We start from the raw sequence: 55,494 nt of genomic DNA, 5'->3' as shown, positions 1-55,494 counted from the left end.
CATGCCATCAATAACCGGCCACCGATGGCGCAGACTTTTCGAGCCGGCAATGGCGAGAAATTTTCCCTGATCGTCAACCATCTGAAGTCGAAAGGCAGTTGCCCGCCAGGCACCGGGGCGGACGCCGACAACGGCGACAGCCAGGGCTGCTGGAATGCGACCCGGGTGCAGCAGGCGCAGCGCCTGGTGGGCAGCTTCGTGCCGCAAGTGGCGCTCGCCGCCGGCGACGCGGACGTGCTGATCATCGGCGACCTCAATTCGTATGGCGCCGAGGATCCGATCCAGGTCATCGCCAACGCCGGTTTCGTCAATGAACTCGAGCGTTTCATGCGGCCGTCCGGCATGCCCTATTCCTATGTGTTCGGTGGCCAGAGCGGCTACCTCGACCATGCGCTGGCCAGCGCCAGCCTCAGTGGCCAGGTCGCTGGCGTGGCGGAATGGCATGTCAATGCCGACGAGCCGGTGGTAATCGACTACAACATCGACACTGCCAAACCGCAAGACCTGTACCAGCCGACGCCGTATCGCGCTTCCGACCATGATCCGGTCGTCATCAGCCTGGCCCTGCAGCCAGCCTGGCACGATGTCACGGCCAGTGTCGGCGTGGTCAGTTCCGGCCTTGCCGTCAACCGCGCCACGCAGCAATACACGGGGACGGTCAGCGTGACCAACCGCAGCGGCGCGGTGCTGGACGGACCGTTCCAGCTGGTGTTCGGCGGCCTGCCGGCCGGCGTGACGCTGGCCAACGCCAGCGGCAGCCATGCAGGCGCGCCGTACGTCACCTTGCCAGCCGCCAGCCTGGCACCGGGCGCCACGGCGTCGTTTGCCGTGCGCTTTGCCAACCCGTCGAAAGTGACGATCAACTACAGCGCCAGCGTTATCGCCGGCAATTTCTGAGGACACCACCATGTTTGCACCCGCTTTCAATCTCATCTTGCGCCGCGCCGTGCTGGCCGCGCTGCTGGCCGGCAGCAGCACGCTGGCGCTGGCCGCCGATCCGCTTGGCTACCACGTGGAAATCGACACCAGCCAGTTCTCTGGCACCGGTTTTCTCGACTTTGCCTTCATCGCCGGCAATAGTCCGGCGCCAGGCGCCAGCGCCACCCTGAGCGCATTTACGGGTGCCTTCGGCGCCCTGGTCGCGCAAGAAGGAGAGGTCACTGGCAGCCTGCCCGGTACCTTGGTTTTCGGTAACGGTGGCGCTTATAACGACTGGTATCACCAGGTAACGCTGGGCGGCAAGTTCGCGTTTGATATCGCCTTCAGCGGCGCCTTCCTGACGACGGCCGGCAATGCCGGCACGACCTTTGGCGTTGGCCTGTTCGACGGCAGTTCCTACCTTGGCAATCCTGATGGCAATCTGGTGCAGTTCGAACTGATGCCGATCGCCGGTGGCGCGCCGGCCTCGATCTCCGCCGCCACGTATGCCTCGATCGCGGCCATCTCGGCCGTGCCGGAAGCGTCGCAGTGGCTGATGCTGACGGGCGGCATGGCACTGCTGGGCCTGGCCCTGCGCCGGCGCCGCACGCTGCCTGCCGTGTGATCGTGCCCGAACTGCGAGCTGCCGCTGGATCGGATCGGAGTGGCCCGCTGGCAGTGTCATGCATGCAATTACGCTGTGCGTGACCTGCCTGGTGGAGCCGCTCCGGCCAGCCGTGCCGACTGAAGTTTCCGCAAAGATATGTTGTTCGCCATGCAAATAAAAGGTTGTATTAACCTTAATTTGCGTGGTAGGCTGGCGCTCCAGGACAAGTGCTGCCCCGCATGCCGCCATCAGCGGCGTACCGGGGCATGATGTATTTAAAGACGGCAACAGGGAGTTTCCGGATGCGAGCAGTACACAGGCAGGATTTGGCGGCGAGACGCAACACGCACGGCTTCACCCTGCTTGAACTGCTGGTCGTGATCGTGATTATCGGCTTGCTGGCCGCCTATGTGGGACCGAAATATTTCGCGCAGCTGGGCAAATCGGAAGTGACGGTGGCCAAGGCGCAGATCGAGGCATTTGAAAAATCGCTCGATACCTACCGGCTCGACGTGGGGCGCTATCCGACCACCGAAGAGGGCCTGGCCGCCTTGCTGGCCGCGCCGCCGGCCGCCGGCACCCGCTGGAATGGTCCCTACCTGAAGAAAAACGTCCCGCTCGACCCGTGGGGACATGCTTATCAGTACCGCGCGCCCGGCAGCAAGGGCGAATACGAGATCGTCTCGACAGGCAAGGATGGACAGCCTGGCGGTACCGGCGAGAACGCCGACATCAGCTCGCAATAAACCAGCACCGCTCGCTGTTTTCCGGATAGCCCATCATGCAGTTTGAAGTGCGCGCCCTGTCCACCGACCATGCCGTGACCAGCCTGGTTACCTGCGTGATCGACGGCCGCGACGAAAGCGATGCCCGCCGCCAGGCCGAAGCGCGCGGCCTGTTCGTCAGCGCCATCCGGCCGCTGCGCGCCACGCCGTTCAGCGCGGCCGGGCGCCAGCGCGCCAGGGCTTTGCCACTGCTGCTGTTCAGCCAGGAACTGCTGGCGCTGCTCACTGCGGGTCTGGGCATTGTCGAGGCGCTGGAAGCCCTGCTGGAAAAGGAAGCGGCGCCCGCCACCCGCAGCGTGCTCACGCGCCTGCTCGAAGGATTGCGCGAAGGAAAGCGATTTTCCGCCGTGCTGGGCGAGCAGGCCGAGCTGTTTCCACCGCTGTATATCGGCATCGTCAAGGCGGCCGAAGGCACCAGCGACCTGCCGCGCGCCTTGTCGCGCTATATCGATTACCAGCAGCGCATCGACGTGGTGCGAAGCAAGCTGGTCAGCGCCGCCATCTATCCGGCCATCCTGCTGGCCGTCGGCGGCGGCGTCAGCCTGTTCCTGATCAGCTATGTGGTGCCGCGCTTTGCCGAGGTGTACCAGGGGGCGGGGCGCAACCTGCCGTGGATGTCGCAGGTCATGCTCAGCTGGGGCCAGTTCGTGACCGCGCACGGCATGCTGCTGCTGGGCGGCCTGGCGCTGGCAGGCATGCTGCTGGTGTCGGCCTTGCGCCGCGTGCTGCGCAACGGCGGCGTGGCGCGTCTGCTGGCGGCCTTGCCCGGGATCGGCGAACGCGTGCGCGTCTATGAATTGTCGCGCCTGTACCTGACGCTGGGCATGCTGGCGGAAGGCGGCATCACCATCGTGCAGGCCATTTCCACCGTGCAGGCGATGGTGTCGCCGCGCATGCAGGCCTCGCTGCAGCAGGCGCGTGCCGACGTCGAGGCGGGCCAGCCGCTGTCCTCGGCGTTCGAGCGCCACCAGCTGACCACGCCGATCTCGCTGCGCATGCTGCGCGTGGGCGAACGCACGGGCGACATGGGGCCCATGCTGACGCAATCGGCGGCCTTTTACGATGGCGAAATCAGCCGCTGGATCGAGCGCTTCACGCGCACCTTCGAACCATTGCTGATGGCCGCCATCGGCCTGGTGGTGGGCGCCATCGTGATCCTGCTGTACATGCCCATCTTCGACCTGGCCGGCGATATTTCATGACCGCGACGACGACCGTCACCATCGATCCTGCGCTGCTGCTGCGCGCCCGCGCGCTGAGCGCGCAATCGCGGCGCAGCCTGGTCGAGGAGCTGCAGGCGCTGAGCGGCATCGACGCGCGCGAGGTGGTGCGCGAGCTGGCGCGCCCGTTCGGCCTGCTGGTGCTGGAAACGGCCGACATGCTGGCGCTGGCGCCCGCCTTTGATCTGCTGCCGCTGTCGCAGGCACTGTCGCGCCACAGCGTGCTGCTGCGCGATGGCGACGGCCGGCTGGCCGGCGTGATCGCCGACCCGTTCGACCTGGACCTGCAAACCTGGCTCGCCGCGCGCGCGGGGCAGGGCGGCGCCAGCCATGGTCAACTGGCCATGCACCTGGCGCTGCAAGCCGATATCAGCGCCTATCTGTCGAAGCAGGAAGAGTCGGCGCGCGCCGTCGACAGCCTGCTGCCGGGCGCCGCCAGCGATGCGCGGCGCGACGGCAAGACAGCCGCCGTGCTGTCGTTCGCCAGCGTCTCGGAAGCGGCCAGCCCCGCGGTCAAGCTGGTCAATTCGACCCTGTACGACGCGCTCAAGGCAGGCGCCTCCGACATCCACCTGGAAAGCACGGCCGGCGGCCTGGCCGTCAAGTACCGCGTCGACGGCGTGCTCGATCACGCCACGTCCGTCAATGGCATCGAAGTGGCCGAGCACATCATCTCGCGCCTGAAGGTGCTGGCCGAACTCGACATCGCCGAACGGCGCGTGCCGCAGGATGGCAGTTTCCGGGTCGAGTCGGGCGGTCGCGAAATCGACCTGCGCGTTTCCATCATGCCCAGCATCCATGGCGAAGACGCCGTCATCCGCATTCTCGACAAGCGCGCCATGATCGAAGCCTATGGCGCGCTGACGCTCGAAGCGCTGGGCTTCGACTCGCCGTCACTGGTGGCGCTGCGCGCGCTGGCGCAGGAAGCATACGGCATGCTGCTTGTCACCGGTCCCACCGGTTCGGGCAAGACCACCACCCTGTATGCAGCGCTGACGGAAATCCACAACGGACGCGAAAAGATCATCACCATCGAGGATCCGGTCGAGTACCAGCTGCCCGGCATCCTGCAGATCCCCGTCAACGAAAAAAAGGGCCTGACCTTTGCCAAGGGACTGCGCTCGATCCTGCGCCACGATCCGGACAAGATCATGGTGGGCGAGATCCGCGACCGCGAAACGGCGGAAATCGCGGTGCAGTCGGCGCTGACGGGCCACCTGGTGCTCACCACCGTGCATGCGAATAATGTGTTCGACGTGTTTGGCCGCTTCACCCACATGGGCATCGACCCGTATGCCTTCGTGTCGGCCCTGAACGGCATCTGGGCGCAGCGCCTGATCCGCACCAATTGCCCCCACTGCGCCATCGAGCACACGCCCGACGACGCCGAGCTGGCCAGCGTGGGCCTGGCGCGCGCCGATGTGCAGGACTACCAGTTCCGGCAGGGCAAGGGCTGCGGCGACTGCCGCGGCACCGGCTACAAGGGACGCCGCTCGATCGCCGAGATCCTGGTGCTGACGGACGAAATCCGCGAGATGATCGTCGACAAGAAGCCGATACGCCAGATCAAGGCGGCGGCGCATGCCAACGGCACGCGCAGCCTGCGCCTGGCGGCGCTGGAACTGGTCAGGCGCGGCGCCACCACCATCACTGAAATCAAGAGGGTGACCCTGCATGCGTAGACGCCCTGGACAAACCCTGCAGCTGCGTGTCGCGCCGGACGCGGTGCACCTGGCGTGCACCGGCGGTTGGCGCACGCGGGCCGGCACGCCGCTGGGCCAGCAGCTGTTTGTGCCCGACAGCGGCCTGCACGGCGAGTTTGCCGCCATCGGCAAGGCGCTGGCGCAGCTGTTCGCAGCCCGGGATTACGCAGGCTGGCCAGTGACGGTCGTGCTCGACGATGCACTGTCGCGCCTGTGGCCGGTGGCCTTGCCGCAAGGCGCCGCCAGCCTGGCCGATATCGAGGCCGCCGCCGCCCTGCGTTTTCAAGCGCTGTACGGCGATGCGCCGGACCTGTGGCAGACCAGCCGCGCCTGGCGCGCGGATGCGCCGTTTTTTTGCGCCGTGCCGCGCGCGCTGCTGGCGCAGGTCACGCGCGCTGCCGCCGGTGGCGGGCTGGCCATCATTGCCATGGTGCCGCAGTTTGTCGCCAGCTGGAATCGCTGGCAGGGCGCGCTCAAGCCGGGCGCGTGGTTCGGCCAGCTGCAGGAACAGATGCTGACGCTGGGCGTGCTGCACCAGGGCCGGCTGCAGGCCGTGCGCGCGATCAGCGTGCCGCAGGGCGCGCCGCGCCAGTGGCTGGAGCAGGCGGTGGCACGCGAAGCGCTGCTGCATGGCGTATCCGCACCGGGCTTGCTGCAGCTGTGCGGCGCAGCGCCGCCGGCCTGGCTGGCGCCGCCGGCGGCCGGCAGCCTGGTGTGCAGCGTTTTCCAGCATGGCGGGGATCTCGCATGACGCGTCTCGACATCGATTTCGCCCCGCCGGGCTGGCGCCGCAGCCTGCATCGCGTGCCAACATGGGCCTGGCTGGCCGGCATGGCCGGAGTGGTGCTGTGCGTGACGGCCGCCTGTGCCGGCAGCGCCGCGCTGGAACGCCAGCGCGTGCGCGAGGCGCAGCTGCAGCGCGCCCAGTTGCGCGTGGCCGCCAGCATGCGGGCGCCGGAACCGGTGGCGCAGGTGCCGGTCGCGCCGGCGCAGGCGGCCGCCGTCAACGCGGCCATTGCGCAATTGAACCTGCCGTGGCGCGACCTGCAGGATGCGCTGGCCACTGCCACGCCGCCTTCCGTCGCGCTGCTGGCGCTGGAACCGGACGCGCGCAAGCAGTTGCTGAAAATCACCGCGGAAACCAGGAGCAGCGATGCCATGATCGACTATGTCGCGCAGTTGAAACAGCAGGAGCTGTTCGGCGCCGGCGTGCAATTGCTGCGCCATGAAATTAACGAACTCGATCCCAACAAGCCATTGCGCTTCCAGGTCGAAGCGCATTGGAGCACGCCATGAGCGCCTGGCGGATCGATGCGCTGCGGCTGCGCGCCGAGCTGCTGCTGCGCCGCATCGGCGCACCGGCCTGCGTGGCCGTGCTGCTGCTGGTATCCGGCCTGCTGGCCTGGGGCTGGGCCTGGCAGCAGCGCGCGCTGGCGGCGCAGCTCGAAGCGCGTGCCTTGCCGCCGGCGCCGGTGGCGGCGATGGTGGTGCGTGCGCCAGCGGCCACCGCCAGCGACAATCTGGCCCTGTTTTATGGCGTGTTGGGCCAGCCGCGCTACGCCGAGCAGCAGGTCAGGCTGCTGTTCGACCTGGCGGCAAAGAACGGACTGGTGCTGGCGCAAGGTGAATACAAGAGCAGCTACGACAAGGCCAGCCGGGTCTCCACCTACCAGGTGACGCTGCCCTTGAAGGGCAGTTACCAGTCGGTCTGGCACTTCGCGCTGCAGGCGCTGCGCGCGGTGCCGTTCGCGTCGCTGGACGAACTGAGTTTCCGCCGCGAGCAGGTCGCCGACGCCCGGCTCGAAGCGCGCCTGCGCCTGACGTTTTATTTGTCCGATGCGGTGCCTGCCGCAGCGAGCGCGCCATGACGCGCCGCCATCTGCTGATGCTGGCCGGCCTGCTGGGCGCCGGCGCGCTGCTGCTGTTCGGCGAGCGCGCTCCCGTGCCGGAGGTGGCCGAAGCAGTCGAGCGCGCCGTGGCGCCGGAAGCCCGCAAGGCGCGGCCGGCCGGCAAGCCGCAAGCGCCGCCGCCGGTGATCCTGGCCCTGTTGCCGCGTGCCCAGGTCGCCGGCGAAGACGGCGACACCTTTGGCGCTGCCGATACCGTCTTCCAGAGCCAGAACTGGACGCCGCCGCCGGTGGTTGCCGCTCCCGTGGAGCCGCCGCCACCGCCGCCGCCGATGGCCCCGCCACTGCCTTTCGTCTACCTGGGCAAGGCTGCCGCCGAGGGCACCTGGGAAGTGTTTTTGTCGCGCGCCGACAAGACCTATATCGTGCGCGCCAATACCGTGATCGATGGCGCCTACCGCGTGGTGGCCATCGCCCCGCCCGTGATGACCATCAACTACCTGCCTTTGAATCAGGTCCAGCAGCTCAACATTGGAGTAACCGAGTAATGCACCGTTCCCTACCCACCGCCGCTCTGTTGCTGCTGCTGGCCGGCTGCGCCGGGCAGATGGCGTATCGCGACGGCCGCGAGCTGATCGCGCAAAACCAGGTGCCGGCCGGCCTGCAAAAACTGCAGGAAGCCCTGCAGCAGGATCCCGGCAATGCACAATACCGCAGCGCCTATCTGCAGGCGCGCGAGCGTGCCACCAGTGGCGGGCTGCAGCAGGCCGAGCGCCTGGCGGCATCTGGCCAGCCCGACGCCGCGCGCCAGGCCTTCGCCGCGGTGCTGGAAGTGGACGCGCAAAATGAACGGGCCAATGCCGGCCTGCGTGCGCTCGAGCGCGAACAGCGGCTGGGCAAGCTGCTGGCCGAGGCGCAGGCCGACGCCATGGCCAAGCGCTACGACCCGGCGCGCCAGCGCCTGAACGCCATCCTGGCCGAGCAGCCGGCGCATCCCGGGGCGCGCGAACTGCTGCGCGCGGTCAATGACAGGACGGCGCCGGCGGTGGCCGAGTCGGGCCTGGCCAGGTCGTACAAGCAGCCGATCACGATTGAGTTTCGCGACGCGCCACTGAAGCAGGTGTTCGAGCTGATCGCGCGCCGCTCCGGCCTCAATTTCGTGTTCGACAAGGACGTCAAGGCCGATGCGAAAACCTCGATTTTCCTGAAGAACAGCACGGTGGAATCGGCGGTCTATTTCCTGCTGGTGACGAACCAGCTGGAGCAGGAAGTGATGGATGCGAACACCATCCTGATCTACCCGAACGTGGCCGCCAAGCTCAGGGAGTACCAGGAAGTGCTGGTCAAGACGTTTTTCCTGGCCAATGCCGACGCCAAGCAGGTGGCCAATACGCTCAAAACCATCCTCAAGACGCGCGACGTGGTGGCCGATGAAAAGCTCAACCTGGTGATCGTGCGCGACACGCCCGAGGCGATCCGGCTGGCCGAACGCCTGATCGCGGTGCAGGACGTGCCCGAGGCCGAAGTGGTGCTGGAACTGGAAATCCTCGAAGTCAAGCGCAGCCGCCTGCTCGAACTGGGCGTGGCCTGGCCGTCGAGCCTGACCCTGTCGCCGCTGAGCACCTCGGGCGGCATGGGGCTGACCATTTCGGACCTGAACAATCTGAACCAGCGCACCATCGGCATCAACAACCTGTCCGTCACGGCGAATGCCAACAAGACCGACGGCGACGCCAATATCCTGGCCAATCCCCGCATCCGCGTGCGCAACCGCGAAAAAGCCAAGTTCGTCATCGGCGACAAGGTGCCCGTGATTACCACCACCATTTCGCCGGGCACGGGCGGCTTCGCATCCGAGTCGATCAGCTACCTGGACGTGGGCCTGACGGTCAACGTCGAGCCGACCATCTACCTGAACAATGAAGTGGGCATCCGCATCTCGCTGGAAGTGAGCAACCTGGGCGCGGCCACCATCACCAAGACCGGCTCGACGCTGTACCAGATCGGCACGCGCCAGGCGTCGACCATGCTGCAGTTGAAAGATGGCGAGAACCAGGTGCTGGCGGGCCTGATCAACAATGAAGAGCGCAGTTCCGGCAACAAGGTGCCGGGCCTGGGCGATATTCCCCTGCTGGGCCGTCTGTTCGGCAGCAGCAAGGACGACAGCCAGAAAACCGAGATCGTGCTGTCGGTCACGCCGCACCTGGTGCGCACGGTGCAGCGCCCGGAAGCGAAGGAGTCGGAATTTTCGGCCGGCACCGAAGGCAGCTTCCGGCGCCGTCCCGACATGACGCCCAAGGCCAGCACGCAGATGCCGGGCTCGGTGATCGTGCGTTCCGGCCCGCCTGCGGTGGGCTTGCAGCCTGCGCCGGTGCAGCCGATGATGGTGCCGGGAGCCGTGCCGCAGGCGTTGCCGCAAACCGTGCCACAAACCGTGCCACAAACCGTGCCACAAACCGTGCCGCAGACCGTGCCGGCGCCCGAGGTCACGCCGCAACCCGACATGCCGGCGGCCGAGCCGCTGCCCTTGTCGTCGGGCCAGCCGGCGCCGATGCCGGTGTCGCCCCTGCCGCTGTCCTCGGGCCAGCCGGTGCCGGTGGTGCCGCCGCGAAAATGACCGTGGCGAGCGCATGGCCGGGGCGCTGGCGGGGATTTACGCTGATCGAGCTGCTGGTGACCCTGGCCATCCTCGGCGTGCTGGGCACGCTGGTCGTGCCTGTCACCCAGGTAACGCTGCAGCGGCGCCAGGAGCAGGAACTGCGGCGCGGCCTGCGCGACATACGCCAGGCGCTGGATGCATACAAGCGGGCCGGCGACGAAGGTCGCCTGCTGCGCGCGCCAGACGCCAGCGGTTATCCGAAAAGCCTGGAACTGCTGGTCGAAGGCGTGCCGGACCAGCGCAATCCCAAGCGCAGCAAGATCTATTTCCTGCGCCGCGTGCCGCGCGACCCGTTCAACCGCGACCCCGGCCTGGCCGATGCGCAAACCTGGGGCAAGCGCAGCTATGCCAGCGAGGCCGATGATCCGCGCGAAGGCGACGATGTCTATGATGTGTATTCCACCTCGAACAAGATGGGGCTGAACAATGTGCCATACCGGAAATGGTGAACCATGACTGACGATCAGCCAAAATTACCGCGCGGTTTTACCCTGATCGAGTTGCTGGTGGTGCTTGGCATCGTTGCGTTGCTGCTGACGCTGGCCGTGCCACGTTATTTCCCCAGTCTCGACAAGGCAAAGGAAACCGTGCTGGCTGACAACCTGCGCAATCTGCGCGCCACCATCGATCAGTTCCATGGCGACACGGGGCGCTATCCTGATTCCATCGAGCAACTGGTGGAGAAAAAATACCTGCGCGCCATGCCTATCGATCCGATCACCGACAGCGATGCCAGCTGGCTGACCGTGCCGCCGCCTGACGACACACCGGGCCAGGTATATGACGTGAAAAGCGGCGCACCCGGCAAGGATCGCAGCGGGACGCCATTTGCCGACTGGTAACCATGATGCACAAGGGACAGGGCCGTCAGAGCGGCTTTACTTATCTGGGGTTGATTATCTTGGTGGCCATTCTGGGCCTGGTGGGGGCGGCTGGCTTGAAGATGGGTTCGCTGTTGCAGCGCCAGATCGCCGAGCAGGAACTGCTCGATATCGGTGCCCAGTTTTCCGACGCCCTATATAGTTATGCCGCCGCCACACCGCCGGGCCAGCCGCAGCAGCCGGACAGCCTGGCAGCACTCTTGCGCGACGCGCGCGTGCCGCAGTTGCGCCGTCATCTGCGCAAACTGTATACCGATCCCGTCACCGGCCGTGCGGAGTGGGGCCTGCTGTATCAGCCAGGCAGCAATCGCATCATCGGTGTACATAGCCTTTCACAAATGCAGCCGTTGAAAGTAGGTAACTTTGAAGCGCGCTTCAAGGGCTTCGAAGACAAGTCACACTTGTCTGACTGGCAATTTATGCAGTCGGTCCAGGTTGCCCATCCTGTCAGTGCCGGACAGCAACGACAAAAAGATGAATTAACTGTACCGCCAGTGTTGTTTCCACGCTAAATTTCCCCACCGCAAGAATCACCTCACGACACCGCAATTGATGAGCCAACGGACCAAATCGGCTCGTAAACGCTCTTTTTGACCCGAAAATCGCTAGCGAACCCGGCAATTGTTCTTCCTCAGAAACAAGTATATTGTGCAACTGTTTTCTAAAAAAAATAATTTCATCTTTTGAAACTTAGATAAAATATTTATAAGTAATTCTTAAGTATTTCCGTGCAATTATGCTATCATTCTATTCAGTACTTCCTGTACTACTTGGTGGCCAGCGCATAGCAGCCAAAAATTACTTTTAAGGGATAACCATCATGAAATTGAAATTTATCGCTGCTGGCATCATGGCAGCAGCATCGTTTAACGCAATGGCTGTCGATCACACCCTGGGCCTGCTGGATCCGGCCGATCCTGATACCCTGTCGGGTTTTTCCACCAAGTTCGCCAACAGCGGCACGAGCATCGATGACACCTGGTTCTTTGAACTGCTGGCACCGTCGTCGGCATCGTTCGGCGCCTGGCAGACGTTCTCTGCGCCTATCGGTGCGATCACCGGTTTCACCGGTGTTCTGATTGGTCACGGCAATCTGGATCTGTCGAGCACAGCATCGAGCCAAAGCCTGAGCTGGGTTGGTGACTTGGCCGCCGGCTCCTATGCTGTGCACATTACGGGCGTTACCGCCACCAAGAACGTGCAATACACGGCTTCGGTATCGGCCCTGCCAGTACCTGAACCAGAAACCTATGGCATGATGCTCGCCGGCCTGGCGCTGGTTGGCGCCGCGGCACGCCGCCGCGCAAAAAAATCTGCCTGAATTTCAGGCAGTAAATGAAAAACCCGCCGAGGCGGGTTTTTTTTGGTCCATGCCAGCGAAAAATGTGGAAACGTTCTGACGTTGCTGGGTTCTAACCGATCAGCAATCTTCTTTCATGGTGGCGACATGGCCTTTTTTTCGTCTGCGCCGTCGTCAGGCCGTGCGCTTGAAATCGCGGAAGCGGAAGCCGGCCAACAGCAACGTACCGAAATAGGCGACGCCGCACACGCAGATCAGCAAGCCCAGCGTACCGGCCCGCAGCAGCGGATGGGCCTGCATGGCGATCCAGTCGATGCGCGTGGCGCCATACGCCGCCACGCCGCCCATCACGGCCAGCGCCGGCAGCAGGCGCAGGAAAAACACCAGCCAGCCCGGCTTGGGCGTATAGATGCCGCGTTTGCGCAAGCCCCAGTACAAAAAGCTGGCGTTCAGGCAGGCGCCCAGGCCGATCGACAGCGCCAGGCCGGCCACCGCGATATACGGCACGAACAGCAGGTTCATCAACTGCGTGGCGATCAGCACGCCGATGGCGATCTTGACGGGGGTGCGGATATCCTGGCGCGCATAAAACGCTGGCGCCAGGGTTTTCACCAGGATGATGCCGATCAGGCCCAGGCTGTAGGCCACCAGCGGCTGGGTCGACATGGTCACCGATTCGGCCGTGAATTTGCCGTAGTGGAAGAGGGTGGCGATCAGCGGCGTGGCCAGCGTCGCCATGCCGACGGCGGCCGGCAGGGCCAGCAGAAAGGTCAGGCGCAGGCCCCAGTCCAGCAGGGCCGAGTATTCGGTCTTGTCGCCATCGACATTGGCTTTCGACAAGCTCGGCAGCAAGATGGTACCCAGCGCCACGCCCAGCATGGCGGTCGGGAATTCCATCAGTCGGTCGGCGTAGGACAGCCAGGAAATGCTGCCCTCGGCCAGGCGCGAGGCGATGCTGGTATTGATCATCAGGCTGATCTGCGCGGCCGAGACGGCAAAGACGGCCGGTCCCATCTTTTTCAGCACGCGCCGCACGCCGCCGTCCGAGAGGCCAATGGCCGGATTGATCGACAGGCGCGGCAGCATGCCGATTTTCACCAGCGCCGGGATCTGGATCGCCACCTGCAGCAGGCCGCCAACGAACACGGCAATGGCCATGGCATAGATGGGCTGCGCCAGGTGCGGCGCCAGGAACAGCGAAGCGGCGATAAACGACAGGTTCAACAATACAGGAGTAAACGCGGGTATCTTGAATTCGCGCCAGGTGTTCAGGATGCCGCCGGCCAGCGCCACGAACGACATGCAACTGATATAAGGGAACATCAAACGCGTCATCCACACGGCCGCGTCAAACGCGCCAGGGTCCTTCGACAGGCCGGTGGCGATCGCATACACGAACCACGGTGCGCCGATGATGCCGACGGCCGACACCAGCAGGGTGGCCCAGACCAGCGTGGTGGCCACATGGTCGGCCAGCTGCTTGCTGGCCTCCTGGCCGTGCTGGTTCTTGTATTCGGACAGGATCGGCACGAAGGCCTGCGAGAACGCGCCTTCGGCAAACAGGCGGCGCAGCAGGTTGGGGATGCGGAAGGCCACGATAAAGGCGTCGGTGTAGGCGCCGGCGCCAAAGGCGCGCGCGAACAGACTCTCGCGCAATAAACCGGTGACTCGGGACAGCATGGTCATGCTGGAAATGGCGGCGAGGGTTCTGAGCAAGTTCATGGGGGCAGATTATAGCTGGGCAGGGCCCCCGCAAACGATTAACATGTCGTAATAATCATGCAAAATCTCCCCGTGCCATGGTCAATTTTGCCACCCGGGGGCGCGATTGCTGGTTTTTTGAATTGCCCTCGCCGAAAAATATCGTTATAATCGAAGGCTGTACAGAATTCTGTTACGCAGACACTAATGTTTGACAGGCACTGGTTTGGCACACATGGTTCGGCAGACGCACAGAACGCACCGGTTGGCAAACACTAATGTTTGCAAACGCACTTTGACCCTGTTTTAGGAAATTCCATGGCAAATACCGCACAAGCGCGCAAACGCGCTCGTCAAGCAGTTAAGCAAAACGCACACAATTCGTCCCAGCGTTCGACCTTGCGCACAGCTATCAAAGCTGCTCGCAAAGCGATCCAGGGCGGTGACAAGGCAGCTGCTGCTGCAATCTTCCAGGCTTCCGTGTCGACCATCGACCGTATCGCCGACAAGAAGATCATTCACAAAAACAAGGCAGCTCGCCACAAGAGCCGTCTGGCAGCTGCTCTGAAAGCACTGTCCGCTTAATACTCACCCGCATGCCAGCATGCTGGCATTGGATGACAAGCAAAAACCCGCAGACCTGGTCTGGCGGGTTTTTTCGCGTTCGCCTGCTTATTTCGGCAAGGGCAGGTTGCCTATCGCCATGCCGGGCTTGATATTGCGCAACCGGAACCAGCCCAGGTTCATTTCCAGCGCATAGCGCACCGGCACCAGCCGGGTCGAGCAGTGGCTGTCGAGTGTTTGCGGCTGCATGTCTTCGATATTGACGATGCGCCCGCTTGCATCGAGAAACGCCACCGACAGCGGCAGCGCCGTATTCTTCATCCACATGCATTGCGTGGCCGATGCGCCGAACACGAACAGCATGCCGCCGTTGACGGCCATGCTGTCGCGGTACATCAGCCCCTGTTCTCGCTGGTCTTCCGTGGCCGCCACTTCGGCCTTGATCAGGTGCGTGCCGGCCGATAATTGCACGGTTTTCAGGGGCGGGTTCTGCGCCTGGACGGCAAGCGACGGTACTGTCATCGCCAGGGCCAGGCTGCTGCGGATCAGGAAAGTTTTCATGTGCAAGGCGGTAGCGGTGGAGCGGCGATTAGGCCATGCAGCGAGCTCAACCGTCAAGGCGCCTGTCTTGCCATCTGTCTTATTTGCGCACAAGCGCGCCGGCCGGCACTTCGCACCATTCGCCCGGCATCAAGGGATGGCTGGACAGGGAAAACGGGCCGATGCTGCTGCGTACCAGGCGCAGGGTGGGCAGGCCGACGGCCGCCGTCATGCGCCGTACCTGGCGGTTTTTGCCCTCTTTCAGGGTAATCGCCAGCCACGAGGTGGGCTGGTCAGCCCGCGCGCGGATCGGCGGGTTGCGTGGCCACAGCCAGTCCGGCTCGGCGATCTGCACGGCCTTGCACGGTTTGGTGACGAAGTCGCCCAGGTCCAGCGGCGCCTGCAGGCGCGCCAGGCTGGCCGCGTCGGGCACGCCCTCGACCTGTACCAGATAGGTCTTCGCTTCCTTGCGGTCGGGGTGGCTGATGGCGTGCTGCAGCTGGCCGTCGTCGGTCAGCAGCAGCAGGCCTTCGCTATCGGCGTCGAGCCGGCCGGCCGGATAGACGCCGGGAATGGCGACATGGTCAGCCAGGGTAAGGCGGCCATCCTGTGGCGAGAACTGGCACAGGACCTGGAATGGTTTGTTGAAGAGGATCAGGGGCATGGTGTTATCTTGATGCAAAAGAGGTTGCTGCGGGCATTGCGCGGGTGAATGCGTGACGCCGTGTAACATAGTGGTGCATAATAAGAAACGCGCGTCTTGTATCTTATAGAAGACAGATAGGGTCCTGCTGCCTTCCCTTCGGTCTTGCTGTTGCCAACTCTGCCATCGCAGTCCATTCGGAGATTTTTGATGTACCAACATATTACAGTACCTGCTGACGGACAAAAAATCACCGTCAACGCCGATTGTTCGCTGAACGTGCCCGATCAGCCCATCATCCCCTTTATCGAAGGCGATGGCACGGGCAGCGATATCACGCCGGTGATGATCAAGGTGGTCGATGCGGCAGTGGCCAAGGCGTATGGCGGCGCGCGCAAGATCCACTGGATGGAAGTTTTTGCGGGCGAAAAAGCCACCCGCGTGTACGGCATGGACACCTGGCTGCCGGCCGAAACGCTGGCCGTGGTGCAAGAGTATCTGGTGTCGATCAAGGGTCCGCTGACCACGCCGGTCGGCGGCGGCATGCGTTCGCTCAACGTGGCGCTGCGCCAGCAGCTCGACCTGTACGTCTGCCTGCGCCCGGTGCGCTATTTCAAGGGCGTGCCGTCGCCATTGAAGGCGCCGGAAAAGACGTCGATGGTGATCTTCCGCGAAAACTCGGAAGACATCTATGCCGGCATCGAATATGCGCAGGGCACCGACGAGGCGAAAAAGCTGATCGATTTCCTGGTCAATGAAATGGGCGCGACCAAGATCCGTTTCCCGGACACCTCGGGCATCGGCATCAAGCCGGTGTCGGTCGAAGGCACCGAACGCCTGGTGCGCAAGGCGCTGCAGTATGCGATCGACAATGACAAGCCGTCCGTGACGATCGTTCACAAAGGCAACATCATGAAGTTTACGGAAGGCGGCTTCCGCGACTGGGCCTATGCGCTGGCGCAAAAGGAATTCGGCGCCGAACTGATCGATGGCGGACCGTGGTGCAAGTTCAAAAATCCGAAGACGGGGCGCGACATCACGGTCAAGGATTCGATTGCCGATTCGTTCCTGCAGCAGATCCTGCTGCGTCCGGTTGAATACAGCGTGATTGCCACGCTGAACCTGAACGGCGACTATATCTCGGACGCGCTGTCGGCCCAGGTGGGCGGCATCGGCATCGCGCCGGGCGGCAACCTGTCCGATTCGGTGGCCATGTTCGAGGCAACGCACGGCACGGCGCCGAAGTACGCGGGCAAGGATATCGTCAACCCCGGCTCCTTGATTTTGTCGGCGGAAATGATGCTGCGCCATATGGGCTGGGTCGAGGCGGCCGACCTGATACTCGACGCGATGCAAAAGGCGATCGCCTCGAAACGCGTCACGTACGACTTTGCGCGCCTGATGGAAGACGCGACGCAGGTGTCGTGCTCGGGTTTTGGCGACGTGATGATCGAGAATATGTAAGCGCGAGGCGAAAAAAAACCCCGTTCGAAACGGGGTTTTTCACATCTGAGGGCCGAAGAAGCTTAGGCGGACTGGATGTTGGAAGCTTGCTTGCCTTTAGGGCCTTGCGTGACTTCGAATTGAACTTTTTGACCTTCTTTGAGGGTCTTGAAACCGTTCATGTTGATTGCGGAGAAATGAGCAAACAAATCTTCGCCGCCATCATCTGGAGTGATGAAGCCAAAGCCTTTGGAATCATTGAACCACTTAACTGTACCTGTTGCCATAAAAAGAACTTTCAAAATTAACACTAATCACACGAGCCATAAAAGCAAGAAGCTTCTTGCCCCCTCCTCGACGTCTCACTTCTTATCAAGCTGTACATTACTGCAACAGTCGATACAGCATTGTTGGCGGAATAAATATTGAAGTCAAGCGCTTTTCCATTCATCTTGACAAATTCTTCACGGCGACCAAAAAAGCAACTCTTGATTTTCGCCGCAAGGTCGCCATCTGCGCAGGAGTGAGAAAACGCGTAAGATTGAAAACAATTGGAAACGCGCAGATATTGCGCATGACAACCACTGTGAAAGCATTAGAATAAGCGTATGGCAACCAAGCACGACACAGAAGCCCTGCTGGAGCGGCAAGCCCTCAAGCCGCCGCCGCTCTATCAGGTGGCCTTGCTCAATGACGATTACACCCCCATGGAATTCGTGGTGGCCGTCATTCAGGAGTATTTCAACAAGGACCGTGAAACGGCGACGCAAATCATGCTCAGTGTTCACCGCTACGGCAAAGGAGTGTGCGGCGTGTTCTCTAAAGATATAGCGTGTACCAAAGTGGAGTTCGTTTTAACGCATGCGCGCAAGGCGGGGCATCCCCTGCAGTGCGTGATGGAGGAAGTATGATTGCGCAGGAATTAGAAGTAAGTTTGCACATGGCGTTTGTCGAAGCTCGGCAGGCACGGCATGAATTCATCACGGTGGAGCATTTACTGCTGGCACTGCTGGACAATCCCTCCGCAGCCGAGGTGTTGCGCGCCTGCGCGGTCAATATTGAAGACCTGCGCAAGACGCTCACCAACTTCATTGGCGATAACACGCCGACCGTGCCTGGCACGGGCGAGGTCGACACCCAGCCAACGCTCGGTTTCCAGCGCGTGATCCAGCGCGCCATCATGCACGTTCAGTCGGCATCGAATGGCAAGAAGGAAGTCACCGGCGCCAACGTGCTGGTGGCGATCTTCGGCGAAAAGGACTCGCATGCGGTCTACTACCTGCACCAGCAGGGCGTGACCCGCCTGGACGTGGTCAACTTCATCTCGCACGGCGTACGCAAGGACCAGACCACGGAAAGCGCGAAAGCGTCGGAAGGCGTGGAAGAGGGTGCGCCTGGCGCCGAAGGACAGCCGAAGGAAAGCCCGCTCGACCAGTTCACGCAAAACCTGAACAAGGCCGCTGCCGAAGGCAAGATCGACCCGCTGATCGGACGCGAGGACGAAGTCGACCGCGTGATCCAGATCCTGTGCCGCCGCCGCAAGAACAACCCGCTGCTGGTGGGCGAGGCAGGCGTGGGCAAGACGGCGATCGCCGAAGGCCTGGCCTACCGCATCACGCAGAATGACGTGCCGGAAATCCTGCAGAATGCCGTCGTGTATTCGCTGGACATGGGCGCCCTGCTGGCCGGTACCAAATACCGCGGCGATTTCGAGCAGCGCCTGAAAGCCGTGCTGAAACAGCTGAAGGACAATCCGCACGGCATCCTGTTCATCGACGAGATCCACACCATTATCGGTGCGGGCTCGGCTTCGGGCGGCACGCTGGACGCGTCCAACCTGCTGAAACCGGCACTGGCGAACGGCCAGCTCAAATGCATTGGTGCGACCACCTACACGGAATTCCGCGGCGTGTTCGAAAAAGACCATGCCCTGAGCCGCCGCTTCCAGAAAGTGGACGTCAACGAGCCGACCGTCGAGCAGACCGTGCAGATCCTGCGCGGCCTCAAATCGCGCTTCGAAGAGCATCACGGCGTGAAATACTCGCAGTCGGCACTGTCGACGGCGGCCGAACTGGCGGCGCGCTTCATCAACGACCGCCATCTGCCCGACAAGGCGATCGATGTCATCGATGAAGCGGGTGCGGCACAGCGCATCCTGCCGAAGTCGAAGCAGAAAAAGACCATCGGCAAGAGCGAGATCGAAGACATCATTGCCAAGATCGCCCGGATTCCGCCGCAAACGGTCAACCAGGACGACCGCAGCAAGCTGCAAACCATCGACCGCGACCTGCGCAACGTGGTGTTCGGGCAAGACCCGGCCATCGAAGCGCTGGCCTCGGCCATCAAGATGGCGCGCGCAGGTCTGGGCAAGACGGACAAGCCGATCGGCTCGTTCCTGTTCTCCGGTCCGACCGGCGTCGGCAAGACCGAGGTGGCCAAGCAACTGGCGTTCATCCTCGGCATCGAGCTGATCCGTTTCGACATGTCGGAGTACATGGAGCGCCATGCCGTGTCGCGCCTGATCGGTGCGCCACCGGGCTACGTCGGTTTCGACCAGGGCGGCCTGCTGACCGAAGCGATCACCAAGAAGCCGCATGCGGTGCTGCTGCTCGATGAAATTGAAAAAGCCCATCCGGACATTTTCAATATCCTGCTGCAGGTGATGGACCACGGCACCCTGACGGACAACAACGGCCGCAAAGCCGATTTCCGCAACGTGATCATCATCATGACCACCAATGCGGGCGCGGAGAGTTTGCAGAAGGCTTCGATCGGCTTCACCAATTCCAAGCAGGCAGGCGACGAGATGGCCGACATCAAGCGCATGTTTACGCCGGAGTTCCGCAACCGTATCGATGCCACCATCAGCTTCCGCGCGCTGGACCAGGAAATCATCCTGCGCGTGGTCGACAAGTTCCTGATGCAGCTGGAAGAGCAGCTGCACGAGAAAAAAGTCGAAGCCGTGTTTACCGAGAAGCTGCGTGCCTTCCTGGGCAAGAAAGGTTTCGATCCGCTGATGGGCGCGCGTCCGATGTCGCGCCTGATCCAGGACATGATCCGCAAGGCGCTGGCCGACGAACTGCTGTTCGGCCGCCTGGTCACCGGCGGGCGTGTCACGGTCGACCTCGACGACAAGGACCAGGTCCTGCTGGAGTTCCCGGAACCGCCCGATGCGGCGCCGACGGCAGCACCGGAGACGGTCGAAGTGGAGTAATCGCTGTCGAGCTCTTCAGAAAACCCGCCCACGCAAGTGGCGCGGGTTTTTTTACGTTCATGTGGGCAATAAAGAAGCTTTTCTTCGGGGCGCTTTATGCCAGAATTGTTGTCCGGTATCGACACGATGTCCATGCCGCCCGACCGCTATCTGGATGCCCATATGAACCTTTCCCGACCTCTCTCCCTGCTGCTGTTGTCCGCCGGCCTGCTGGGCAGCGCCTGCGCCCAGGCTGCCTCCAGCTATTTCCGTTTCCCTGCCGTACGCGGCGACACCGTGGTGTTTACCGCCGAAGGCGACTTGTGGAAAAGCAGCGTGCAGGGCGGTCCCGCCCAGCGCCTGACCACCCATGCCGGCTATGAAACCAATGCGGCGATTTCGCGCGATGGCCAGTGGCTGGCGTTTTCCGCTTCGTATGAAGGGGCGCAGGACGCGTATGTGATGCCGCTGGCGGGTGGCTTGCCGCGCCGCATTTCGTACGACAATGGCGGCGTGCTGGTGCTGGGCTGGACGGCGCAGGGCGAAGTACTGGTCAGCACGCAAAACACCGATGGTCCCGCCTCGCGCCGCGTGGTCGCCGCGATCGATCCCGTCAAGCTCACCCGGCGCGTGTTTCCCGTCGCCGACGCCAACGATGCCGTGCTTGACGATGCGGGCAAGACGCTGTTCTTCACGCGTTTCGGCCTGGCCGTCACCAACGACAATGTGCGCAACTACCGCGGCGGCGCGCACGCCCGGATGTGGCGCTACGACCTCGATGGCAAGAGCGAAGCCGTGCCCCTGCATATGGACGCGGCGGCCGACGGCAACAACAAGCGCCCCATGTGGGGGCAGGGCCGCGTGTATTACATCAGTGACGAAAACGGCAGCGACAATCTGTGGAGCATGCTGCCGGACGGTACCGACCGCCGCGCATTGACGCAGCACACGCAATGGGATGTGCGCAATGCCGCGCTGGGCGATGGCAGGATCGTCTACCAGCTGGGGGCCGACCTGCATGTGCTGGACCTGGCAAGCGGCGCCGCGGCATCGCCGCCGCTGCCGATCACGCTGGTGTCGGACTTCGACCAGCAGCGCGCGCGCCAGGTGCGCTCGCCATTGGATACCCTGTCGAACGTGCAGCTGTCCGGCAAGGACGAACGCATTATCCTGACCGCGCGCGGCCGTGTCAGCATCGCCGGCACGGGCAGCCAGCGGCGCGTCGATATCGCGATTCCCGAAGGCGCCCGTGCGCGCGACGCCGTCTTCAGCAGCGATGAAAAATCCGTGTTTGCGATAGTCGACACCAGCGGCGAAAACGAGATCTGGCGCTACGCCGCCGATGGGTCCGGCCCCGGCGAGCGTCTCACCACCGAGGGCGACAGCCACCGCTGGAAACTGTATCCGTCGCCGGACGGTCGCTACCTGGCGCACAGCGACAAGAAGGGCCGCTTCTGGCTGCTCAACCTGGCTACCAAGGCCAATGAGCTGATCGACGACGCGGGCAAGGCCGGCGTCGACAAGCACGATGAAGTGCAATGGTCGCCCGACAGCCGCAACCTGGCGCTGGTGCGCGTGGCCAGCAACGAGCAGCGCGAGCAGATCGGCCTGTACAACCTGGCCAGCAAGGAACTGGTGTTTGTCACCAGCGACCGCTACATGTCCGGTTCGCCCATGTTTTCGCCCGATGGCCGCTGGCTGTATTTTTTGTCGGCCCGCAATTTCCAGCTGGCCAATGGCTCGCCTTGGGGCGACCGCAACATGGGTCCCGTATTCGACAAGCGGGTCGGCGTGTATGCGCTGGCGCTGCAGCCGGGCAATCGTTTTCCGTTCCAGCCCGACGATGAGCTGAGCCGCCCGGGCGTGAAACCGCCGGAAACGGATGATGAAAAGGCGGCCGAACTGGCAGCCGAAAAAGCACTGGAAAAAGCGGGGGGCGGCAAGGCGGCCCAGAAGAAATCGCCGGCCACCTTGCCGGCGATCATCACCAAAGGCCTGGCCGCGCGCCTGTATGAAGTGCCGCTGGCGCCCGGCAACTACACGGCGCTGGCCCTCGACGACAAGCGCCTGTATTTCCTGGAGCGCGACAGCGCGGACAACAAGTCCAGCCTGAAGACCCTGGCGATCGGCAACACCGGCTCCAAGCCCGAACTGCTGGCGTCGAATGTGCGCGAATTCGACCTGGCGCAGGATAAAAAACACTTGTACTACCGGACGGCCGCGGCCACCGGGCCCGGCGAGATGCTGGTGATCGAGGCGGGCGCGAAACTGCCGGCCGACCTGACGAAAGCCAGGGTGAAAGTCGACGACTGGACGTTCGTGTCGAATCCTCGCCTGGAATGGAAGCAGATGTTCAACGACGCCTGGCGCTTGCACCGGGACTTCTTGTACGACGCGAAGATGCGCGGCGTGGACTGGACGGCCGCACGCGCCAAGTATGCGCCGCTGGTCGAGCGCGTGACCGACCGCGCCGAACTCAATGACGTGCTGGGCATGATGGTGGCCGAAGTGGGCGCGCTGCATTCGCAGATCCGTCCCGGCGAATTGCGCCGCACGGAGCAGGAAGGCACGCCGGCCGGCCTGGGCGCCGTGCTGGCGCGTGGCAGGGACGGCTATGTGGTCGAGCATATCTACCGCAGCGAGCCGGAACTGCCGTCCGAGCGTGCGCCGCTGTCGCGCCCCGAGGTGGACGTGAAAGAGGGCGACGTGATCACGGCCGTCAATGGCAAGGACGCCCTGGGTGCGCGCGATATCAGCGACCTGCTGCTGAACCAGGCCGGCAAGCAGGTGCTGCTGCAGGTCAGGCGGGGCAATGCCGCGCCGCGTGCCGTGATCGTCACGCCGGTCGACATGGTGAAACAGACGGCGCTGCGCTATGGCGACTGGGAGCTGAGCCGCGCGGAACAGGTGGCGGCCAGCTCGCAGGGACGCATCGGCTACCTGCATTTGCGGGCGATGGGTGCGCGCGATATCGCCTCGTTCGCGCGCGACTTCTACGCCAATCTGAACCGCGATGGCCTGATTATCGACGTGCGCCGCAATAACGGCGGCAATATCGATAGCTGGATCATTGAAAAACTGCTGCGCAAGGCCTGGGCGTACTGGGCGCCGCCGGGCGTGCAGCCGTCGTCGAACATGCAGAACACCTTCCGCGGCCACCTGGTGGTGCTGGTCGACGAGCTGACCTATTCCGACGGCGAGACGTTTGCGGCCGGCGTCAAGGCCCTGAAACTGGCGCCGCTGGTGGGCAAGCGCACGGCCGGCGCCGGCGTCTGGCTCAGCGACAACACGAGATTGTCGGACAACGGCATGGCGCGCGTGGCCGAAAACGGCCAGTTCGGCCCGGACGGCCAATGGCTGATCGAAGGCGTGGGCGTGGTGCCCGACGTGGAAGTGGAAAACCCGCCGCACGCCACGTTCGAAGGCACCGACCGCCAGCTGGAAGTGGCGCTGGAGATGCTGGCCAAAAAACTCAGGGAGCAGCCGCTGCGCCAGTTCCAGGCGCAGCCGATACCGGCGCTCAAGCGCTAGAGACTGGCGGCGGCCCGGAACTGCTGCGCGCGGCGGCGCGATACTTCCACCAGCGCGCCGTTGGCCAGGACCAGATCGAGGCCGTCCGCCGCGTTTTCCGCCACCGTGGTGACATGCGCCAGGCTGACGATCTGGCGCCGGTTGGCGCGGAAGAACTGGCCGGGCGGCAGCCGTTCTTCCAGCTGGTTCAGCGTACGCAGCATCAATGGCTGTTCCGTCCCGAAGTACACGCGCGCGTAATTGCCTTCCGATTCGAACAGCACGATGTCGGCCAGCGCCACGAACCAGCAGCGCTCGCCATCCTTGATAAAGATCTTGCGCGCGGAATCTGACGTCGCCGTGGCCTGCACGCGCGCGCCGGCGCGCGCCAGTGCCGTGGCCAGGCGCGATGCCTGCACCGGTTTCTGCAGATAGTCGAGCGCGCTCACTTCAAACGCCTGCAGCGCATACTGGTCGTAGGCGGTGCAGAAGATGACGTCGGGCGCCTGCTCCAGCGCGCCGAGCAGGTCGAAGCCGGAGCCGCCCGGCATCTGCACGTCGAGCAGCAGCAGGTCGGGCGCAAGCACGGCGATCTGCGCCATCGCCTCGGCGGCGCTGGCCGCTTCGCCGACGATTTCCACCTCGGGATGCATTTTCAGCAGGCGGCGCAGCTCGGCGCGCGCCAGGCGCTCGTCATCGACCAGCAGCACGCGCAGGACCGTCATGGCTGCGGCAACTGCAACACGGCATGCACGCAGCCGCCGTGCTGGTCCAGCGCCAGCGTGGCCCGGGTGCCGAGCGCCAGCGCCAGGCGCTTGCGGGCATTGTTCAATCCGACCCGGGTCGAGCCGGACTGCGTGCGCAGCACTCCGGTATTGCTGACCGCGATGCGTACCAGGCCGTCGTGGCGGGTGGCGCTGATGTGGATATCGCTGCCCGCCAGGCTCGGTTCCACGCCGTGCTTGACGGCGTTTTCCACCAGCGTCTGCAGCGCCATTGGCGGGATGCGCACGGTGTCCAGTCCCACCTCGATCTCCATCGTCACGCGCAGCCGCTCTTCAAAGCGGATCGCCTCGATCGCCAGGTAGGCCTGCACGGCCTGCCATTCGTCGGCCAGCGGCACGGTATCGTGCGCGCCGGACTGCAGCGCATGGCGCATCAGCGCGGCCAGCTGGTCGACCATATTGGCGGCGGCGTCCTGGTTTTCATAGATCAGCGCGCGCACGCTATTGAGACTGTTGAAGAAGAAGTGCGGGTTGACCTGCGCCTGCAGCGCGCGCAGTTCGGCGTCCTTGGCCAGCACTTCCAGGCGCAGCGTCTCGGCCTCGAAACGGCTGGCGCGGCGCAGCGACTGGATCATCGAATAGAGCACGGTCCAGACCAGGAAGATGCCGAACCACGAGATCAGCGCCGACGGCAGCCAGCGCAGGCTGGTGACGGGGCCGAACGGCTGCAGCACGGCATAGCCCAATCCGGCCAGCACGCACTGCACCAGCGTCATCAGCGCCAGAGATGGCAGCACGTATTGCCAGGCAAAGCGGCCGTTGATCCAGCCGCGCCGGCGCAGCACGCGCCGCCAGGCCATCGACAGCAGCAGGCCGCTGGTGGCGCCCCACCAGCACACGCCGATCACGGGCCAGGTGACGGGCGCAAAACTCAGGCTCAGCAGCGCCAGCACGGCGGCGATATTCCAGCCCGTGAACTGGAAGATCCAGTACCAGTTCAGGCGGGCAAGCAGGGGCGGCTTCGGTGTCATGGCGGCGCAAAGGTCAGCTTCTTATTTGAGGAATTGTTCGATCTGGCCATACATCCAGTCGGGATCATCGTACATGATGAAGTGGCGCGCCGTCTCGGCCATGACGATCTGCACGCCCGGCAGCTGCTGGTACTGGCTGCGGAACACGGCTTCGGTGGCGGCGCGCGGCGCATAGTCCTTGTAGGCGATCCAGGTACCGAGCACCAGCGTGGGGGAGGCGATGCGCGCCACATCCTGGCGCAGATCGGTGCCCATCAAGCTGGCCATGGCGTCGGCCACGCTGTTGCGGTCAGAACGCTTGCCCCAGTCGAGAATGCGCGCCACGTCTTCGGGCTTGCTGGCCATGCCGGCGACGCTGCGCTGCTGGTTGGCGGCAAAGCTGGCGTCATCCTGGGCGCGCATGGCGCTGCGCATCTGCGCCGCCATGCCCTGCAGCTGCTCTTTCGTGATGCTGGGCAACTGCGTGGCGCCCAGCGCCGGCAGCGCGTCGACGATCACCAGTTTGCCCGCCTGCTGCGGATGGTCGATCGCCAGTTTCAGGGCCAGGAAACCTCCCAGGCTGTGGCCGACGATGGCCGGTTTTTCCATCTGCTGCTCGCGGATATAGCCAGCCAGCTGCGTTTCGGCCTGCGCCAGCAGGTCGCCCTCGACCTTCGGCACGCCGGCAAAACCGGCCAGGTTCAAGACATGGCACTGGCGCTGTGGGCGTGCAGCCGCGCCGCACAGGCGCGCCACCGTGCCTTGCCACACCTCGCCCGACGAGGCCAGGCCGGGGATCAGGATCACGGGCGCACCCTGGCCGGTAACTGCGACCTGGAAAGCCGGGTGTGTGGAAACCGGGGCGGCCTGGGCGGCATGGCTGGCAACGGCCATGGCAAACGTGGCGAACAGGGTGGCGCAGTGGTGCAGCAAGCGGTGTGTCATGGCGATCTCCTGAGGGGATGAATGAATAAGCAAATCAGCAGGGAGATGGTAGCCATCGCGCTGTCGCAGCGATACCAGGGCATGATGAACGGTTGCAGCGGCGGATGAATGGCACATCGATGTTCAACAGATCAAGCCTGCCTGCCTCAGACCCACTCTTCCTGGTCCACGCCATCGTCGGCATGGTAGCTGAGGTATTGCACCATTCTTGGCAGGTCGCCAAGGTTGGGCGTGGCGCAATGGGGCAGGGCCTGGTGCCAGATAATGAAGTCGCCGGCCTGGCCCGGCACTGCCACCGGCCGCAGCTGCTGCGGCGCCCACTCGCGCGGATTGTGGCCGGGCGGCACCGTCGCCAGCCAGTCGGCGAGGCGGTGCTGGAAGCCCGGCACGCAGTGAAACGCGCCATGGCTGGCGGCGCAGTCGCTCAGGTACAGCAGGCCTTGCAGCTTGAACGGTATCGGCAAGGCCAGGCTGGTATCCCAGTGCAGCGGGCTGCCCGTGAAACAGGCGTCCCTGGCTTGCGGCGGATTGAAGCTGACCTTGTCGATGGTCGGATAAATCGCCTCGCTGCGATACAGCTGCTGGTAGGCGCGCCGGATGCGCGGCTGGTGGCGGATGGTTTCCAGCGCAGGATGATCGGAAAACTGCAGCATGAAGCCCACCTTGCCCGGGTGCGCCCGGTACCAGGAAGCGCGGTCGTCCAGGCTGGCGCCCAGGTAGTCCCAGATCGCCGCCCGGGCCGCCTCGCATTCGGTGCTCGGCACGGCGCCGCGCAGCACCACATAACCGTTGCGCTCCCAGAATTGCAGGTCATCAAAGGACAGCACGTCGTCGACGATCTCAAACGCGTGGGCTGGCCGCGCGCGCGTGCGCGCCGTGATCCAGGCCAGAAAGGCGTCCAGCGACGGCCGCTGGTGGAACAGGAACTGCAGCGCATCGTCCATGAAGATGCCGCGCGCGTACAGCGCCCTGATTTCCTGCTGATGCCGCGCCGGCGTGGCAGCCCCGGTGTTATCGCCGGCCGGTCCGGCGCTGCGCTGCCACAGGCTGCGCAGCAATGGCATATCGTCCGTCACGGCCTCACCATCATGATGCGCGCAGCCGGCGCCACAAGGTGGTACGGCTGATGCCCAGGTGTTGCGCCGCAGCGTCGCGCCGGCCGCCAAAGCGCGCCAGCACTTCGGCCGCGTTTTCTGCCGGCGCGGGCAGGCTGGCCGCCGGCAGGGAGGGCAGGCCGGGTACGCTGTCGTGCGCGCCCAGCTCGGGGGCGCACGACAGCATGAAGGCGGGCGTCAGCGCCTGCAGCGGTTCGGCCGCCAGGAACAGCGCCAGCCGCTCGCTCAGGTTGCGCAGTTCGCGCACATTGCCGGGCCAGCCGTAGCGGCGCAGCAGCGGCGCGCAGGCGAGGATCTGCGCATGCAGGTTCGGCTGCGGCCGCGCGCCCAGCGCCGCCAGCGCCTGTTTCAGCGACCATTCAGTGAGGCCGACGATGTCCTCGCTGCGTTCGCGCAGTGCCGGCAGCCGCAGGCGCAGCACGGCCAGGCGGTAGAACAGGTCGGCCCTGAAGCGGCCTTCGCGGATGCGCTGCTCGAGGTCGCAGTGGGTGGCGCTGATGATGCGCACCTGAATCGGGATTGGCCGCGTGCCGCCCACGCGCACCACTTCGCGCTCTTCCAGCACGCGCAGCAAGCGCGTTTGCAGTGCCAGCGGCATTTCGCCGATTTCGTCCAGGAACAGCGTGCCGTGGTTGGCCGCTTCGAACAGGCCCGCGTGGCCGCCGCGGCGCGCGCCGGTAAAGGCGCCGTCTTCATGGCCGAACAGTTCCGATTCCAGCAGCGACTCGGCGATGGCGCCGCAATTGATGGCGACAAACGGCCGGTTGGCGCCCAGGCTGCGCGGGCTTTCGCGGTGGATCGCCTGCGCCACCAGTTCCTTGCCGCTGCCGGTCTCGCCCTGGATCAGCACCGTCGCCGGCGACCTGCCGAACAGCAGTACCGACTGGCGCAGCGCTTCCATCGCGACCGACTCGCCGCGCAGGTCGTGCAGGCCGTGGCGCGCGCGCTGCGCTTCGGCGCCGCTGGCGCGCTTGCCGCGGCTCGCTTCGAGCTGGGTCAGGCGCGCCAGTTCCAGCGCATCGTCGAAGGCGCGCCGGATCGCCGTGGCCGAATACACGAAGACCGCTGCCAGCCCGGCTTCCTCGGCCAGGTCGGTTACCAGGCCGGCGCCGACGATCGCCTTGATGCCGGCGGCCTTGAGTTCATTGATCTGCGCGCGCGCGTCTTCTTCGGTGGCATAGGTGCGCTGTGCGATGCGAAAGCCGAAGGTGGCGGCAAATTCGGCCAGTTCCGGCATCGGATCCTGGTAGGTCACCACGCCGATGTGCGGCGAGATGCGCCGCGCGCGCGCCAGCGCCTGCATCACGTCGTAGCCGCTGGCCTTGGCGATGATGACTGGCACCGACAGCCGGCCTTTCAGGTAGGCGCCGTTGGAGCCGGCCGCGATCACGGCGTCGCAGCGCTCGACGGCCATGCGCTCGCGGATATGGCGCACGGCGTCGTCGAAGCCCAGGTTGATCGGTTCGATGGTGGCCAGGTCGTCGTATTCGAGCGTGATGTCGCGGAACAGGTCGAACAGGCGCGACACCGAGACGGTCCAGATGACGGGCTTGTCGCGGTGATCGAGCATGGGCAGGGAAGGGCGGCGCATGGGGCGATTGTAAATCATTTGTTTCAGCGGCTGGCAATGAAACCATCTTGCAACAATAGTGAAACCGGCAAGTGGTCTGTTGTATGGCGTGGACGTGCACCAACTTGGCAACCGCGATGGTGCGCAAGATGAAAAAATGCACGCAAACTGGTTTATGATCTGTCAGCATTCTTGTTGCCTGAATGCATATTCTTGCTGTCCATTTAACCTTGGTATCCATGAACCGCGTTCCGACCAGTCCTGATTTCATTGCCGAGGCCCTGCAGCTGATCGCCTTGCCCGCCTGCGCCTGCGACGCATGCGGCATGGTGGTGGCCGCCAACGGCGCGCTGGCCGACCTGCTGGGCATGGATCTGTCGGGCCGGCTGCTGGCCGATTGCTTCAGCGACGCCTGGCGCGCCTCGAGCACCAGCCTGCTGCGCGCCGCGCTGGGTCCGGCGGGGCGCGAGCGCCAGTGGGAAAGCTGTCTGCAGGGCGCCGATGCGCCCATCGCGGTGCAGGTCTGGGCCAAGCCGCTGCAGGTGGCCGGCGGTGCGGGGCTGGCCGGCGCCACGCTGGTGTTTGCCGATATCAGCGTGCAGCAGCGCGACCAGCAGGCGCTGCGCAAGTCGCTGCTGGAACAGCAGGCGATCCTGGAAAGCGCCGCCGTCGGCATCCTGTTTTCGCGCGATGGCGTGATCGACGAGTGCAATATCCGCGCCGCCGAAATGCTTGGCTATGCGCGCCACCAGCTGACCGGCATGCCGGGCGCGGCGCTGTACCGCTCGCAGCTCGATTACGACGCGCTGGGCCAGCAAGCGGGGCCCTTGCTGTCGATCGGCCGCTCGTTCCGTACCGAGCTTGAATTGCGGCGCCGCGACGGCAGCCTGTTCTGGAGCCGCCTGCATGGCCGCGCCGTCGATCCGCTCAATACGCAGGACGGCACGGTGTGGATCGTCGAGGACATCAGCGACCACCGGCGCGACGAGGACCAGCTGCGCCGCGCCATGCTGGAAATGCAGGCGGTGATGGACAATGCGCCGCTGGCGATCGGCTTCCAGCGCGACAAGGCGATCCTGCGCTACAACCAGCGCTTTGCCGACTGCTTCGGTTTTGATGGCGACAGCGGCGTGGGCCTGCCGGTGGCCGAGCTGTATCCGACGCACGCGGCCTACGACAGCGTGGTGCGCCAGGCGGTGCCGCTGCTCAAGCAAGGTGCGCCGTTTCGCGGCGAGATGGAAATGCGCCGGCGCGACGGCAGCACCTTCTGGGCGCTGGCGTACGGCTATGTGATCCATGCCGAGCATCACGACGGGCGCACGCTGCAGGACACGATCTGGATTTTCGACGACCGCAGCGCGCAGAAGGCGGCCGAGGAAGCGATGCGCCGGCTGATGCTCGAGCAGCAGGCGATCCTCGACAATGCCTCGGTCGGCATCCTGTTCTCGCGTTCGCGCCTGGTCTTGCGCTGCAATCCGCGCTTTGCCGAGATGTTCGGCTACCCGCAGGACGAGATGACGGGCATGCCCGCCAGCGCGCTGTTCCCGTCGCCCGAAGCGTATGCCGCATTCGGCGCGCAGGCGTCGCCGCTGCTGGGGCAAGGCCTGCCCTACGAGCAGGACGAGACGCTGTTCCGGCGCCGCGACGGCAGCCTGTTCTGGTGCCGCATCCGCGCCAAGGCAGTCGACCAGCAGCACAGCGAACAGGGCACGATCTGGATCCTGGAAGACGTCAGCGCCAGCCGCCAGTCGCAGATGGAGGTGGCGGCCATCATGACCAACGCCTCGGTCAGCATCCTGTTTACCAAGAACCGCCTGATCACGCGCTACAACCTGGGCTTTGCCGAAATGTTCCGCTACCAGGGCGACGAGGCGCTGGGGCTGCCGGGCCGCGCGCTGTACCGCTCGCAGGATGCGTACGAGTTGCTGGGCGCATCGGCGTTTCCCTTCCTGTCGGTCGGCAAACCATTCCAGACCGAAGTGGAAATGCAGCGCAAGGATGGCAGCACTTTGTGGGCCCAGCTGATCGCCTACCTGGTCGATCCGGCCGACGTGGCCGCCGGCACCATCTGGATCATCGAGGACCGCACGGAAGCGAAGCGCGCGGAAGAGTCCTTGCGCAACGCGCTGCTGGAAAACCAGGCCATCCTCGACAGCGCCGTGCTGGGCATCTCGGTGGTGGAGAACGGCTTCAACCTGCACGCCAACAGCAAGATGGAAGAGCTGTTCGGCTATGGCCCGGGCGGCATCAACGGCCTGTCCGTGCAGGCCCTGTATCCGGACCTGGCGTCGTGGAAGGCGGCGCGCGGCGAAACGGCGCGCGACTTCGAGGCGGGCCGCGTGCACATGTCCGAGTACCAGCTGGTGCGCAAGGACGGCAGCCGTTTCTGGGCGCGCCTGTCGGGCCGTCCGTTCGACCTGGCGCACGCGCATGGCCGCTCGGTATGGCTGGTCGACGATGTGACGGCGCGCCGCGAGGCCGGCGAAGCGGTGCGCCGCGCGCGCGACGAACTCGAATTGCGGGTGCAGGAGCGCACCGCCGAACTGGCCGGCGCCAATGCGCTGCTGCAGGGCGAGATCGTCGAGCGGCGCCAGGCCGAGGCGCGCGTGCACCACATGGCCTACCACGACACGCTGACTGGCCTGCCCAACCGCGCGCTGCTGGCCGACCGGCTCGAACGCGCCATGCTGGCGTCGCAGCGCAGCAAGGGCAAGCTGGCCGTGATGTTCATCGACTTGGACCGCTTCAAGAACATCAACGATTCGCTCGGTCACATGACGGGCGACATCCTGCTCAAGGAAGTGGCCGGCCGGCTGTGCCGCGCGGTGCGCGCCAGCGATACGGTGGCGCGCCTGGGCGGTGATGAATTCGTGGTGCTGGTGCCGGGCATGCGCGGCGCCGGCGAGGCGGGCACGGTGGCCTGCAAGATCATCGAGTCATTGACGCCGGCGTTTCCGCTCGAAGGCCATGTGCTGCACATCACGCCGTCGATCGGCATCTGCCTGTACCCGGACGACGGCGACGATGTCGACGCGCTGATGCGCCATGCCGACGCGGCCATGTATCACGCCAAGGCGAATGGCCGCAACAACTACCAGTTCTTCACGCAGAAGATGAACCAGGCGGCGGCGATCCACTTCGACCTGGAAAGCAGCTTGCGCATGGCGTTGGCGCAGGACCAGTTCGAACTGTATTACCAGCCCGTGATCGACATCGCCACGCGCACGCTGCATGGCATGGAAGTGCTGCTGCGCTGGCGCCGGCCCGGCCATGGCCTGGTACTGCCGGACCGCTTCATCCCGATCCTGGAAGAGAACGGCATGATCGTGCCGGTCGGCGAATGGGTGATGCGCAAGGCGTGCGAGCAAAGCATGGCCTGGCTGCGCCAGGGCCTGCAGCCGGTGCCGCTGGCGGTGAATCTGTCGCCGCGCCAGTTCATGCATACGGGGCTGGTGGCGTCGATCGGCGCCATCATCGACGAAAGCGGCATCGCGCCAGGCTTGCTGGAGTTTGAAATCACCGAGACGGCGCTGATGCAGCAGGGCGAGCATACGCTGGAGATCCTGCGCCAGATCAATGCCATGGGACTGCGGCTGTCGATCGATGATTTCGGCACCGGCTATTCCAGCCTGGCCTACCTGAAGCGCTTTCCCGTCAAGAAAATCAAGATCGACCGCGCCTTCATCAAGGACCTGGAAACCAGCGCCGAAGACCGCGCCATCGTCTCGGCCATCATCGCGCTGGCCGACAGCCTGCAGCTGTCGACCGTGGCCGAAGGCGTGGAGACGGAGCAGCAGTTCGCGCTGCTGCAGGCGAAGGGCTGCCGCTATGCGCAGGGCTACCTGTTCTCGGCGCCGATGCCGGTGTCCAATGCGCAGGTATTGCTGGAGCGGCGCCGCGATTGATTAATCGATAGTCGCGACCACCGGGGCGTGATCGGATGGCTGTTCCCATTTGCGGGGCACGCGGTCGATCACGCAGGCGCTGCAGCGCGCGGCCAGTGCCGGCGACAGCAGGATGTGGTCGATGCGCAGGCCCTTGTTCAGGCGAAAGCCCAGCTGGCGGTAGTCCCACCAGCTGAACGATTTGTCGGCCTGCTCGAACAGGCGGAAGGAATCGGCCAGGCCGAGATCGAACAGGCGCTGCAGGGCGGCGCGTTCCTTGTCCGAGACCAGCACCTGGCCGGCCCAGGCAACCGGGTCGTGCACGTCGCGGTCGTCCGGCGCGATATTGTAGTCGCCCACCACGGCCAGCTGCGGATGCGCGGCCGCTTCCTCGGCCAGCCAGTCGTGCAGGGCGGCCAGCCAGCCCAGCTTGTATTCATATTTGTCCGAGTCGACGCTTTGGCCGTTCGGCACATAGGCGCACACCACGCGCATGCCACCGATGGTGGCGGCCAGGATGCGCTGCTGCGCATCCTCATAGCGCGGATTGTTCTTCACTACGTCTTCGACAGGCAATTTCGACAGGATGGCCACGCCGTTATAGGTTTTCTGGCCGCTGAACACTACCTGGTAGCCGGCCGCTTCGATCTCGGCGGCAGGAAACTTGTCATCCGTCAGTTTGGTCTCCTGCAGGCACAAGATGTCGACCGGGTTATCGGCCAGCCACTGCAGCACTTGCGGCAGGCGTACTTTCAGCGAGTTGACGTTCCAGGTGGCTAATTTCATGAGAGCAAGTCCTTAATGGGATGGGGCGATAGCGGCGAATCTTACCGCATGGTGGTGCATGGCGTGCCAAGCGCGTCCGCGACGGCCTGTGGTTTATTTGCCCTACGGGAAGATAAGGTTCAAAAAAGTATATATTTTTAACCAATCGTGACGCATGTTTGCAAGCTTTTTGTGTATCATTGTTCAAGCGCCATGGTTGATTTGCCATAATTGGCGAGTTTGGCATGGTGCTTGGCAACTGAAACATCATAAAGGTGTAAAGTTTCTCGCTAAAACACGACAAACACTACTAAAATGGCACATTGTGACAACCGAGTCATCGTTGTCGCGACCATGAAATGACATAATTGGAATTCACCGTGTGTGATTCTGAATTACATGAACATTGCGCCGCAGGCGGACCATATTGTCCGCTCCAGGCGCCGCTGGTCTTGCGTTATGACTGCAGTACCGTCCCGGTGCGATTGTTTTTCTGCATCAATAAATGGTACTATTTGGAAATATTGCAGTTTTAATAGTGAGACTTGCGCGTAGCATTTGCAAAGGAAGAAAATGCGAACTGCATTTGAAGCGTGGGCGCAGCGTGACGGCCACATTGTTCGGCGACGAGAAGACAAACCGGACGAGTATCTGATTTTTGAAACCCAACGCCGCTGGGTCATCTGGCAGGCTGCTCTGACTCATGGCAAGACGACGCCGAAACCGCGCGTCAGTGCTGCCGAAAAAGCCGCCAAGGCGCAGCGCGCACTGGAAATGTCGTCCGACGAGGCCGCCGTGCGCAACAAGGTGCTCAATGAAGTGCTCGACGCTTTCAGCAGCACTGACGGCGCCGCCGGCATGGAAGGCATCCTGAAAGTCATCCAGGGTCTGAAGCAGAAGCAGAAGATCCACGCTGGCGACAAGAGCGAAGATTCAACGGCTTGAGGAGACGGCGATGCGTTATCGGCACTACAAGGGCGGGATCTACGAACTGGTGTGCGAAGCCACGCTGGAAGCGGACCTGACTCCGATGATCGTCTACCGCGCCGCCGACGGCTCGATCTGGACCCGGCCGAAAGACGTGTTCTTTCAGCTGATCGAGGTCGAGGGCGTCATGGTGCAGCGATTTGCCCCCATTAACTGATGGCCGTGCCTGCACGTGCCCAGGAAACCTTCATGTATAGAATGCTGGCCTCGGCCACGCTGCTCGGCCTTGCCTGCGCTGCCGCGCAGGCTGAAACCGTCGGCTCGGTCGATACCGTTTTCAAGCTGATCGGCCCCGATCACAAGATCGTGGTCGAAGCCTATGACGACCCGCGCGTCACCGGCGTCAGTTGCTATCTGTCGCGCGCCAAGACGGGCGGCATCAAGGGCGCCGTCGGCCTGGCCGAAGACAAGGCCGATGCCTCGGTGGCCTGCCGCCAGGTGGGGCCGCTGCAATTCAACGGCAAGCTGCCGCGCCAGGAAGAAGTGTTCAGCGAGCGCGCCTCGATCTTCTTCAAGCACGTGCGCGTGGTGCGCATGGTCGACCCCAAGCGCAATGCGCTGATCTACCTGGTGTATTCCGACCGCCTGATCGACGGCAGTCCGAAAAACAGCGTGACCGCCGTGCCGGTGCCGGCCGGCCAGCCGATTCCGCTGCGTTAAGCGCACCGCAAGCGAACCCGCCATGCGCCGTCCCCTCGCTGCTCTCATGCTTCTTGGTGGCCTGGCCGGCTGCGCCACCATGACCGGTTCGACCGAGCAGATGGTGCTGGTGCAGACCATCCTCGACAACCGTCAACTGACAGGCGCCGGCTGCATCCTGTCCAACGACATGGGCAAGTGGTTCGTCACCACGCCGGGGCGCATCATGATCCGCAAGAGCCAGGCGCCGCTCAAGGTCGACTGCAGGAAAAGCGGCTCGCCGGCCGTCGTGATGGACAATCAATTTGACGCCACCGTCAATGGCGGCAGCGCCTGGAGCAATGCCATCTTCACGCTCGGCGTCGGCTACTTCGTCGACCGCGACACGGGCGCTGCCTACGACTATCCCTCGACGCTGACCATTGTCATGCAGGACCCGGCGCGCATGCCCAGGCCTGCACCTGCTGCCGCAGCAGCAGCGCCGGTGTCCACGCCGGCACCTGCGCAGCCGGCCGTCGTCGCGCCGCAGCCTGCCGTGCCTGCGCCGGCAAAACCGGCGCCGTTGCCGATTCCCGATCCCGTCGTCTATTAATTCACCCTCACGCATGAAAAAACCCGCCAGGGTCGATGACCGTGGCGGGTTTTTTTGTATTTAACCCCGGCATGTCGACGCCGGGTTGAACATATCAAATTACTGCACGCGATTGAGCAGGAACGTCGACAGCAGCGGCACAGGACGGCCGGTCGCGCCTTTTGCCGCGCCCGATTTCCATGCAGTGCCGGCGATATCGAGGTGGGCCCAGGTGTATTTCTTGGTGAAGTTTTCCAGGAAGGCTGCGGCCGTGACGGCGCCGCCGCCTGGCGAGCCGATGTTGCCCAGGTCGGCAAAGTTCGACTTCAGCTGCTCGTTGTAGGCTTCCTCGATCGGCATGCGCCATGCGGTGTCGCTGGCCTGCTTGCCGGCGGCCAGCAGCTCGTTGGCCAGCTGGTCGTGGGCCGCGTCCGAGCGCGTGAACAGACCGGTGTTGTGGTGGCCCAGCGCGATCACGCAGGCGCCCGTCAGGGTGGCGATGTCGACCACCACCGCCGGCTTGAAGCGCTCGGCGTAGGTCAGCGCATCGCACAGCACCAGGCGGCCTTCGGCGTCGGTGTTGAGGATCTCGATCGTCAGGCCGTTCATCGACGTGACGATGTCGCCCGGCTTGGTGGCGCGGCCCGACGGCATGTTTTCGCAGGCGGCGATCACGCCAATCACGTTCAGCTTCAGGTTCATTTCGCCGATGGCGCGGAAGGTGCCCAGTACAGAAGCGGCGCCGCACATGTCGTACTTCATTTCATCCATGCCAGGACCGGCCTTGAGCGAAATGCCGCCCGTGTCGAACGTGATGCCCTTGCCGACCAGCACCACCGGTGCATCCTTGGCCTTGCCGCCCATGTGTTTCAGGACGATGAATTTCGGCGGCTGCTCGCTGCCGTTGGTGACCGACAGGAAGCTGCCCATTTTCAGCGCTTCGAGCTGTTTGCGGTCCAGTACTTCGACTTCAAACTTGTAATCCTTGGCCAGTTGCTTGGCAGTGTTGGCCAGGTAGGTCGGGTTGGCGATATTGGCCGGCAGGTCGCCCAGGTTGCGGGTGAAGTTCGAGCCGTTGGCAATCGCGATGGCCTGTGCCAGCGCGCCACGCGTGGCGGCGGTGGCCGGCGCCGACAGGACGATCTTGCGCACGCCGGCAGGGGCCGGATCTTTTTTGCTTTTTTGCGAGTCGCAGCGGTATTGCCCGTCATGTGCTGCCTGCACCACGCAGCGGATGGCCCAATTTACATCGCGCTCTTTCACATCACCCAGTGGTAATGCGATAATGGCGTCCGCCGCGCCCAGCGCGCCGAAAGCCTTCAATGCAGCCTGCACGCCGGTAGCGAAGCTTTTCTCGCTGACGGTTTCTTCGCTGCCCATGCCGACCAGCAGCACGCGCTCGGCGGTGACGCCATCAACGCCGCGCAGCAGCAGGGTGCTGCCAGGCTTGCCGGTGATGTCGCCGGACTTCAGCGCAGCCGAAATGGCACCCTTGCTGTCCAGCGATTGTGCCGCTGGCGACAGTTTTTTGTTTTCGAATACCGCAACCGCGATGCATCCGCTTTTGGCCGTGCCGAGGGTGCTCTTGGTATCGAATGCTTTTATGCTAAAGTCCATTTGGTTCTCCGTTTTCATTTACTAGTAACGTGTTACTCAACTAACTGACCCGAATTATAAACTCCGAATGATCTTTCAACGTGCCCTTCGACGTGAATTGGCTAGTGCCGCCGGGGCCACCTTCACTGTTTTATTCAGCATCCTGCTTACCTGGATGCTGATTGGTATCCTGGGCAAGGCCGCAGGCGGCAAGGTCGCGTCGGCCGACGTGATGTCGCTGATGCTGTTTTCCTCGCTGATGCAGCTGCCCACCATCCTCATACTCACCGGCTTCATCTCGGTGCTGATGGTCGTCACGCGCAGCTACAAGGAATCCGAAATGGTGGTGTGGTTCGCCTCGGGCCTGAGCCTGTCGCGCTGGATCGCCCCCGTGCTCAGCTTCGGCCTGCCGCTGGTGATCGCCATCGGCGCCCTGAGCCTGTACGCCACGCCATGGGCGCAGCAGAAAAGCGACGCCTACGTGGCGCGCTTCGAGAAGCGCGAAGACCTGCAGAAAGTCACGCCCGGCCAGTTCCGCGAATCGGCCGGCAGCAACCGCATCTTCTTTGTCGAAGGCGTCAGCGGCGAAAAGAACGTGGTGCAGAACGTGTTCGTCAATACGGTCGATGCCAAGGGCACGGCGGTGGTGGTGGTCGCCAAGGAAGGCGTGATCAATACCGACGCCAATGGCAGCCGCTTCCTGGTGCTGAAAAGCGGACGGCGCTACCAGGGCATTCCGACCCAGGCCGACTTCCAGACCATGGAATTCGAACAGTACATCATGCGCATCGAGAGCAAGCAGCAGGAACTGGGCGCGGACCTGGGCGTGCGCGCCATGAGCACCATGGCGCTGATCGAAGCGAACAACCAGTTCACCATGGCCGAACTGATGTGGCGTGTCAGTGCGCCGCTGATCGGCCTGCTGCTGATCCTGCTGGCCATTCCGCTGGGCTTTGTCAATCCGCGCGCCGGCAGCTCGGCCAACCTGATCGTGGCGCTCTTGATCTTCTTCAGCTACAGCAACCTGACCAAGGTGATCGAGGCAAGCGTCAAGCAGGGCCGCCTGAGCTTCGGCATGGCCTGGTGGCCGCTGCATCTGCTGGCGCTGCTGGCCGTGGTGGCGCTGTTCGCCTGGCGCCTGAACGTGAATCACCGCTTTCATCCGCTGGTCCTGCTGGCGTCCTTCAAGCGCGCGCGCCGCGCCGGCAACACAAGTAAAGCGGTACCGAAATGAAGATTTTACAGCGCTATTTTGCGGTCTCGATATTCCAGGCGGTGTTCTTCGTGCTGCTTGCCTTTCTGGCGCTGCAGGCCTTTATCGACCTGACGGGCGAGCTGCCGAAAGTGGGCCGCAACGGCTACACCATCCAGTACGCCTTTTTTTATGTGCTGGTGCTGGTGCCGGGCCACGTGTATGAAGTGATGCCGATCGCCGCGCTGATCGGCACCATCTACACGATGGCGCAGTTCGCGGCCAGTTCCGAATTCACCATCATGCGCGCGTCGAGCATGTCGACCGGCATGGCGGCCGGCTTTTTGCTGCGCATCGGCCTGGTATTCGTCGTGATTACCTTTCTGTTCGGTGAATTCGTCACGCCGTACACGGAACCGCTGGCCGAACGGTTGAAACTGACCTCGCGCGGCACCTCGGTGTCGAGCGAATTCCGCTCGGGCCTGTGGACCAAGGACATGATCAAGAGCGACGGCCTGAGCGGCACGGTGACCGGCTCGCGCTTTTTCAACGTGGGCGAAGCGCGTCCCGACGGCCAGCTGAAAAACGTCAAGCTGTACGAGTTCGATACCAGCATGCGCCTGCGTACGATGACGGTGGCGGCCAGTGCCGTCTACCAGGGCAACAACGTCTGGCGCCTGTCGGACGTGACGGAGACGGCGTTCTCGAACAGCGCCGCCACCATGCCCGGCTACGAGCCGAAGCTGCAGAACTACTATAACCAGGAAACAAGCCTGGTGCGCACGGTGAAAAGCGCCACCAAGGACATGGTGTCGGAAGTGACGCCGAAGATCCTGACGGTGTCGGCGTCGGACCCGGAGCGCATGTCGGCCAGCGAACTGGCGGTCTACACGCGCCACCTGGCCGAGAACAAGCAGGAGACCGAGCGCTTCCGGATCGCCTTCTGGAAAAAACTGATCGATCCGCTGGCCATCTTCGTGCTGATGGCGCTGGCGCTGCCGTTCGCCTACATGCATACGCGCAGCGGCGGCGTGAGCCTGAAGATTTTCATCGGCATCATGATTGGCGTGAGCTTCATGCTGGTCAACACGCTGTTTTCGCACGTGGGGCTGCTCAGTACCTGGCCAGCCTTCCTGACTGCCGTGGCGCCGAGCGTGCTGTATCTGTTTGCGGCCCTGATCATGCTGTGGTGGGTGGAGCGACACTGATGACCAATACAACTATCCGGCAGGCCCTGATCCTGTTTGCGCACGGCGCGCGCGCCGCCTCGTGGGCCGCGCCGTTCGAGCGCCTGCGCGAGCTGACCCAGGCGCGCATGCCCGACGCCACCGTCCATCTCGCGTTCCTGGAACTGATGTCGCCGCGCCTGCCCGAGCTGGTGCAGTTGCTGCTGGCCGATCTGCCCGAGGGCGCCGTGCTCGACGCCACCGTGGTGCCGGTGTTCCTGGGGCAGGGCGGCCATGTGTTGCGCGACCTGCCGCTGCTGCTCGACGAACTGCGCCAGGCGCATCCGCAACTGCGGCTGAAAGTGGTCGAGGCGGTCGGCGAAAACCCCAGCGTGCTGGCGGCGATTGCCGACTACTGCGTGGCCGCACCCGGCCAGTCTTGAGCGGCCCGGTCGATATCGTCTACCTGTGGGTGGACGGGGCGGATGCTGCCTGGCGTGCGCGCCACCGCGCCGCGTATGACGCCTGGGCGGCGAAGCATCCTGGCCAGCTGGCGCTGCACGGCAACGTGGCGGGCCGCTACCGCGACAATGGCGAACTGCGCTACAACCTGCGCGCGCTGGAACGCTTCTTCCCCGAGCATGGCCATGTCTATCTGGTGACCGACCGCCAGGTGCCCGGCTGGCTGCGCGCGTCGCACCGCCTCACAGTCATCGATCACCGCCAGCTGATGCCGGCCTGCACGCTGCCCGTGTTCGACTCGGCCCATATCGAATCGTATCTGCACCATATTCCCGGTCTCGCCGAGCGCTTCCTGTATCTCAATGACGATGTGTTCCTGGGCCAGCGATTCGATATCGATCACTGGTTTGGCGGCGGCCTGCGCGTGTATCTGGAAGAGGCGGTGGTGGACCTGCCGGCGCAGTTGCGCCCCGATGTCGCCGCACCCGTCAATTGCGCCGTGCTGGCGCGCGACTGGCTGGCGGCGCGCGATCCTGGCTACCGCCACGAACCGCGCCTGCATGCGCATGCGCCGCGGCCGATGCTGGTCAGTGCCATGCAGGCGCTGGAACAGCAGGCGCCGGCATTGTTCGCGCAGGTGCGCTCCACCGTCTTTCGTTCCTGGCGCGCGCCGGCGCTGCTGCCGGACCTGGCGCCGCGCTGGATGGTGGCGCAGGGCCTGGCGCGCAGCGAAGTGCTCGATCCGCTGCATATCGCCAGCGGAGATCAGGATGCGGCCATGCGGCTGGCGCAGCTGCGCGCACAGTTCGGCACGCTGCCGTTTTTCTGCATTAACGATACCTGCGACGATGCGGACGGGGACGATCCGCGCCTGGCGCGGGTAGCGGCGACGCTGCAGCAGTTGCTGCCGCAGCCATCGCGCTTTGAAGACGATCTCAGCGTGCTTTTGGAAAGCGCAGCTTGATGCGCGCGGCCGCTGTGGTGTCGGCCAGGGCGGCCAGGAACAGCAGCAGATAGCCGTCCAGTTCAAACACTTCTTCCAGCAGCTCCGAATAGATTTCCGGCAGCGAGTGGATCACCTTCTTGTCGAACGGCCAGCCGGCTACCATGAACAGGCCGCCGACCAGCGTGATGATGGTCACGCGCATGCCGAAGATGGCGCGCACGTTGGCGAACACGAGGCGCGCGCGCGGCGCAAAAAATACCAGCAGGCGCAGCAGCACCAGCAGTTCCAGCAGGCGCAGGGTTTTTTCCAGCACGGTCCAGGCATATGCTTCGCCCATTTCGCGAATTTCGAGTTCGCGCAGCAAGAAGCCGAACATCAGCGCCGACAGCCCGGCATGGATCAGGAAGCGCAGCGAGTCGCGGTCCGGTTCGGTCCAGGCCTTTTGCCCATGCACCACGCAGGCCAGCGCCAGGAACAGCGCCTGCAGCCATTCGAGCAGATGGTTTTCATTGTCGATGGCGGGAAACACCAGCCACAGGCCGATCTGGCCCAGCGAGACGAGGACGATGGTGGCAATCAGGGCGCCATTGCTGCGGCTGAGCGAATGCAGCGATTCGCGCAAGGAAGAAAAATTCATCAGTGATAACAGGGTAGAGAGTGCTGAGGCGGCGCGGTATTGCGGCGTGAGCATCCTACCATGTTTTGCGCATGATCAATAGTTACTGACTTTAAAGTCGGTAAAGGCCGAGGTGTCCTGCGCCTGGCTGCTGCGCATGGCCATCGCCTCGCCCAGCATCACCAGCACCGGTCCCTGCTTGTCGCCCAGGCCCAGCGCCAGTTGCGACAAGGTCATGCGCACGATGCGCTGTTCCGGACGGCTGCAGTTTTCAATCACCACCACCGGCGTATCGACCGGGCGTCCCTGCGCCAGCAAGCGCTGCGCGGTGGCGATCGCTTCGCGTCCGCCCATGTATTGCACCAGGGTGTCACAGTCGGGTACCGCCGTCTGTTCGGACTCGCCTGGCGCCGTGCTGGAGGTAAAGAACGCCACGCTGCGCGACACGCCGCGCTTGGTCAACGGCTGCTGCGTGGCGGCGGCGGCGGCCAGCGCGGTGGTAATGCCCGGCACGACTTCGACTTCGATGCCCGCTTCTTCCAGCGCGCGCAGTTCTTCATCGGCGCGGCCAAACAGCATCGGGTCGCCGCCTTTCAGGCGCACCACCACGGCGTATTTCTGCGCATGGTCGACCAGCTGCTTGTTGATGAACGCCTGCGCCGTCGACAGCTGGCCGCAGCGCTTGCCGACCAGGATTTTTTTCGCCTGCGGACACAGCTCCAGCATCTCGCCGGTGACCAGCGCATCGTGCAGCACCACATCGGCTTGGGCCAGCAGGCGCGCGCCGCGCAAGGTCATCAGGTCCTGCGCGCCGGGGCCGGCGCCGATCAGATAGACCTTGCCAGGGAGAGATGTGGAGTGGTTCATGCTGTTGCCTTCCTCAGTCGATCCGGATCATGCCGGCCGCGACGGTCTGGTGGGTGACTTCATCGATCAGGATAAACGCGCCGGTGGCGCGGATATCGGCATAAGCGTCTGCCGCCAATGGCTGCTGCACGGTCAGGCTGATGCGGGCGATGTCATTGAGCTTCAGGCCTTCGGCCGGATGGCGCTGCTGCGTATTGATGTCGAGTAGGGTGTTGATCGCCGTCACCTTGGCGGCCGTCTGTTTCGTGCCATGCTTGATCCAGTACTTGCGGCGCAGGTCGAGCGCGTCTTCCGACAGCCAGCACACGTCGGCCGTTACCTGTTTCAGCAAGGTGGCCGGACGGTCGCTGCCCGCCAGCAGGTCGCCGCGCGAGATGTCCAGGTATTCGTTCAGCAGCAGGGTCACCGACTGGCCCACCACGGCGCTCTGCAGCGAGCCGTCCAGGGTGATGATATCCTTGACGGTGGCGGTCTGGCCCGAAGGCTGCACCACCAGCGTGTCGCCGACGCTGACCTTGCCCGCCTCGATGCGGCCCATGTAGCCGCGGAAGTCGTTCGCTTCGTGGCCGTTGTGGCGCGCCACCAGCTGCACCGGGAAGCGGAACGGCGCGTCGTGCGATTCGTCGTAGACGGACAGCGATTCGAGCAGCTCGATCAGGGTCGGGCCCGTATACCAGCCCAGCTTGTCGCCGCGCTCGACCACGTTGTCGCCGGTCAGGGCCGACAACGGAATCGGCGTGATGTCCTTCAGCCCCAGCGACTGCGCGAATTCGCGGTAGGCGGCGACGATGCGGTTGTACACCGTCTCGTCGTAGCCAACCAGGTCCATCTTGTTGACGGCCACCACCACGTGCTCGATCTGCAGCAGGTGGGCAATCGTCGAATGGCGCTTGGTCTGGATCAAGAGTTCCACGCTGCCATCGTCGCCCAGTTTGACCTTCGACACGTCGATCAGAATGATGACGGCGTCGGCGGTCGAGGCACCGGTAACCATATTGCGCGTGTACTGCTCGTGGCCCGGCGTGTCGGCGATAATGAACTTGCGTTTCGGCGTGGCGAAATAGCGGTAGGCCACGTCGATCGTGATGCCTTGCTCGCGTTCGGCTTCCAGGCCGTCCGTCAGCAGCGACAGGTCGACCGTGTCGCCTACCGTGCGCTTGTGCTTGGAGCGCGACATGGCGTCGAGCTGGTCGGCAAAAATGCCCTTGCTGTCGAACAGCAGGCGGCCGATCAGCGTGCTCTTGCCGTCATCGACGGAACCGGCCGTGATAAAGCGCAGCATGCCGCGCTCCAGGCTGTCGGTGGAAGTGGTGTTCAAAACTGCTGCGTTCATCAGAAATACCCTGCTTTCTTGCGTTTTTCCATCGAGGCTTCGGAAGTCTGGTCGTCCATGCGGGTGGCGCCGCGCTCCGTGATTTGCGTGATTGCCGTTTCGGCGATGATGGCGTCCACCGTGGCCGCGTCCGACGAGACCGGGCAGGTGCACGAGATATCGCCGACAGTGCGAAAGCGCACCACCTGCGTTTCCACCGTCTCGCCGTCGCGCGGCGGCGTCAGGTCCGTCAACGGCACCAGCAGGCCATTGCGCGGAATCACCTGGCGCTCGTGCGCGAAATAGATCGGCGGCAGTTCCAGTTTTTCGCGGGCAATATACTGCCATACGTCCAGTTCGGTCCAGTTCGAGATCGGGAACACGCGCATGTTTTCACCGGGGTGCACGCGGGTGTTATACAGGTCCCACAGTTCCGGTCGCTGGGCTTTCGGGTCCCAGGCGCCGAATTCGTCGCGGAACGAAAAGATGCGTTCCTTGGCGCGGGCTTTTTCCTCATCGCGGCGGGCGCCGCCGATGCAGGCGTCAAAACCGTGTTCGGCAATGGTTTCCAGCAAGGTGACCGCTTGCGCGGCATTGCGCGAGTCGGTGGCCGGATTGCGCAGGCGCACCGTGCCGCGCTTGATCGAATCCTCGACCGAGCCGACGATCAGGCGCTCGCCCAGCTCCGCCACTTTCTTGTCGCGGAAGGTAATGACTTCCGGGAAATTGTGGCCCGTGTCGATATGCACCAGCGGGAACGGGAACTTGCCCGGGCGGAAGGCTTTTTCGGCCAGGCGCAGCAGGACCACGGAGTCCTTGCCGCCCGAAAACAGCAGGGCAGGGTTGGCCGATTCGGCCGCCACTTCGCGCATGATGTGGATCGCTTCCGACTCAAGGCTGTCGAGGTGGCGCTGGTTCAAAATATTGCTCATATTGGATGCTTTCTTGTTCTGTAGTGTCTTTGTATGTTCAGGCGGCCACGGATTTAATGCGGATCAACTTGCCGTCCACCATATGCAGGCCGCATTCCTTGGAGTCGGGGTTTTCCCACCACCAGCGGCCGGCCCGCACGTCTTCGCCCGGTTCGATGGCGCGCGTGCACGGCTGGCAGCCGATCGACGGATAGCCCTGGTCGTGCAGCGCGTTGTACGGTACGCCGTTGGCGCGGATATACGCCCAGACGTCTTCTTCCGACCAGTCGGCCAGCGGATTAAATTTCGTCATCGCATGCGCCACATCCTCTTCCTGCACGTGCAGTTCGGCGCGCGTGCTGGACTGGGCGCGGCGCTGGCCCGTGACCCAGGCCTTGTTGCCGGCCAGGGCGCGGCCCAGCGGTTCGACTTTGCGGATGCGGCAGCATTCGCGGCGCATCTCGACGCTGTCGTAGAACGCGTTCAGGCCGTTCTGCTGCACATACTGCTCGACCGCTTCCGGCTGCGGACGGTACAGGGTGATGTCGTGGTCGTAGTGCTGTCTGACTTTATCGAGTACATCCAGGGTTTCCTGGTGCAGCCGGCCGGTTTCCAGCGAGAAGATGCCGATTGGCAGCTTCGCTTTGAGGATCAGGTCGGTCAGCACCATGTCTTCGGCTGCCAGGCTGGAGGCGAACACGGCCGGCGAAAAATCCGCCGCGATGCGTGCCAGCGTTTGCTCGGTGGCGTCTATCAAAGTGGGAAGGTCGCTCATGGTTAGCCTTTGCGTCAGATGCCGGCCGCGTTGTCGAGGTCGGGATTCTGGCCTTCGCGGTGGTGCCGGCGGAACAGCGGCGACTTCTGGTCCCACGAGGCCTGGTAGGTTTCGGAGAAAACCGACAAGCCTTTCAGCGCGTCATGGATGCTGCGGTCCGGACGCGTGGCATAGGCATCGAAGCCAACGCGGTGCATCGAGAACAGCTGGTCGCGCAGCACGTCGCCGATCGCGCGCAGCTCGCCCTGGTAGCCGAGGCGGGCGCGCAGGTTGAAGGCGATCGAATAGCCGCGGCCGTCGGTAAATTTCGGAAAGTCGATGGCGATCACGGCCAGTTGCGCAATCACGTCGGCCAGTTCTTCCGGACGCTCGTCGCCGGCCAGCCAGACGCCGATATCGGGCAGGCGCGCTTGCAGGCTTTCGCGCTGGGCTTGCCATACGCTGAGGGGCACGATGGCCTTGCCTTCCGGTACCAGCATGGATTCCGGCGTGTCGCCCTCGTCCAGGCGCAGCAGGCCCCAGTCATTCGGTACGACGGCGGCGTTCTTGATGATTTCTTCGCGTACTTCAAACATATTCGTCTTCTCCGACCAGGTTGCCGACGGTGATCGGCGTTGCATATACATGTTCCTTGAATGGCGGCAAGCCCAGGCGCTGGGCCGTGTCGACAAAGCGTTCGCCGTCATGGCGTTCGCGCACGTACACGTGCAGCAGGCGGGCGATGACTTCGGGCATCTGCAGGGCGGAGAACGATGGGCCGATGATCTTGCCGATGGCGGCGTTGTTGCCCTGCGCGCCGCCGATCGACACCTGATACCATTCGCTGCCGTCTTTATCCACGCCCAGCACGCCGATGCTGCCCACGTGATGGTGGCCGCAGGCATTGATGCAGCCGGAAATGTTCAGTTCGATTTCGCCGATATCGTGCTGGAAATCGATATTGTCGAAACGCTCGGCAATCGCGGCCGCAATCGGCAGCGATTTCGCATTGGCCAGCGAGCAGAAGTCGCCGCCCGGGCAGCAGATCATGTCGGTCAGCAGGCCGATATTCGGCGTGGCCAGGCCATGCGCCTTGGCTTCCTGCCACAGCTTGAACAGTTTCGATTGCTCGACATCGGCCAGCACCAGGTTCTGCTCGTGCGTGACGCGCAGTTCGCCAAAGCTGTAGCGGTCGGCCAGGTCGGCCACGAAGTCGATCTGCTCGGCCGTCGCGTCGCCCGGCGGGACGCCGGTTTTCTTCAGTGACAGCACCACCGCCACGTAGCCGGGGCGCTGGTGCGGCTTGACGTTGCGCAGGATCCAGTTGGCGTAGGCCTTGTTGTCCGCGTGCTCGGCCGCATAGTCGATGTCGGCCAGCGCCAGGTAGGCAGGCGGATTGAAGAAGTCCGCCACGCGCTGCATTTCTTCCACCGTCAATGTTTCAGGACCATCCTTCAGGTCGACCCATTCCGCTTCCACCTGGCGGGTAAACTCTTCCACGCCGATGGCTTTGAGCAAAATCTTGATGCGGGCCTTGTATTTGTTGTCGCGGCGGCCGTGCAGGTTGTACACGCGCATGATGGCCTGTGTGTAGGTCAGCAGATGCTGCCATGGCAGAAATTCGCGCACCACGCTGCCCAGGATGGGCGTGCGGCCCATGCCGCCACCGGCCATCACCTTGAAGCCCACTTCGCCCGCTTCGTTGCGCACGGCGGTCAGGCCGATATCGTGCACGGCAATCGCGGCGCGGTCCTGCTCGGCGCCATTGATGGCAACCTTGAACTTGCGCGGCAGGGCGATGAACTCGGGATGGAAGGTGCTCCACTGGCGCAATACTTCCGCGTACGGACGCGGATCGATGATTTCATCGGCGGCGACGCCGGCAAACGGGTCCGATGTTGTATTTCGGATACAGTTACCCGAAGTCTGGATCGCGTGCATTTCCACCGAGGCCAGGTCGGTCAGGATGTCCGGCGTCTGTTCCAGCTCGACCCAGTTGAACTGGATGTTCTGGCGCGTGGTGAAGTGGCCATAGCCGCGGTCGTACTTGCGCGCGATATGGGCAAACATGCGCATCTGCTTCGACGACAGCAGGCCGTACGGCACGGCGATGCGCAGCATGTAGGCGTGGCGCTGCATGTACAGGCCGTTTTGCAGGCGCAGCGGAATGAATTCCTCTTCCGTCAATTCATTGGCGAGTCGGCGCGCAACCTGGTCGCGGTACTGCGCGATGCGTTCTTTGACGATAAGGTGGTCGTACTGATCGTAATGGTACATATCAAATCCTAAATAAGCCGGGGTGCTGGAAGATTGCCTGGGTGTTCTTTAATTAATAGATTAGCTTTACTGCCACGGTGGTCAAGGTCATCGCCAGCAGCACGCGCAAAAACTTTTCCGGGACCGAGCGCGCTACCCACGAGCCGAGCGTAATGCCGGGCAGGGAGCCGATCAGCAGCGAGATCAGCAGTTCCCAGTGAATGGAGCCGAGCCACCAGTGGCCCAGCGCGGCAATCGCGGTCAGCGGCACGGCGTAGGCAATATCGGTGCCGGCCACTTCTGCCGAGCTCATGCTTGGATAAAGCATGACCAGCAAGGTTGCGCCGATGGCGCCTGCGCCGATCGACGATACCGTCACCAGCACGCCCAGCACGGCGCCGGAGATAATGGTGGCGGCGGCAAGCTTGTTGCCTTGTAACTGTTTGTCAGGATGGGCGTGTATCCAGTTCAGCATGCGGCCCTTGAAGATCAAGGCTACCACAGTCAGCAACACCGAGCCGGCGATCGAATAGCGGATGATCTGGCCGATTTCGGGCGACAGCGTGCCAAACGACTTCAATGCCAGCGTCGCCACCACGGCGGCGGGCAGGGCGCCGATGCACAGGCGCTTGACGATATCCCAGCGCACGGTGCCGCGCACGCGGTGCGTCAGGGTGCCGGCACTCTTGGTGATCGAGGCAAACGCCAGGTCGGTTCCTACTGCAACTGAGGGCGAAACGCCAAACAGCAAGGTTAACAGCGGAGTCATCAGCGAGCCGCCACCGACACCGGTCATGCCGACCAGTAAACCTACGGCAAATCCTGAGACTATATAAGACAAAGTCATGCTTGCACCCCCAAAGTACCCGCAATAGTAATAAACTTAGTGTTTATTCCAAACTACTAAGTACGCATTTGCTTATATGCGATATGCGTATAAGCATGAATGTAAAATCATCGGTGGGGCGGAGGCGCGGCACATCTCTAGGGCAAAACCAGCAATGAATCTCCATCAACTGCGCTTCGTGCGCGAAGCCGTCCGGCAGAACTACAACCTGACGGACGCGGCCAAAGCCTTGTTCACTTCGCAACCGGGCGTCTCGAAAGCCATCATCGAGCTGGAAGAAGAGCTGGGCGTCGACATTTTCACGCGCCATGGCAAGCGCATCCGCGGCCTGACGGAGCCGGGCCGGCTGGTGCTCGAATCGGTCGAGCTGGTGATGCAGGAAATCGACAGCATGAAGCGCATCGGCAAGGAGTACGCGGCGCAGGACAGCGGCAGTTTTACCATTGCCACCACGCATACGCAGGCGCGCTACACCTTGCCCAAGGTGGTGCAGGCCTTCATGCTGAAGTTTCCCAAGGTGCGCTTATCCTTGTTGCAGGGCAACCCGCGCCAGATCGCCGAGATGGTGCAGCGCGACCAGGCCGACCTGGCGATCGCCACCGAATCGATCGCCGCCATCGACGGCCTGATCACCTTGCCCTGCTATCAGTGGGAACATGTGGTGGTGGTGCCGGTCGACCATCCGCTGCTCAAATCGAAGTCGGTGACGCTGGAAGAAATCGCTGCGTTTCCCCTGATTACCTATGACAGCGCATTTGCCGGACGCAACAAGATCGACCACGCTTTCGTGCTGCGCGGCCTGAAACCGGACATCCTGCTCGAAGCCATCGACGCGGACGTGATCAAGACTTATGTCGAGTTGGGCATGGGGATTGGTATCATAGCGGGCATGGCCTTCGATGCCGAGCGCGACAAGGGCTTGCGCGCCATCCCTGTCGGCCACCTGTTCGGCATGAATGTGTCGCGCGTGGCCGTCAAGCAGGGCGCGTATCTGCGCAGCTACATTTACACCTTTATCGAGTTGCTGACCCCGACCCTGAACCGGAAACTGATCGAGCAGGCGATGAGCGGCGATAAAGAGCACTACGAACTATAACAATGCAGCACCCAGCCGGGCGAGTGCCCGGTTCCGACTAAATAAGAGAAGAAACATGATTACCGATCAGCTTGCCAAATATTACGCCACCATCGCGCAGCAGTACGAGCGCGTCTACGACAAGCCGGAACGCCAGGAAGACCTGGAAGTACTGCGCGACAAGGTCGCCGACGTGCTGGAAGGCCACACCGTGCTGGAACTGGCCTGCGGCACCGGCTACTGGACCGAAGTGATTGCCGAGACGGCCGACTCGGTGCTGGCCACCGACATCAACGACGAAATGCTGGCGCTGGCCCAGGCCCGCGGCCTGGACGACAACGTCACGTTCGCGAAAATGGACGCGTTCAAGCTGCCGGACGACCTGGCAGGCAAGTTCACGGCCGTGTTTGCCGGCTTCTGGTGGTCGCACGTCAAGCGTGAAGACCAGGACAAATACCTGAAGCAGCTGCGCAGCAAGCTGGGCAAGGACATCATGCTGGTGCTGATCGACAATTCCTACGTCGACGGCAGCAGCACTGTGATTGCCCGCACCGATCTGGAAGGCAACACCCACCAGTTCCGCACCACGGACGCGGGCGAGCGCTACGAAGTGCTGAAGAATTTCCCCTCGGACAGCCACCTGCGCAAGAAGTTCGCCCATTCGGCCCGCGAGATCCGCATGAAGCGCCTCGAATACTACTGGCTGCTGAGCTGCCGCCTGAAATAAGCATGACCGGGCAGGTCGGGGTAGGTCGGGTTAGCCCTCCGGGCGTAACCCGACAATCCTTGGGGCCTAACCCGACAATCACCGCCTTGCAGGCGGTTTTTTTTCGCCTTCAAATTTCTCTGCAGTAAATGATGCCAAAAAACAACAGATTGTCGATGTCATATTGTTGAAGCATTTGATGGGCATGATTCGGTTCAGCAGCTGAGCAGCACCAAATCTTGTCCAACCTAATGTAGAGAATCTCAAGTGAAAAAAATTACTCTGGCAGCATTGATCATCGCTTCTTTCGCAGCCGCTTCGGCGCAAGCGCAATCGAATGTCGTCGTCTACGGCGTAGTCGACCTGGGCCTGGCCAAGACCAGCGGTTCGTCGATGGTGGAACGTGAGAACCAGGCTTCGCGCATCGGTTTCAAGGGTACGGAAGATCTGGGCAATGGCCTGAAAGCCATTTTCAATCTGGAGAGTGAATTCAAGGCCGACACCGGCGCGCAAGCCACTGCCAATACCCTGTTCGATCGCCAGGCATGGGTCGGCCTGACCGGCAACTTCGGTACCGTCTACCTGGGCCGCACCAAGGACCTGCTGGACGGCACCCTGGCCCGCGTTGACCCGTTCAACACCTACGGCGTGATCGGCAAGATCAATGAGCCAGTCATGCGTGGCGGCCAATCGCCTAACGGCACGCTGGCCGTGCCGAGCGCTTCGGTCGTCGGCGCTTCGCGCGTCAGCAACGCCATCACCTACAACAGCCCGACCTTCAGCGGTTTCGTCCTGAGCGGCCAGGTCGTCGCCAGCGAAATCAAGGATGCCGACTCCGGTTACAGCGTGGTCGCCACCTATGACATGGGCCCAGCCAGCGCCCACGCCGGCTACCAGAAAAAAGTGCAGACGGTGGCCAACGCCGCTGCCGAGCCTACCCTGTGGCTGGTTGGCGGGGGTTACAAATTCGGTCCTGCCAAGGTCACGTTCGACTACTCGAAAGCCGATACCGACGTTGCCACCACCGGCGAATTCAAAAGCTTCCTGATCGGCCTGGCCTACGACATCGGTGGCGGCGCCATCAAGGCCAGCTACGTGAAACAGAAGCAGGACAGCCGTACCGTGAGCGGCAAGGAAACCGCCAAGGCTTTCGGCCTCGGCTACGACTACCCGCTGTCGAAACGTACTGCCGTGTACGTCTACGGTGGCCGCGACCAGTTCAGCGACAAGTCGATGTACCAGCTGGGCATGACCCACAAGTTCTAAGCACCAGCCGGGTCTGACTGTGCAGAAAGGCGCTCCACGGAGCGCCTTTTGTCGTCATGGCGGCGCCATCGCCTGCATCGGCAGCATGATGTCGATGCGGGTGCCGCCCAGTTCCGCATCCGCCCCGATCTGGATGGTGCCGTTCAGGCCCCATACCCGTTCGCGCATGCCCAGCAGGCCCAGCGAGGCCGCCTTTTCCAGGTCGCGGTCGGTAATGCCCTTGCCATCATCCTGGACCGTGATGGACAGCGTGGAGTCGATGCGGTGCAGGGCGATGGTGATGCGGCTCGCCCCGGCATGGCGGGCAATATTGGTCAGCGCTTCCTGCATGATGCGGTAGATGGCCGTGCTGAGCGCGTCGTCGAGCACCAGGTCGCCTTCATCGGCCATCAGTTCGAAATGCACGGCGTGGCGCAGCAGGAAATCGTGGCGCAGTTTTTGCAGCGCAAAATACAGTCCCCCTTCATCGAGCGCGCGCGGACGCAGGTTGCCGGCGATGCGGCGCAGCGAGGAAATCGCCGTCACCAGCAGGCTGTCCATGCCATGCAGCAGGCCGTGCAGTGGCGCCGTCGTGTCGGCATGCTGGCGCACCAGCGTCAGGTCGACGCGCAAGGTGGCCAGCAACTGGCCCAGGTCATCGTGCAGTTCGCGCGCGATATGCTTGCGCTCTTCCTCGCGGATGGTTTGCAGCGCACTCGACAGTTCACGCAGCTGCGAAAACGAGCGTGCCAGCTGCTCGTGTACCTGCTTGCGCGTACTGATGTCGCGCACGATGACCGTATCGGTGGCGTGGTCGTCATGCAGGCAGGCCGACAACGAACCTTCGAGCGGAAACATGGCGCCATCAAGGCGCCGGCCCATCAGGGTGGCGTCGGTGGCGCGCCGGCCTGTCAGCCGCAGTTGCTCGCCGATATCGACAGACGGGCCGAACGGCAAGTCGCCGTCCAGGCTGCGCAGATCGCGCAGGATGAAATGGCACAGCGGCATGCCGCGCATGGCGTGCGGCGTGCTGCCGAACAGGCTGGCGGCAGCGTCATTGGCGTGCACGATATTCTGTTCGCTGTCGATATGGAGCACGGCTTCATTTGCCGGCAAGGTCGCAGCTTGTCGGCTGGTAGTTTTAAACGGGCGCCACAGATACAAGGTGGCTGCCGCAGCCATGCCCAGTGGCAGCATGCGTAACAATCCGGATTTTGCGCGGTTGGGCATGGACGCTCCTTGCGAACGGCGTGACAACGGCGGGCAGGTGGAAAGCGGGCAGGACTTATGCAGCGTAAGCTGTTTGCGGGGTTGCCATTTGAGATGGCGCAGGGGAGCGGCAGACGGAGCACCGGCGGCAGGGCGCCGCCGGCATCAGGAACTTACATCTGCTTGAACAGGTGCAAAAAGCTGCGGCTCACTTCCAGCTTGTCGGTCTTGCCTTTGATCAGTACCAGATGGCGGCCGCGGATATCACGCGTCACGCCTTCGATGGCGTTTACATTGACCAGCGTGGCGCGGTGGATTTGCCAGAACAGCGAAGGATCGAGCTCTTCGGCCAGGTCGCGCACGGGCTTGCGGATCAGTGCTTCATATTTGGCCGTCTGCACGCAGGTATATTTCTCGTCCGAACGGAAGAACAGGATTTCCTCGACCGGGATCATGCGCAGGTCCTGGCCGATGCTGGCCTGTATCCATTGCAAATAGGTGGGCTTGGCCGTGATCTTTTCCGCCAGCTGCGACAGCATGGCCGTCACGCTGCTGTTGACGTCCAGCGCCGGCTTGCTCAGATGGGTCTTCAGGCGCTCGACCGTGATCAGCAGGCGTTCATGCTCGGGCGGTTTCAGTACATAGTCGACCGCGCCGCGCTCGAACGCTTCGACGGCGTGGCTGTCGTAGGCCGTGACGAACACGATGCGGCTCTTGTTGCCGATCACTTGCGCCGCTTCCATGCCCGTCTTGCCCGGCATGCGGATATCGAGGAAGGTAAAGTCGGGTTTCAGCTGCTCCACCAGCTCGATCGCTTCGTCGCCGTTCTTGGCTTCGCCGATGATTTCCAGTTCGGGCCACGCCTGGCCCAGGCGCAAGCGCAACTGGTCACGCATCAATCTTTCGTCGTCGGCAATAATAGCGGTAGGCATGGTCATCAAGTGTGAACTGGCGAACATTGATTATTCAATGAATTAGCGTTTTTATCAACTCCTCATTCACCTTATTTCGACAGTTGATATGGCACTTCAATTACCGCGCAAACACCGCTCGGCTTGTTTGGCGTAATGGTCAGACTGCCCTGGTCGCCATGCAGCAGTTTCAGCCGTTCGCGGATGGTCGGCAAGCCGAGTCCCGTGCCGTCGCTCGGTACGGCCCCAAAGCCCAGGCCGTCATCGGTGACGATCACGCGCAGCTTGCTGTGTGCCACTTCAGCCACGATGCGCAGGGTGCCGCCTTCCGGTTTCACCTCCAGGCCATGCTTGATGGCATTTTCCACCATCGATTGCAGCATCATCGGCGGAAAGGCGGCGCTGCGCAGCCCGTCGGGAATCTGGAAGTCCACCGTCAGCCGTTCCTCCATGCGCATCTTGAGCAGGTTCAGATAGGCTTGTACCATGTCCGCTTCGCGGCCAAGGTTGGTAATCAGCGCGTTGTCGCGCATTTGCGGCAGCACCGCGCGCAGATACTGGATCAGGCTGCGCTGCATCTTGGCCGCGCGCGGCGGATCGACCTGGATCAGGTGCTCGACGGAGGCGAGCGTGTTGAACAGGAAGTGCGGTTCCACCTGCGCCTGCATCATCTGCATTTTCGCTTCGCTGAGCTGGCGCTGCATCGAGGCCCGTTCGGCCGCCTCATTGGCCGTTACCGTTTCCGCTTCCGCCCGTTTCTTGCCGCCCACAAGGGCCTTCATCGCGAACAGGGCCAGTACCAGCAGCGACACAAAACTCTTGAACCAGGTCGATGCTTGCTGGTGGTAGCGCGAAACCTTTTGCTCTGCCGCGTCATCCACCGCTTCCTCGATGGCGTTCGACAGTTCCTCGCCAATTTGCGGCGGCAATTCGATATGAACTTCTTCGCCCGAAGCATTGGTGGTGACCGGATAGCTGGGCTTGGCTGGCGCTGCTGGCGTAGCCGGTGTGGCGGGCGTTGCCGGCGTGGCCGGTGCTGCTGGCTCGGCCGGCTCATCGGGCGTGGCATCGCTGCTTTCCGGTGTGGCGTCTGTTGGCGTTGCATCAGCGCTCGCCGCTTCCGTGCTGCGGCGGTTCTTGCTGTTGCGCGGATTGAAGTGGATGCCGGTATCGTCGATCAGGATATTCGTCTCGCCCGTGTTCTTGCTGGCCCGCTTGTGCGACTTGATCACGACTTCTTCGTCAGGGCTCGATGAAAACAATTCGTCCTGCAGGATCGAACCGGCAATCAGGGCCAGCGCGGCAAACAGGAAAAACTTCCACCAGGATAATTGGGTCACCCAGGTTGTGGTCGCGTCGAACGCCTTCTGCAGCCAGGCAAGAATGGTTTTCAGCAGTTGGGGCAGGCTGGAAATCGGTAACATGGGACGCTTTCTTGGCAATAAGTTAATCGACGCGGTGGGCAAGTGTAACTGATGATGTGCGTCAAAATCTGATGTTGCCACTGTGCCTGAAGGCAGGCAGGCGCACCAGCCGCATGCGACAGGCTGCATAAAAGAGCGGCTGAAGTGAGCAGCAGGCCGGGTAGGCGGTCAGCATGTTTTGTTGATCCGCGAAAATATGTATTGCAGACCTCGTGCCACTTTGCTATAGTTCGCCTCCCCGATGAGACGCAGTCAAATGCGGCAGTTGAGGATC

53 protein-coding genes (1 of these 53 only partly in view) are annotated in these 55,494 nt (G+C 63.2%); 31 read left to right on the top strand and 22 right to left on the bottom strand.

All coding sequences use genetic code 11. From position 1 onward, the window contains the following. From RTQ46_RS07305 to RTQ46_RS07240, 14 genes are all read left to right on the top strand, one after another. Positions 1-897, top strand: the 3' end of a protein-coding gene (locus RTQ46_RS07305) for an ExeM/NucH family extracellular endonuclease (RefSeq protein WP_312435565.1). The gene continues 2,097 nt to the left of window position 1, outside the view; only the last 897 of its 2,994 coding nucleotides appear in the window; its start codon lies off the left edge, out of view; it ends in the stop codon at positions 895-897. A 10-nt stretch (positions 898-907) separates the two neighbouring features. Then, complete coding sequence (locus RTQ46_RS07300; protein WP_312435564.1) at positions 908-1,543, top strand: NF038129 family PEP-CTERM protein; 636 nt, start codon at positions 908-910, stop codon at positions 1,541-1,543. A 284-nt stretch (positions 1,544-1,827) separates the two neighbouring features. Next, positions 1,828-2,271, top strand: coding sequence for a type II secretion system major pseudopilin GspG (gene gspG, locus RTQ46_RS07295; RefSeq protein ID WP_312435563.1), 444 nt, complete (start codon positions 1,828-1,830; stop codon positions 2,269-2,271). Positions 2,272-2,306: 35 nt separating this feature from the next. Continuing rightward, positions 2,307-3,512 carry a type II secretion system F family protein gene (locus RTQ46_RS07290; protein WP_312435561.1) on the top strand — a complete coding sequence of 402 codons (1,206 nt, stop codon included), beginning with the start codon at positions 2,307-2,309 and terminating at the stop codon, positions 3,510-3,512. Beyond that, positions 3,509-5,212: a GspE/PulE family protein gene (locus tag RTQ46_RS07285; RefSeq protein WP_312435560.1), complete on the top strand. Its 1,704-nt coding sequence runs from the start codon at positions 3,509-3,511 to the stop codon at positions 5,210-5,212. Before RTQ46_RS07290 ends, RTQ46_RS07285 begins: the two co-directional genes overlap by 4 nt. Then, on the top strand, positions 5,205-5,984 hold the full coding sequence (locus RTQ46_RS07280; RefSeq protein ID WP_312435559.1) for a hypothetical protein: 780 nt from the start codon (positions 5,205-5,207) through the stop codon (positions 5,982-5,984). The genes RTQ46_RS07285 and RTQ46_RS07280 overlap by 8 nt, the downstream gene beginning before the upstream one ends. Further along, positions 5,981-6,529, top strand: coding sequence for a hypothetical protein (locus RTQ46_RS07275; protein WP_312435558.1), 549 nt, complete (start codon positions 5,981-5,983; stop codon positions 6,527-6,529). Before RTQ46_RS07280 ends, RTQ46_RS07275 begins: the two co-directional genes overlap by 4 nt. Next, entirely contained in the window at positions 6,526-7,101 is a 576-nt protein-coding gene (locus RTQ46_RS07270; RefSeq protein WP_312435557.1) for a hypothetical protein, read from the top strand. The genes RTQ46_RS07275 and RTQ46_RS07270 overlap by 4 nt, the downstream gene beginning before the upstream one ends. Next, positions 7,098-7,628, top strand: a complete 531-nt coding sequence (locus RTQ46_RS07265; protein ID WP_312435556.1) for a hypothetical protein — start codon at positions 7,098-7,100, stop codon at positions 7,626-7,628. The genes RTQ46_RS07270 and RTQ46_RS07265 overlap by 4 nt, the downstream gene beginning before the upstream one ends. Next, positions 7,628-9,697 (top strand): secretin N-terminal domain-containing protein, encoded by a 2,070-nt coding sequence (locus RTQ46_RS07260; protein ID WP_312435555.1) that lies wholly within the window; start codon positions 7,628-7,630, stop codon positions 9,695-9,697. The genes RTQ46_RS07265 and RTQ46_RS07260 overlap by 1 nt, the downstream gene beginning before the upstream one ends. Beyond that, complete coding sequence (locus RTQ46_RS07255) at positions 9,694-10,188, top strand: type II secretion system protein (protein ID WP_312435554.1); 495 nt, start codon at positions 9,694-9,696, stop codon at positions 10,186-10,188. Before RTQ46_RS07260 ends, RTQ46_RS07255 begins: the two co-directional genes overlap by 4 nt. Positions 10,189-10,191: 3 nt before the next feature. Then, entirely contained in the window at positions 10,192-10,581 is a 390-nt protein-coding gene (locus RTQ46_RS07250; protein WP_312435553.1) for a prepilin-type N-terminal cleavage/methylation domain-containing protein, read from the top strand. A gap of 2 nt (positions 10,582-10,583) precedes the next feature. Next, the gene (locus tag RTQ46_RS07245) at positions 10,584-11,132 is read left to right on the top strand and encodes a type II secretion system protein (RefSeq protein WP_312435552.1); all 549 of its coding nucleotides are present in this window, start codon (positions 10,584-10,586) and stop codon (positions 11,130-11,132) included. Between the two features lie 308 nt (positions 11,133-11,440). Beyond that, a complete protein-coding gene (locus RTQ46_RS07240) occupies positions 11,441-11,941 on the top strand; it encodes an FxDxF family PEP-CTERM protein (RefSeq protein WP_312435550.1) in 501 nt (166 codons plus the stop codon). Between the two features lie 153 nt (positions 11,942-12,094). Here RTQ46_RS07240 and murJ read toward each other — a convergent pair whose 3' ends face one another. Further along, on the bottom strand, positions 12,095-13,642 hold the full coding sequence (murJ, locus tag RTQ46_RS07235) for a murein biosynthesis integral membrane protein MurJ (protein ID WP_312435548.1): 1,548 nt from the start codon (positions 13,640-13,642) through the stop codon (positions 12,095-12,097). 297 nt (positions 13,643-13,939) lie between these two features. On the opposite strand from murJ, the gene rpsT reads away from it, so the two are divergent. Further along, positions 13,940-14,206: a 30S ribosomal protein S20 gene (rpsT, locus tag RTQ46_RS07230; protein WP_010395935.1), complete on the top strand. Its 267-nt coding sequence runs from the start codon at positions 13,940-13,942 to the stop codon at positions 14,204-14,206. 87 nt (positions 14,207-14,293) lie between these two features. On the opposite strand, the gene RTQ46_RS07225 is transcribed toward rpsT, so the two are convergent. Together RTQ46_RS07225 and RTQ46_RS07220 are read right to left on the bottom strand one after the other, a co-directional pair. Then, entirely contained in the window at positions 14,294-14,746 is a 453-nt protein-coding gene (locus RTQ46_RS07225) for a DUF192 domain-containing protein (RefSeq protein ID WP_312435546.1), read from the bottom strand. A gap of 79 nt (positions 14,747-14,825) precedes the next feature. Beyond that, on the bottom strand, positions 14,826-15,389 hold the full coding sequence (locus RTQ46_RS07220) for a pseudouridine synthase (RefSeq protein ID WP_312435545.1): 564 nt from the start codon (positions 15,387-15,389) through the stop codon (positions 14,826-14,828). 189 nt (positions 15,390-15,578) lie between these two features. On the opposite strand from RTQ46_RS07220, the gene icd reads away from it, so the two are divergent. Continuing rightward, positions 15,579-16,832: an NADP-dependent isocitrate dehydrogenase gene (gene icd, locus RTQ46_RS07215; RefSeq protein WP_312435544.1), complete on the top strand. Its 1,254-nt coding sequence runs from the start codon at positions 15,579-15,581 to the stop codon at positions 16,830-16,832. Between the two features lie 62 nt (positions 16,833-16,894). Here icd and RTQ46_RS07210 read toward each other — a convergent pair whose 3' ends face one another. Then, a complete protein-coding gene (locus tag RTQ46_RS07210) occupies positions 16,895-17,098 on the bottom strand; it encodes a cold-shock protein (protein WP_008446468.1) in 204 nt (67 codons plus the stop codon). Between the two features lie 321 nt (positions 17,099-17,419). Between RTQ46_RS07210 and clpS the strand changes: the two genes are divergently transcribed. From clpS to RTQ46_RS07195, 3 genes are all read left to right on the top strand, one after another. Continuing rightward, positions 17,420-17,722, top strand: coding sequence for an ATP-dependent Clp protease adapter ClpS (gene clpS, locus RTQ46_RS07205; protein ID WP_065306728.1), 303 nt, complete (start codon positions 17,420-17,422; stop codon positions 17,720-17,722). Further along, complete coding sequence (clpA, locus tag RTQ46_RS07200; RefSeq protein WP_312435535.1) at positions 17,719-20,025, top strand: ATP-dependent Clp protease ATP-binding subunit ClpA; 2,307 nt, start codon at positions 17,719-17,721, stop codon at positions 20,023-20,025. Before clpS ends, clpA begins: the two co-directional genes overlap by 4 nt. A gap of 162 nt (positions 20,026-20,187) precedes the next feature. Next, entirely contained in the window at positions 20,188-23,535 is a 3,348-nt protein-coding gene (locus RTQ46_RS07195; protein WP_312435534.1) for a S41 family peptidase, read from the top strand. On the opposite strand, the gene RTQ46_RS07190 is transcribed toward RTQ46_RS07195, so the two are convergent. The 5 genes from RTQ46_RS07190 to prpR all read right to left on the bottom strand — a co-directional run bounded on the left by RTQ46_RS07190 (position 23,532) and on the right by prpR (position 28,900). Beyond that, positions 23,532-24,239, bottom strand: a complete 708-nt coding sequence (locus RTQ46_RS07190; protein WP_312435533.1) for a LytTR family DNA-binding domain-containing protein — start codon at positions 24,237-24,239, stop codon at positions 23,532-23,534. The genes RTQ46_RS07195 and RTQ46_RS07190 overlap by 4 nt on opposite strands. Next, positions 24,236-25,270 carry a sensor histidine kinase gene (locus tag RTQ46_RS07185; protein WP_312435532.1) on the bottom strand — a complete coding sequence of 345 codons (1,035 nt, stop codon included), beginning with the start codon at positions 25,268-25,270 and terminating at the stop codon, positions 24,236-24,238. The genes RTQ46_RS07190 and RTQ46_RS07185 overlap by 4 nt, the downstream gene beginning before the upstream one ends. Before the next feature lie 21 nt (positions 25,271-25,291). Then, a complete protein-coding gene (locus RTQ46_RS07180; protein ID WP_312435531.1) occupies positions 25,292-26,194 on the bottom strand; it encodes an alpha/beta hydrolase in 903 nt (300 codons plus the stop codon). A gap of 146 nt (positions 26,195-26,340) precedes the next feature. After that, complete coding sequence (locus RTQ46_RS07175) at positions 26,341-27,270, bottom strand: phytanoyl-CoA dioxygenase family protein (protein WP_312435529.1); 930 nt, start codon at positions 27,268-27,270, stop codon at positions 26,341-26,343. A 10-nt stretch (positions 27,271-27,280) separates the two neighbouring features. Next, positions 27,281-28,900: a propionate catabolism operon regulatory protein PrpR gene (gene prpR, locus RTQ46_RS07170; RefSeq protein ID WP_312435528.1), complete on the bottom strand. Its 1,620-nt coding sequence runs from the start codon at positions 28,898-28,900 to the stop codon at positions 27,281-27,283. Between the two features lie 218 nt (positions 28,901-29,118). Between prpR and RTQ46_RS07165 the strand changes: the two genes are divergently transcribed. Then, positions 29,119-32,784, top strand: coding sequence for an EAL domain-containing protein (locus RTQ46_RS07165; protein ID WP_312435526.1), 3,666 nt, complete (start codon positions 29,119-29,121; stop codon positions 32,782-32,784). On the opposite strand, the gene xth is transcribed toward RTQ46_RS07165, so the two are convergent. Further along, positions 32,785-33,549: an exodeoxyribonuclease III gene (gene xth, locus RTQ46_RS07160; RefSeq protein WP_312435524.1), complete on the bottom strand. Its 765-nt coding sequence runs from the start codon at positions 33,547-33,549 to the stop codon at positions 32,785-32,787. Between the two features lie 552 nt (positions 33,550-34,101). On the opposite strand from xth, the gene RTQ46_RS07155 reads away from it, so the two are divergent. The 4 genes from RTQ46_RS07155 to RTQ46_RS07140 are packed head-to-tail and all read left to right on the top strand — an operon-like array spanning position 34,102 to position 35,746. Beyond that, complete coding sequence (locus RTQ46_RS07155; protein WP_409518305.1) at positions 34,102-34,473, top strand: hypothetical protein; 372 nt, start codon at positions 34,102-34,104, stop codon at positions 34,471-34,473. Positions 34,474-34,483: 10 nt separating this feature from the next. Next, a complete protein-coding gene (locus RTQ46_RS07150; RefSeq protein WP_034782199.1) occupies positions 34,484-34,672 on the top strand; it encodes a DUF1653 domain-containing protein in 189 nt (62 codons plus the stop codon). 32 nt (positions 34,673-34,704) lie between these two features. Beyond that, positions 34,705-35,175 (top strand): CreA family protein, encoded by a 471-nt coding sequence (locus tag RTQ46_RS07145; RefSeq protein WP_312435521.1) that lies wholly within the window; start codon positions 34,705-34,707, stop codon positions 35,173-35,175. Between the two features lie 22 nt (positions 35,176-35,197). Next, positions 35,198-35,746, top strand: a complete 549-nt coding sequence (locus RTQ46_RS07140; protein ID WP_312435520.1) for a hypothetical protein — start codon at positions 35,198-35,200, stop codon at positions 35,744-35,746. Positions 35,747-35,845: 99 nt separating this feature from the next. Here RTQ46_RS07140 and RTQ46_RS07135 read toward each other — a convergent pair whose 3' ends face one another. Continuing rightward, a complete protein-coding gene (locus RTQ46_RS07135; protein ID WP_312435519.1) occupies positions 35,846-37,342 on the bottom strand; it encodes a leucyl aminopeptidase in 1,497 nt (498 codons plus the stop codon). A gap of 67 nt (positions 37,343-37,409) precedes the next feature. Between RTQ46_RS07135 and lptF the strand changes: the two genes are divergently transcribed. Genes lptF through RTQ46_RS07115 form a run of 4 tightly spaced genes read left to right on the top strand, consistent with a single transcriptional unit; the run spans position 37,410 to position 41,105 of the window. Further along, the gene (gene lptF, locus RTQ46_RS07130; protein ID WP_312435518.1) at positions 37,410-38,555 is read left to right on the top strand and encodes an LPS export ABC transporter permease LptF; all 1,146 of its coding nucleotides are present in this window, start codon (positions 37,410-37,412) and stop codon (positions 38,553-38,555) included. Next, positions 38,552-39,721, top strand: coding sequence for an LPS export ABC transporter permease LptG (gene lptG / locus RTQ46_RS07125; RefSeq protein WP_312435517.1), 1,170 nt, complete (start codon positions 38,552-38,554; stop codon positions 39,719-39,721). The genes lptF and lptG overlap by 4 nt, the downstream gene beginning before the upstream one ends. Then, a complete protein-coding gene (locus RTQ46_RS07120) occupies positions 39,721-40,122 on the top strand; it encodes a CbiX/SirB N-terminal domain-containing protein (protein ID WP_312435516.1) in 402 nt (133 codons plus the stop codon). Before lptG ends, RTQ46_RS07120 begins: the two co-directional genes overlap by 1 nt. Then, positions 40,119-41,105, top strand: coding sequence for a Stealth CR1 domain-containing protein (locus RTQ46_RS07115; protein ID WP_312435515.1), 987 nt, complete (start codon positions 40,119-40,121; stop codon positions 41,103-41,105). Before RTQ46_RS07120 ends, RTQ46_RS07115 begins: the two co-directional genes overlap by 4 nt. On the opposite strand, the gene RTQ46_RS07110 is transcribed toward RTQ46_RS07115, so the two are convergent. The 8 genes from RTQ46_RS07110 to RTQ46_RS07075 all read right to left on the bottom strand — a co-directional run bounded on the left by RTQ46_RS07110 (position 41,077) and on the right by RTQ46_RS07075 (position 48,650). Continuing rightward, the gene (locus tag RTQ46_RS07110) at positions 41,077-41,724 is read right to left on the bottom strand and encodes a hypothetical protein (protein ID WP_312435514.1); all 648 of its coding nucleotides are present in this window, start codon (positions 41,722-41,724) and stop codon (positions 41,077-41,079) included. The genes RTQ46_RS07115 and RTQ46_RS07110 overlap by 29 nt on opposite strands. A 75-nt stretch (positions 41,725-41,799) precedes the next feature. After that, a complete protein-coding gene (gene cobA, locus RTQ46_RS07105) occupies positions 41,800-42,570 on the bottom strand; it encodes a uroporphyrinogen-III C-methyltransferase (RefSeq protein ID WP_312435513.1) in 771 nt (256 codons plus the stop codon). Between the two features lie 13 nt (positions 42,571-42,583). Then, positions 42,584-43,903, bottom strand: a complete 1,320-nt coding sequence (locus RTQ46_RS07100; protein WP_312435512.1) for a GTP-binding protein — start codon at positions 43,901-43,903, stop codon at positions 42,584-42,586. Then, complete coding sequence (cysD, locus tag RTQ46_RS07095; RefSeq protein ID WP_230504054.1) at positions 43,903-44,814, bottom strand: sulfate adenylyltransferase subunit CysD; 912 nt, start codon at positions 44,812-44,814, stop codon at positions 43,903-43,905. The genes RTQ46_RS07100 and cysD overlap by 1 nt, the downstream gene beginning before the upstream one ends. A 37-nt stretch (positions 44,815-44,851) precedes the next feature. After that, complete coding sequence (locus tag RTQ46_RS07090) at positions 44,852-45,568, bottom strand: phosphoadenylyl-sulfate reductase (RefSeq protein WP_312435511.1); 717 nt, start codon at positions 45,566-45,568, stop codon at positions 44,852-44,854. Positions 45,569-45,582: 14 nt separating this feature from the next. Next, the gene (locus tag RTQ46_RS07085) at positions 45,583-46,143 is read right to left on the bottom strand and encodes a DUF934 domain-containing protein (protein ID WP_312435510.1); all 561 of its coding nucleotides are present in this window, start codon (positions 46,141-46,143) and stop codon (positions 45,583-45,585) included. Next, positions 46,136-47,824, bottom strand: a complete 1,689-nt coding sequence (locus tag RTQ46_RS07080; RefSeq protein WP_312435508.1) for a nitrite/sulfite reductase — start codon at positions 47,822-47,824, stop codon at positions 46,136-46,138. Before RTQ46_RS07080 ends, RTQ46_RS07085 begins: the two co-directional genes overlap by 8 nt. A gap of 52 nt (positions 47,825-47,876) precedes the next feature. Further along, a complete protein-coding gene (locus tag RTQ46_RS07075; RefSeq protein WP_312435507.1) occupies positions 47,877-48,650 on the bottom strand; it encodes a sulfite exporter TauE/SafE family protein in 774 nt (257 codons plus the stop codon). Positions 48,651-48,804: 154 nt separating this feature from the next. Between RTQ46_RS07075 and RTQ46_RS07070 the strand changes: the two genes are divergently transcribed. The 3 genes from RTQ46_RS07070 (at position 48,805) to RTQ46_RS07060 (ending at position 51,697) form a co-directional block, all read left to right on the top strand. Further along, positions 48,805-49,746 carry a CysB family HTH-type transcriptional regulator gene (locus RTQ46_RS07070; RefSeq protein WP_312435506.1) on the top strand — a complete coding sequence of 314 codons (942 nt, stop codon included), beginning with the start codon at positions 48,805-48,807 and terminating at the stop codon, positions 49,744-49,746. A gap of 55 nt (positions 49,747-49,801) precedes the next feature. Then, positions 49,802-50,452: a class I SAM-dependent methyltransferase gene (locus RTQ46_RS07065; protein ID WP_312435505.1), complete on the top strand. Its 651-nt coding sequence runs from the start codon at positions 49,802-49,804 to the stop codon at positions 50,450-50,452. Positions 50,453-50,698: 246 nt separating this feature from the next. Then, a complete protein-coding gene (locus RTQ46_RS07060; RefSeq protein ID WP_312435504.1) occupies positions 50,699-51,697 on the top strand; it encodes a porin in 999 nt (332 codons plus the stop codon). Between the two features lie 54 nt (positions 51,698-51,751). On the opposite strand, the gene RTQ46_RS07055 is transcribed toward RTQ46_RS07060, so the two are convergent. The 3 genes from RTQ46_RS07055 to RTQ46_RS07045 all read right to left on the bottom strand — a co-directional run bounded on the left by RTQ46_RS07055 (position 51,752) and on the right by RTQ46_RS07045 (position 55,220). Then, positions 51,752-52,906, bottom strand: coding sequence for an ATP-binding protein (locus RTQ46_RS07055; RefSeq protein ID WP_312435503.1), 1,155 nt, complete (start codon positions 52,904-52,906; stop codon positions 51,752-51,754). Positions 52,907-53,058: 152 nt separating this feature from the next. Next, positions 53,059-53,817 (bottom strand): LytTR family DNA-binding domain-containing protein, encoded by a 759-nt coding sequence (locus RTQ46_RS07050; protein WP_312435502.1) that lies wholly within the window; start codon positions 53,815-53,817, stop codon positions 53,059-53,061. A 71-nt stretch (positions 53,818-53,888) separates the two neighbouring features. Next, positions 53,889-55,220: a histidine kinase gene (locus tag RTQ46_RS07045; protein ID WP_312435501.1), complete on the bottom strand. Its 1,332-nt coding sequence runs from the start codon at positions 55,218-55,220 to the stop codon at positions 53,889-53,891. Positions 55,221-55,494: the final 274 nt, after the last annotated feature.

The sequence above is a fragment of the Janthinobacterium sp. genome (assembly GCF_031995485.1).
Taxonomy (GTDB): domain Bacteria; phylum Pseudomonadota; class Gammaproteobacteria; order Burkholderiales; family Burkholderiaceae_D; genus Janthinobacterium.
The sequence above is the reverse complement of the archived record's forward strand: the minus strand, read 5'-3'. Positions and strand labels throughout refer to the sequence as shown.

What these genes read in the sequence shown, in the direction of transcription:
- RTQ46_RS07300 (WP_312435564.1), top strand. Translation starts at nt 908, where the DNA reads ATGTTTGCACCCGCTTTCAATCTCATCTTGCGCCGCGCCGTGCTGGCC.
- gspG (WP_312435563.1), top strand. Translation starts at nt 1,828, where the DNA reads ATGCGAGCAGTACACAGGCAGGATTTGGCGGCGAGACGCAACACGCAC.
- RTQ46_RS07290 (WP_312435561.1), top strand. Translation starts at nt 2,307, where the DNA reads ATGCAGTTTGAAGTGCGCGCCCTGTCCACCGACCATGCCGTGACCAGC.
- RTQ46_RS07285 (WP_312435560.1), top strand. Translation starts at nt 3,509, where the DNA reads ATGACCGCGACGACGACCGTCACCATCGATCCTGCGCTGCTGCTGCGC.
- RTQ46_RS07280 (WP_312435559.1), top strand. Translation starts at nt 5,205, where the DNA reads ATGCGTAGACGCCCTGGACAAACCCTGCAGCTGCGTGTCGCGCCGGAC.
- RTQ46_RS07275 (WP_312435558.1), top strand. Translation starts at nt 5,981, where the DNA reads ATGACGCGTCTCGACATCGATTTCGCCCCGCCGGGCTGGCGCCGCAGC.
- RTQ46_RS07270 (WP_312435557.1), top strand. Translation starts at nt 6,526, where the DNA reads ATGAGCGCCTGGCGGATCGATGCGCTGCGGCTGCGCGCCGAGCTGCTG.
- RTQ46_RS07265 (WP_312435556.1), top strand. Translation starts at nt 7,098, where the DNA reads ATGACGCGCCGCCATCTGCTGATGCTGGCCGGCCTGCTGGGCGCCGGC.
- RTQ46_RS07260 (WP_312435555.1), top strand. Translation starts at nt 7,628, where the DNA reads ATGCACCGTTCCCTACCCACCGCCGCTCTGTTGCTGCTGCTGGCCGGC.
- RTQ46_RS07255 (WP_312435554.1), top strand. Translation starts at nt 9,694, where the DNA reads ATGACCGTGGCGAGCGCATGGCCGGGGCGCTGGCGGGGATTTACGCTG.
- RTQ46_RS07250 (WP_312435553.1), top strand. Translation starts at nt 10,192, where the DNA reads ATGACTGACGATCAGCCAAAATTACCGCGCGGTTTTACCCTGATCGAG.
- RTQ46_RS07245 (WP_312435552.1), top strand. Translation starts at nt 10,584, where the DNA reads ATGATGCACAAGGGACAGGGCCGTCAGAGCGGCTTTACTTATCTGGGG.
- RTQ46_RS07240 (WP_312435550.1), top strand. Translation starts at nt 11,441, where the DNA reads ATGAAATTGAAATTTATCGCTGCTGGCATCATGGCAGCAGCATCGTTT.
- murJ (WP_312435548.1), bottom strand. Translation starts at nt 13,642, where the DNA reads ATGAACTTGCTCAGAACCCTCGCCGCCATTTCCAGCATGACCATGCTG.
- rpsT (WP_010395935.1), top strand. Translation starts at nt 13,940, where the DNA reads ATGGCAAATACCGCACAAGCGCGCAAACGCGCTCGTCAAGCAGTTAAG.
- RTQ46_RS07225 (WP_312435546.1), bottom strand. Translation starts at nt 14,746, where the DNA reads ATGAAAACTTTCCTGATCCGCAGCAGCCTGGCCCTGGCGATGACAGTA.
- RTQ46_RS07220 (WP_312435545.1), bottom strand. Translation starts at nt 15,389, where the DNA reads ATGCCCCTGATCCTCTTCAACAAACCATTCCAGGTCCTGTGCCAGTTC.
- icd (WP_312435544.1), top strand. Translation starts at nt 15,579, where the DNA reads ATGTACCAACATATTACAGTACCTGCTGACGGACAAAAAATCACCGTC.
- RTQ46_RS07210 (WP_008446468.1), bottom strand. Translation starts at nt 17,098, where the DNA reads ATGGCAACAGGTACAGTTAAGTGGTTCAATGATTCCAAAGGCTTTGGC.
- clpS (WP_065306728.1), top strand. Translation starts at nt 17,420, where the DNA reads ATGGCAACCAAGCACGACACAGAAGCCCTGCTGGAGCGGCAAGCCCTC.
- clpA (WP_312435535.1), top strand. Translation starts at nt 17,719, where the DNA reads ATGATTGCGCAGGAATTAGAAGTAAGTTTGCACATGGCGTTTGTCGAA.
- RTQ46_RS07195 (WP_312435534.1), top strand. Translation starts at nt 20,188, where the DNA reads ATGAACCTTTCCCGACCTCTCTCCCTGCTGCTGTTGTCCGCCGGCCTG.
- RTQ46_RS07190 (WP_312435533.1), bottom strand. Translation starts at nt 24,239, where the DNA reads ATGACGGTCCTGCGCGTGCTGCTGGTCGATGACGAGCGCCTGGCGCGC.
- RTQ46_RS07185 (WP_312435532.1), bottom strand. Translation starts at nt 25,270, where the DNA reads ATGACACCGAAGCCGCCCCTGCTTGCCCGCCTGAACTGGTACTGGATC.
- RTQ46_RS07180 (WP_312435531.1), bottom strand. Translation starts at nt 26,194, where the DNA reads ATGACACACCGCTTGCTGCACCACTGCGCCACCCTGTTCGCCACGTTT.
- prpR (WP_312435528.1), bottom strand. Translation starts at nt 28,900, where the DNA reads ATGCGCCGCCCTTCCCTGCCCATGCTCGATCACCGCGACAAGCCCGTC.
- RTQ46_RS07165 (WP_312435526.1), top strand. Translation starts at nt 29,119, where the DNA reads ATGAACCGCGTTCCGACCAGTCCTGATTTCATTGCCGAGGCCCTGCAG.
- xth (WP_312435524.1), bottom strand. Translation starts at nt 33,549, where the DNA reads ATGAAATTAGCCACCTGGAACGTCAACTCGCTGAAAGTACGCCTGCCG.
- RTQ46_RS07155 (WP_409518305.1), top strand. Translation starts at nt 34,102, where the DNA reads ATGCGAACTGCATTTGAAGCGTGGGCGCAGCGTGACGGCCACATTGTT.
- RTQ46_RS07150 (WP_034782199.1), top strand. Translation starts at nt 34,484, where the DNA reads ATGCGTTATCGGCACTACAAGGGCGGGATCTACGAACTGGTGTGCGAA.
- RTQ46_RS07145 (WP_312435521.1), top strand. Translation starts at nt 34,705, where the DNA reads ATGTATAGAATGCTGGCCTCGGCCACGCTGCTCGGCCTTGCCTGCGCT.
- RTQ46_RS07140 (WP_312435520.1), top strand. Translation starts at nt 35,198, where the DNA reads ATGCGCCGTCCCCTCGCTGCTCTCATGCTTCTTGGTGGCCTGGCCGGC.
- RTQ46_RS07135 (WP_312435519.1), bottom strand. Translation starts at nt 37,342, where the DNA reads ATGGACTTTAGCATAAAAGCATTCGATACCAAGAGCACCCTCGGCACG.
- lptF (WP_312435518.1), top strand. Translation starts at nt 37,410, where the DNA reads ATGATCTTTCAACGTGCCCTTCGACGTGAATTGGCTAGTGCCGCCGGG.
- lptG (WP_312435517.1), top strand. Translation starts at nt 38,552, where the DNA reads ATGAAGATTTTACAGCGCTATTTTGCGGTCTCGATATTCCAGGCGGTG.
- RTQ46_RS07120 (WP_312435516.1), top strand. Translation starts at nt 39,721, where the DNA reads ATGACCAATACAACTATCCGGCAGGCCCTGATCCTGTTTGCGCACGGC.
- RTQ46_RS07110 (WP_312435514.1), bottom strand. Translation starts at nt 41,724, where the DNA reads ATGAATTTTTCTTCCTTGCGCGAATCGCTGCATTCGCTCAGCCGCAGC.
- cobA (WP_312435513.1), bottom strand. Translation starts at nt 42,570, where the DNA reads ATGAACCACTCCACATCTCTCCCTGGCAAGGTCTATCTGATCGGCGCC.
- RTQ46_RS07100 (WP_312435512.1), bottom strand. Translation starts at nt 43,903, where the DNA reads ATGAACGCAGCAGTTTTGAACACCACTTCCACCGACAGCCTGGAGCGC.
- cysD (WP_230504054.1), bottom strand. Translation starts at nt 44,814, where the DNA reads ATGAGCAATATTTTGAACCAGCGCCACCTCGACAGCCTTGAGTCGGAA.
- RTQ46_RS07090 (WP_312435511.1), bottom strand. Translation starts at nt 45,568, where the DNA reads ATGAGCGACCTTCCCACTTTGATAGACGCCACCGAGCAAACGCTGGCA.
- RTQ46_RS07085 (WP_312435510.1), bottom strand. Translation starts at nt 46,143, where the DNA reads ATGTTTGAAGTACGCGAAGAAATCATCAAGAACGCCGCCGTCGTACCG.
- RTQ46_RS07080 (WP_312435508.1), bottom strand. Translation starts at nt 47,824, where the DNA reads ATGTACCATTACGATCAGTACGACCACCTTATCGTCAAAGAACGCATC.
- RTQ46_RS07075 (WP_312435507.1), bottom strand. Translation starts at nt 48,650, where the DNA reads ATGACTTTGTCTTATATAGTCTCAGGATTTGCCGTAGGTTTACTGGTC.
- RTQ46_RS07070 (WP_312435506.1), top strand. Translation starts at nt 48,805, where the DNA reads ATGAATCTCCATCAACTGCGCTTCGTGCGCGAAGCCGTCCGGCAGAAC.
- RTQ46_RS07065 (WP_312435505.1), top strand. Translation starts at nt 49,802, where the DNA reads ATGATTACCGATCAGCTTGCCAAATATTACGCCACCATCGCGCAGCAG.
- RTQ46_RS07055 (WP_312435503.1), bottom strand. Translation starts at nt 52,906, where the DNA reads ATGCCCAACCGCGCAAAATCCGGATTGTTACGCATGCTGCCACTGGGC.
- RTQ46_RS07050 (WP_312435502.1), bottom strand. Translation starts at nt 53,817, where the DNA reads ATGCCTACCGCTATTATTGCCGACGACGAAAGATTGATGCGTGACCAG.
- RTQ46_RS07045 (WP_312435501.1), bottom strand. Translation starts at nt 55,220, where the DNA reads ATGTTACCGATTTCCAGCCTGCCCCAACTGCTGAAAACCATTCTTGCC.